At 31.9% G+C, this 57,671-nt stretch carries 58 protein-coding genes and 2 pseudogenes (1 of these 60 cut by a window edge); 42 read left to right on the forward strand and 18 right to left on the reverse strand.

What is annotated here, in order from left to right:
* On the forward strand, nt 1-1,645 hold a 1,645-nt coding region (locus tag CM54_RS12975), incomplete at its 5' end, for an LPXTG cell wall anchor domain-containing protein (protein WP_231469483.1).
* A 46-nt stretch (nt 1,646-1,691) separates the two neighbouring features.
* Here the strand turns inward: CM54_RS12975 and CM54_RS10735 are convergent.
* On the reverse strand, nt 1,692-2,981 hold the full coding sequence (locus CM54_RS10735; RefSeq protein ID WP_037551144.1) for an aminotransferase class I/II-fold pyridoxal phosphate-dependent enzyme: 1,290 nt from the start codon (nt 2,979-2,981) through the stop codon (nt 1,692-1,694).
* 193 nt (nt 2,982-3,174) lie between these two features.
* Between CM54_RS10735 and CM54_RS12980 the strand changes: the two genes are divergently transcribed.
* From CM54_RS12980 to pmtD, 7 genes are all read left to right on the forward strand, one after another.
* Nucleotides 3,175-3,270 (forward strand): Trp-rich small protein, encoded by a 96-nt coding sequence (locus CM54_RS12980; RefSeq protein ID WP_016898690.1) that lies wholly within the window; start codon nt 3,175-3,177, stop codon nt 3,268-3,270.
* A 233-nt stretch (nt 3,271-3,503) separates the two neighbouring features.
* Complete coding sequence (locus CM54_RS12660) at nt 3,504-3,674, forward strand: SE1626 family protein (RefSeq protein ID WP_023350009.1); 171 nt, start codon at nt 3,504-3,506, stop codon at nt 3,672-3,674.
* Between the two features lie 177 nt (nt 3,675-3,851).
* The gene (gene pmtR / locus CM54_RS10745) at nt 3,852-4,229 is read left to right on the forward strand and encodes a PSM export ABC transporter transcriptional regulator PmtR (protein ID WP_037551146.1); all 378 of its coding nucleotides are present in this window, start codon (nt 3,852-3,854) and stop codon (nt 4,227-4,229) included.
* A complete protein-coding gene (gene pmtA / locus CM54_RS10750; protein WP_037551149.1) occupies nt 4,229-5,128 on the forward strand; it encodes a phenol-soluble modulin export ABC transporter ATP-binding protein PmtA in 900 nt (299 codons plus the stop codon). The genes pmtR and pmtA overlap by 1 nt, the downstream gene beginning before the upstream one ends.
* The gene (pmtB, locus tag CM54_RS10755; RefSeq protein WP_002435912.1) at nt 5,125-5,784 is read left to right on the forward strand and encodes a phenol-soluble modulin export ABC transporter permease subunit PmtB; all 660 of its coding nucleotides are present in this window, start codon (nt 5,125-5,127) and stop codon (nt 5,782-5,784) included. Before pmtA ends, pmtB begins: the two co-directional genes overlap by 4 nt.
* A 19-nt stretch (nt 5,785-5,803) precedes the next feature.
* Entirely contained in the window at nt 5,804-6,676 is an 873-nt protein-coding gene (gene pmtC / locus CM54_RS10760; protein WP_002435900.1) for a phenol-soluble modulin export ABC transporter ATP-binding protein PmtC, read from the forward strand.
* Nucleotides 6,676-7,407: a phenol-soluble modulin export ABC transporter permease subunit PmtD gene (gene pmtD, locus CM54_RS10765; protein WP_002435946.1), complete on the forward strand. Its 732-nt coding sequence runs from the start codon at nt 6,676-6,678 to the stop codon at nt 7,405-7,407. The genes pmtC and pmtD overlap by 1 nt, the downstream gene beginning before the upstream one ends.
* Before the next feature lie 32 nt (nt 7,408-7,439).
* Here the strand turns inward: pmtD and CM54_RS10770 are convergent, their stop codons facing one another.
* Nucleotides 7,440-8,003 (reverse strand): thioredoxin family protein, encoded by a 564-nt coding sequence (locus CM54_RS10770; RefSeq protein WP_037551152.1) that lies wholly within the window; start codon nt 8,001-8,003, stop codon nt 7,440-7,442.
* Nucleotides 8,004-8,169: 166 nt separating this feature from the next.
* On the opposite strand from CM54_RS10770, the gene CM54_RS10775 reads away from it, so the two are divergent.
* From CM54_RS10775 to CM54_RS10785, 3 genes are read left to right on the forward strand one after another with little or no spacing between them, the layout of a single operon-like run.
* A complete protein-coding gene (locus tag CM54_RS10775; RefSeq protein WP_002435934.1) occupies nt 8,170-8,655 on the forward strand; it encodes a hypothetical protein in 486 nt (161 codons plus the stop codon).
* A gap of 50 nt (nt 8,656-8,705) precedes the next feature.
* A complete protein-coding gene (locus tag CM54_RS10780; RefSeq protein ID WP_037551154.1) occupies nt 8,706-9,263 on the forward strand; it encodes an HAAS signaling domain-containing protein in 558 nt (185 codons plus the stop codon).
* Nucleotides 9,260-10,096 carry a DUF4097 family beta strand repeat-containing protein gene (locus CM54_RS10785; protein ID WP_002435918.1) on the forward strand — a complete coding sequence of 279 codons (837 nt, stop codon included), beginning with the start codon at nt 9,260-9,262 and terminating at the stop codon, nt 10,094-10,096. The genes CM54_RS10780 and CM54_RS10785 overlap by 4 nt, the downstream gene beginning before the upstream one ends.
* Before the next feature lie 98 nt (nt 10,097-10,194).
* On the opposite strand, the pseudogene CM54_RS10790 reads toward CM54_RS10785, so the two are convergent.
* Nucleotides 10,195-11,235: pseudogene (locus tag CM54_RS10790) on the reverse strand (C45 family autoproteolytic acyltransferase/hydolase).
* 410 nt (nt 11,236-11,645) lie between these two features.
* Here CM54_RS10790 and CM54_RS12665 point away from each other — a divergent pair.
* Entirely contained in the window at nt 11,646-11,816 is a 171-nt protein-coding gene (locus CM54_RS12665; protein ID WP_002435939.1) for a hypothetical protein, read from the forward strand.
* A gap of 72 nt (nt 11,817-11,888) precedes the next feature.
* Here the strand turns inward: CM54_RS12665 and CM54_RS10795 are convergent, their stop codons facing one another.
* Together CM54_RS10795 and arsB are read right to left on the reverse strand one after the other, a co-directional pair.
* Nucleotides 11,889-12,287 (reverse strand): YolD-like family protein, encoded by a 399-nt coding sequence (locus CM54_RS10795; protein WP_002435923.1) that lies wholly within the window; start codon nt 12,285-12,287, stop codon nt 11,889-11,891.
* Nucleotides 12,288-12,404: 117 nt separating this feature from the next.
* Nucleotides 12,405-13,684: pseudogene (gene arsB / locus CM54_RS10800) on the reverse strand (arsenite efflux transporter membrane subunit ArsB).
* A gap of 183 nt (nt 13,685-13,867) precedes the next feature.
* Between arsB and pglS the strand changes: the two are divergent.
* On the forward strand, nt 13,868-14,896 hold the full coding sequence (gene pglS, locus CM54_RS10805; protein WP_037551158.1) for a 6-phosphogluconolactonase: 1,029 nt from the start codon (nt 13,868-13,870) through the stop codon (nt 14,894-14,896).
* A gap of 119 nt (nt 14,897-15,015) precedes the next feature.
* On the opposite strand, the gene CM54_RS10810 is transcribed toward pglS, so the two are convergent.
* The 3 genes from CM54_RS10810 to CM54_RS10820 form a co-directional block, all read right to left on the reverse strand.
* Nucleotides 15,016-16,395, reverse strand: a complete 1,380-nt coding sequence (locus CM54_RS10810) for an aldehyde dehydrogenase (protein ID WP_002435896.1) — start codon at nt 16,393-16,395, stop codon at nt 15,016-15,018.
* Between the two features lie 194 nt (nt 16,396-16,589).
* On the reverse strand, nt 16,590-17,516 hold the full coding sequence (locus CM54_RS10815) for a manganese-dependent inorganic pyrophosphatase (RefSeq protein ID WP_002435938.1): 927 nt from the start codon (nt 17,514-17,516) through the stop codon (nt 16,590-16,592).
* Nucleotides 17,517-17,570: 54 nt separating this feature from the next.
* Nucleotides 17,571-18,125: a cysteine hydrolase family protein gene (locus tag CM54_RS10820; protein WP_037551164.1), complete on the reverse strand. Its 555-nt coding sequence runs from the start codon at nt 18,123-18,125 to the stop codon at nt 17,571-17,573.
* Nucleotides 18,126-18,322: 197 nt separating this feature from the next.
* Between CM54_RS10820 and CM54_RS10825 the strand changes: the two genes are divergently transcribed.
* Nucleotides 18,323-19,408 carry a glycosyl hydrolase family 28-related protein gene (locus tag CM54_RS10825; protein ID WP_037551166.1) on the forward strand — a complete coding sequence of 362 codons (1,086 nt, stop codon included), beginning with the start codon at nt 18,323-18,325 and terminating at the stop codon, nt 19,406-19,408.
* Nucleotides 19,409-19,516: 108 nt separating this feature from the next.
* On the opposite strand, the gene CM54_RS10830 is transcribed toward CM54_RS10825, so the two are convergent.
* Nucleotides 19,517-20,320, reverse strand: coding sequence for a prephenate dehydratase (locus CM54_RS10830; RefSeq protein ID WP_037551168.1), 804 nt, complete (start codon nt 20,318-20,320; stop codon nt 19,517-19,519).
* 17 nt (nt 20,321-20,337) lie between these two features.
* Nucleotides 20,338-21,405, reverse strand: coding sequence for a nitric oxide synthase oxygenase (locus CM54_RS10835; RefSeq protein WP_037551170.1), 1,068 nt, complete (start codon nt 21,403-21,405; stop codon nt 20,338-20,340).
* 207 nt (nt 21,406-21,612) lie between these two features.
* Here CM54_RS10835 and CM54_RS10840 point away from each other — a divergent pair, with 207 nt between their 5' ends.
* The 10 genes from CM54_RS10840 to CM54_RS10885 all read left to right on the forward strand — a co-directional run bounded on the left by CM54_RS10840 (nt 21,613) and on the right by CM54_RS10885 (nt 33,196).
* The gene (locus tag CM54_RS10840) at nt 21,613-23,082 is read left to right on the forward strand and encodes a nicotinate phosphoribosyltransferase (protein ID WP_037551171.1); all 1,470 of its coding nucleotides are present in this window, start codon (nt 21,613-21,615) and stop codon (nt 23,080-23,082) included.
* Nucleotides 23,075-23,896 (forward strand): ammonia-dependent NAD(+) synthetase, encoded by an 822-nt coding sequence (gene nadE / locus CM54_RS10845; RefSeq protein WP_037551173.1) that lies wholly within the window; start codon nt 23,075-23,077, stop codon nt 23,894-23,896. Before CM54_RS10840 ends, nadE begins: the two co-directional genes overlap by 8 nt.
* Nucleotides 23,897-23,981: 85 nt before the next feature.
* Entirely contained in the window at nt 23,982-24,608 is a 627-nt protein-coding gene (locus tag CM54_RS10850; RefSeq protein ID WP_037551175.1) for a DUF2179 domain-containing protein, read from the forward strand.
* Nucleotides 24,592-24,771, forward strand: a complete 180-nt coding sequence (locus tag CM54_RS10855) for an NETI motif-containing protein (RefSeq protein ID WP_002469715.1) — start codon at nt 24,592-24,594, stop codon at nt 24,769-24,771. The genes CM54_RS10850 and CM54_RS10855 overlap by 17 nt, the downstream gene beginning before the upstream one ends.
* A 281-nt stretch (nt 24,772-25,052) precedes the next feature.
* A complete protein-coding gene (gene purB / locus CM54_RS10860; protein ID WP_037551177.1) occupies nt 25,053-26,348 on the forward strand; it encodes an adenylosuccinate lyase in 1,296 nt (431 codons plus the stop codon).
* Nucleotides 26,349-26,471: 123 nt separating this feature from the next.
* Nucleotides 26,472-26,774: a YerC/YecD family TrpR-related protein gene (locus CM54_RS10865; RefSeq protein WP_002435940.1), complete on the forward strand. Its 303-nt coding sequence runs from the start codon at nt 26,472-26,474 to the stop codon at nt 26,772-26,774.
* Nucleotides 26,775-27,079: 305 nt separating this feature from the next.
* Nucleotides 27,080-27,769: a heptaprenylglyceryl phosphate synthase gene (locus CM54_RS10870; RefSeq protein WP_037551179.1), complete on the forward strand. Its 690-nt coding sequence runs from the start codon at nt 27,080-27,082 to the stop codon at nt 27,767-27,769.
* Nucleotides 27,769-29,964 carry a DNA helicase PcrA gene (pcrA, locus tag CM54_RS10875; RefSeq protein WP_037551181.1) on the forward strand — a complete coding sequence of 732 codons (2,196 nt, stop codon included), beginning with the start codon at nt 27,769-27,771 and terminating at the stop codon, nt 29,962-29,964. Before CM54_RS10870 ends, pcrA begins: the two co-directional genes overlap by 1 nt.
* A 7-nt stretch (nt 29,965-29,971) precedes the next feature.
* Nucleotides 29,972-31,975, forward strand: coding sequence for an NAD-dependent DNA ligase LigA (gene ligA / locus CM54_RS10880; RefSeq protein ID WP_037551183.1), 2,004 nt, complete (start codon nt 29,972-29,974; stop codon nt 31,973-31,975).
* Nucleotides 31,976-31,987: 12 nt separating this feature from the next.
* Entirely contained in the window at nt 31,988-33,196 is a 1,209-nt protein-coding gene (locus CM54_RS10885) for a CamS family sex pheromone protein (RefSeq protein ID WP_037551184.1), read from the forward strand.
* 73 nt (nt 33,197-33,269) lie between these two features.
* On the opposite strand, the gene putP is transcribed toward CM54_RS10885, so the two are convergent.
* The gene (gene putP / locus CM54_RS10890) at nt 33,270-34,805 is read right to left on the reverse strand and encodes a sodium/proline symporter PutP (RefSeq protein ID WP_037551186.1); all 1,536 of its coding nucleotides are present in this window, start codon (nt 34,803-34,805) and stop codon (nt 33,270-33,272) included.
* Between the two features lie 379 nt (nt 34,806-35,184).
* Here putP and gatC point away from each other — a divergent pair, with 379 nt between their 5' ends.
* The 7 genes from gatC (at nt 35,185) to dinB (ending at nt 42,954) form a co-directional block, all read left to right on the forward strand.
* A complete protein-coding gene (gene gatC / locus CM54_RS10895) occupies nt 35,185-35,487 on the forward strand; it encodes an Asp-tRNA(Asn)/Glu-tRNA(Gln) amidotransferase subunit GatC (RefSeq protein ID WP_002435888.1) in 303 nt (100 codons plus the stop codon).
* A 1-nt stretch (nt 35,488) separates the two neighbouring features.
* Complete coding sequence (gatA, locus tag CM54_RS10900; RefSeq protein WP_037551188.1) at nt 35,489-36,946, forward strand: Asp-tRNA(Asn)/Glu-tRNA(Gln) amidotransferase subunit GatA; 1,458 nt, start codon at nt 35,489-35,491, stop codon at nt 36,944-36,946.
* Nucleotides 36,947-36,958: 12 nt separating this feature from the next.
* On the forward strand, nt 36,959-38,386 hold the full coding sequence (gene gatB, locus CM54_RS10905) for an Asp-tRNA(Asn)/Glu-tRNA(Gln) amidotransferase subunit GatB (protein ID WP_002435944.1): 1,428 nt from the start codon (nt 36,959-36,961) through the stop codon (nt 38,384-38,386).
* A gap of 240 nt (nt 38,387-38,626) precedes the next feature.
* Nucleotides 38,627-39,577, forward strand: a complete 951-nt coding sequence (locus CM54_RS10910) for a diacylglycerol kinase (RefSeq protein WP_037551190.1) — start codon at nt 38,627-38,629, stop codon at nt 39,575-39,577.
* An 87-nt stretch (nt 39,578-39,664) separates the two neighbouring features.
* The gene (gene rlmD / locus CM54_RS10915; protein ID WP_037551192.1) at nt 39,665-41,032 is read left to right on the forward strand and encodes a 23S rRNA (uracil(1939)-C(5))-methyltransferase RlmD; all 1,368 of its coding nucleotides are present in this window, start codon (nt 39,665-39,667) and stop codon (nt 41,030-41,032) included.
* A 150-nt stretch (nt 41,033-41,182) separates the two neighbouring features.
* A complete protein-coding gene (locus tag CM54_RS10920) occupies nt 41,183-41,725 on the forward strand; it encodes a DUF3267 domain-containing protein (RefSeq protein WP_037551194.1) in 543 nt (180 codons plus the stop codon).
* Nucleotides 41,726-41,883: 158 nt separating this feature from the next.
* Nucleotides 41,884-42,954 carry a DNA polymerase IV gene (gene dinB, locus CM54_RS10925; RefSeq protein ID WP_037551196.1) on the forward strand — a complete coding sequence of 357 codons (1,071 nt, stop codon included), beginning with the start codon at nt 41,884-41,886 and terminating at the stop codon, nt 42,952-42,954.
* Between the two features lie 35 nt (nt 42,955-42,989).
* Here the strand turns inward: dinB and CM54_RS10930 are convergent, their stop codons facing one another.
* Together CM54_RS10930 and ftnA are read right to left on the reverse strand one after the other, a co-directional pair.
* Nucleotides 42,990-43,544, reverse strand: coding sequence for a 3'-5' exonuclease (locus tag CM54_RS10930; protein WP_023350028.1), 555 nt, complete (start codon nt 43,542-43,544; stop codon nt 42,990-42,992).
* Nucleotides 43,545-43,853: 309 nt separating this feature from the next.
* Nucleotides 43,854-44,354 (reverse strand): H-type ferritin FtnA, encoded by a 501-nt coding sequence (gene ftnA, locus CM54_RS10935; RefSeq protein WP_023350029.1) that lies wholly within the window; start codon nt 44,352-44,354, stop codon nt 43,854-43,856.
* A 227-nt stretch (nt 44,355-44,581) separates the two neighbouring features.
* Between ftnA and CM54_RS10940 the strand changes: the two genes are divergently transcribed.
* From CM54_RS10940 to isaB, 3 genes are all read left to right on the forward strand, one after another.
* Nucleotides 44,582-45,895 (forward strand): Mur ligase family protein, encoded by a 1,314-nt coding sequence (locus tag CM54_RS10940; protein WP_037551198.1) that lies wholly within the window; start codon nt 44,582-44,584, stop codon nt 45,893-45,895.
* Nucleotides 45,896-46,621, forward strand: coding sequence for a type 1 glutamine amidotransferase (locus tag CM54_RS10945; protein ID WP_002469718.1), 726 nt, complete (start codon nt 45,896-45,898; stop codon nt 46,619-46,621).
* A gap of 222 nt (nt 46,622-46,843) precedes the next feature.
* Entirely contained in the window at nt 46,844-47,386 is a 543-nt protein-coding gene (gene isaB, locus CM54_RS10950; protein WP_037551200.1) for an immunodominant staphylococcal antigen IsaB family protein, read from the forward strand.
* Nucleotides 47,387-47,463: 77 nt separating this feature from the next.
* Here the strand turns inward: isaB and CM54_RS10955 are convergent, their stop codons facing one another.
* Nucleotides 47,464-48,453: an FUSC family protein gene (locus CM54_RS10955; protein WP_002435886.1), complete on the reverse strand. Its 990-nt coding sequence runs from the start codon at nt 48,451-48,453 to the stop codon at nt 47,464-47,466.
* Between the two features lie 174 nt (nt 48,454-48,627).
* Between CM54_RS10955 and map the strand changes: the two genes are divergently transcribed.
* The 5 genes from map to vraR all read left to right on the forward strand — a co-directional run bounded on the left by map (nt 48,628) and on the right by vraR (nt 52,292).
* Complete coding sequence (map, locus tag CM54_RS10960) at nt 48,628-49,383, forward strand: type I methionyl aminopeptidase (protein ID WP_002435911.1); 756 nt, start codon at nt 48,628-48,630, stop codon at nt 49,381-49,383.
* 144 nt (nt 49,384-49,527) lie between these two features.
* The gene (locus CM54_RS10965; protein ID WP_037551202.1) at nt 49,528-49,914 is read left to right on the forward strand and encodes a hypothetical protein; all 387 of its coding nucleotides are present in this window, start codon (nt 49,528-49,530) and stop codon (nt 49,912-49,914) included.
* 14 nt (nt 49,915-49,928) lie between these two features.
* On the forward strand, nt 49,929-50,630 hold the full coding sequence (gene vraT, locus CM54_RS10970; RefSeq protein WP_002435891.1) for a cell wall-active antibiotics response protein VraT: 702 nt from the start codon (nt 49,929-49,931) through the stop codon (nt 50,628-50,630).
* The gene (vraS, locus tag CM54_RS10975; RefSeq protein ID WP_002435929.1) at nt 50,627-51,673 is read left to right on the forward strand and encodes a sensor histidine kinase VraS; all 1,047 of its coding nucleotides are present in this window, start codon (nt 50,627-50,629) and stop codon (nt 51,671-51,673) included. The genes vraT and vraS overlap by 4 nt, the downstream gene beginning before the upstream one ends.
* The gene (gene vraR, locus CM54_RS10980) at nt 51,663-52,292 is read left to right on the forward strand and encodes a response regulator transcription factor VraR (protein WP_002469716.1); all 630 of its coding nucleotides are present in this window, start codon (nt 51,663-51,665) and stop codon (nt 52,290-52,292) included. The genes vraS and vraR overlap by 11 nt, the downstream gene beginning before the upstream one ends.
* A gap of 64 nt (nt 52,293-52,356) precedes the next feature.
* Here vraR and CM54_RS10985 read toward each other — a convergent pair whose 3' ends face one another.
* The 3 genes from CM54_RS10985 to CM54_RS10995 all read right to left on the reverse strand — a co-directional run bounded on the left by CM54_RS10985 (nt 52,357) and on the right by CM54_RS10995 (nt 54,702).
* A complete protein-coding gene (locus CM54_RS10985; protein WP_002435884.1) occupies nt 52,357-53,610 on the reverse strand; it encodes a YihY/virulence factor BrkB family protein in 1,254 nt (417 codons plus the stop codon).
* A gap of 336 nt (nt 53,611-53,946) precedes the next feature.
* On the reverse strand, nt 53,947-54,231 hold the full coding sequence (locus tag CM54_RS10990) for a hypothetical protein (RefSeq protein ID WP_002435890.1): 285 nt from the start codon (nt 54,229-54,231) through the stop codon (nt 53,947-53,949).
* A gap of 6 nt (nt 54,232-54,237) precedes the next feature.
* Nucleotides 54,238-54,702: a low molecular weight protein-tyrosine-phosphatase gene (locus CM54_RS10995; protein WP_002435947.1), complete on the reverse strand. Its 465-nt coding sequence runs from the start codon at nt 54,700-54,702 to the stop codon at nt 54,238-54,240.
* A 140-nt stretch (nt 54,703-54,842) separates the two neighbouring features.
* Between CM54_RS10995 and CM54_RS11000 the strand changes: the two genes are divergently transcribed.
* The 3 genes from CM54_RS11000 to CM54_RS11010 all read left to right on the forward strand — a co-directional run bounded on the left by CM54_RS11000 (nt 54,843) and on the right by CM54_RS11010 (nt 56,936).
* On the forward strand, nt 54,843-55,049 hold the full coding sequence (locus CM54_RS11000) for a DUF1128 domain-containing protein (RefSeq protein ID WP_002435959.1): 207 nt from the start codon (nt 54,843-54,845) through the stop codon (nt 55,047-55,049).
* Nucleotides 55,050-55,062: 13 nt separating this feature from the next.
* On the forward strand, nt 55,063-56,304 hold the full coding sequence (locus tag CM54_RS11005; protein WP_023350031.1) for an aminopeptidase: 1,242 nt from the start codon (nt 55,063-55,065) through the stop codon (nt 56,302-56,304).
* Between the two features lie 101 nt (nt 56,305-56,405).
* On the forward strand, nt 56,406-56,936 hold the full coding sequence (locus CM54_RS11010; protein WP_023350032.1) for an acyl-CoA thioesterase: 531 nt from the start codon (nt 56,406-56,408) through the stop codon (nt 56,934-56,936).
* A gap of 67 nt (nt 56,937-57,003) precedes the next feature.
* On the opposite strand, the gene yfkAB is transcribed toward CM54_RS11010, so the two are convergent.
* Nucleotides 57,004-57,671, reverse strand: partial view of a radical SAM/CxCxxxxC motif protein YfkAB gene (gene yfkAB / locus CM54_RS11015; RefSeq protein ID WP_162837221.1) — the 3' portion only. Its footprint extends 469 nt past the window's final position; only the last 668 of its 1,137 coding nucleotides appear in the window; its start codon lies beyond the right edge, outside the window; its stop codon occupies nt 57,004-57,006.

The raw sequence follows: 57,671 nt of genomic DNA on the forward strand, positions 1-57,671 counted from the left end.
AAATAAAAATGGAGGAGTTTGGTCACTAAACAAAGAGGTTCCACATATTGAATTAGACGAAACTACCGGAAAAGTCACACTAGGGCACCAAGCGGTGTTAGCAGAAAGTGAAATAGTAGCAACCGAAACAAAAGGTAACAGTGATGAAAGTGCAGAAAGTAAAATAAATATGCCTCGCAAAGAAGTAACGCCTGATTCTCCAGTAATTGAAGCGAATGAAGAACGCGTCAATGTTGAAGTTACACCAAAAGGTGAATCAACAAAATTAGTAATCAATTATACAAATTCAGAAGGTCAACCTGATTCAATTATCGCAATCAAAAAAGAGGAAATATGGTCACTCAATAAAGAAGTGCCACATATTCAATTAGATGAATATACTGGAAAAGTCACACTAGGGCACCAAGCGGTGTTAGCAGAAAGCGAAATAGTAGCAACTGAAACAAAAGGTAATAGTGACACAAGTGCAGAAAGTAAAGTGACTATGCCACGAAAAGAAGTAACACCAGAGTCGCCAGCTATCGAAGCAAATGAAGAACACGTCAATGTTGAAGTGACACCAAAAGGTGAATCAACGAAATTAATTATCAATTATACAAATTCAGAAGGTCAACCTGATTCAATTATCGCAATCAAAAAAGAGGAAATATGGTCACTCAATAAAGAAGTGCCACATATTCAATTAGATGAATATACTGGAAAAGTCACACTAGGCCACCCAGCTGTACAAGCAGAAAGTGAAATAGTAGCAATCGAAACAAAAGGTAACAGTGACGTAAGTGCTGAAAGTAAAATAAATATGCCACGAAAAGAAGCAACACCAGATGCACCAATAGTTGAGAAAGATGAAAGTAAAGTAAATGTGAGTATAATACCAAGCGGTTTATCTACAAAAATTGAAATCGAATATATAAATCCAGAAGGGCAATCTGATACAATCATCGCAAGTAAAGATGAAGGTAATTGGAGCTTGAGTAAAGAAATAACGGGCATCAATATAGAACCGGCTACTGGTAAGGTAACTATAGACTATTACGTTGTTTATCCTGAAAGTGAAATTACTGCAAGTGAAGTACATGGTAATAGCGACCATAGTAAATTAAATAGTGTGATTATGCCACGTAAAGAAAATGCACCTGAACCCCCAATTGTAATTGTAAATGAAAAAGAAGCTACGGTTATTATAAAGCCTAGAATTGAAGCAACTAAAGTTGAAATTAATTTTAAAAATAAAAAAGGTAAGGCGACATATATAAATGTTTATAAAAACGGTTCAGAGTGGTCTGTAGACCAAGTTATGGAAGGTATTATTTTAAACGCTCACACAGGAGAAATAAAAATAACTCATCTAGCTGTTAAAGATGGTAGTGAAATAATCGCTAGAGAGTATAAAGGCAATAGTGACCCAAGTATAGCTATTAGTATAAAAGCACCTACTAAAGTTACAAGTAAAGAAAGCTATAAAATTAAACCTTCAAAAGTGAAATTGAATGATAGAAGTAATGAAATGATGTATACCAAAAAGGATAAACTCTTAGAATTGCCACATACTGGTGAAAGTGAAAAAGCGAATAAAACATTACTATCCAGTATTCTAATTCTTGGTTTAATGTTATTACGTAAATCACGTAAAAAAGAGATTTAAAAAAAGAAGAGTTGCTCTAAATATTTAAAAGAGCAACTCTTTTTTTCTATTTTAGATCATCAATAGCTTTAGCGATAGACTCAAACACGTGAGGAATATCGTCTTTTTCAACACAACTAAAGGCAATTCGTATATCCGTATCATTTAAGGCAATAATACCTATTGAATATTTATCAATTAAATGTTTGCGTAATATTTCTGGATCAACATGCTTAACTTTTAATGCCATGAAGTAACCTGAATTAAAATCATATGCTTTCCAATAGTCTGCATATTTCTCATCATAAACAACTTCCTTAGTAACTTCGTATCGATCTTTTAATGTTTGAATATTCTCCTCAATTTCTTTATCAAATTGTTTATTATTTTTTAGAACATGCTTGATAGCACTTTGGGATGGTAATGGCCCGCTTGAAATATTACTTCTAATTAAACCTTTAACTTTTGCTTCAAGTACATTTTGAGTTATTTCATTTTTAGTACCAAAAGTCATGAAGCCTACACGGAATCCCCAAGCAAAAAATTCTTTAGTAGCACCATCTAAGCGTACAGGTAAAATATTATGAGAATTCACCTGTGATAAAGCCGTAAAAATAGATTGTGTGTATACATCTTCATAGAATAAACCATAGTAAGCATCATCAACTACTGCAATCACTTTTGTTCCTTTATTAGCAAGTATTTCAATAGCATTTACGATAGTTTTAACTTCTTCAGCTTTTGGCGTATAACCTGTTGGATTATTTGGATAATTTAGAATCATAATTACTTTATCTTTATTAAAGTTTTCCAAAGTTTCCACTAGTGAATCAGTCGTATAATGTCCTTCTTCATTGAAAATAGGATATGTTTCGATATTAGCTTTATGGCGAGTATTGAACACTAGTTTATAGTTGCCCCAATTGTGTGTTGGTAATAAAATAGTATCATTTTCATCTACAAATAAGTCTGCAACTAAAGATAATCCATGAGTTAAAGCATTAGTCACGATGGGGCTACTTATCGCTTCTTTTGATAAATCAGGATTTTCATTTAGCATTTTAATTTGCCATAAGTCACGTAAGTCTTCAATACCTTGTGGAGGTGCATATGGAAAAACTTCATCTGGAGTTAATTCATTAAATATATTATTCAATGAATCAGCATACATTTTACCTTCATCATTTGTTGCCATACCAATCGTAGCGTTATATTTAGTACTTTTGGCATCAGCAGATTGAGATAGAATACCTTTAGGATAGAACATTTCTTTACCTAAATCAGATAACATGTCATATACTTCTGGATTGGATTGTTGTAATTCGTTATTTAAATTTTCGGCTAAAGGACTTGTCATTTTCTAACCTCTCTTTAATAAAGTGTTTATATATATATTATCTTTAATTTGATTAAAGATAAAGCATTGATGATAGGGAATTAGGAAAATAAATTTTATTACTAATAGCGAACATATGTTCTATAATTTGTGTTAGAATATGCTTAGGTCATCAAATTATATGACACTAATCAATTCTGGGAGGTGTAGTATAATGACGTGGTGGCAAGATGGTTTAATAACATTGATTACAGGTGGCGTACTTGTCGTCTTTCGTATTTGGTTAGAAATTAAATGGAAAGACAAGTAGATGACCGAACACAAAAAACCCCAAGTCTGCTGGTACCAGACCTGGGGTTGTGTAGTATAATTCGTGGATACAAGTTTATTGTAACATTGTACTAAATTGACCGCAATCAATATTTAATTGTGGTAACTCCTAAATTTGATATCGTCTTCTAAATTATTGGAAAAGTTAAACTCATATACCGTTTTTATACCTGGTATTATTTGATATACTTTTTATGTGTTGAGGTGAATAAAATGAAGCACTTAACAAAAATATTCGTTGGATTAGCAATTGTGCTATTTGTAGTAGGCTATTATCTTCAAGCTACAGGTCATGAAGAGCAAGGAATTAAATTGCTACTTGCTGCAATTATGTTTATGATTTGTGCTTTTATCGATAGAAGTAATAAACGGAGAAAAAAATAGTGTACATTATTTAAGACTTAAGGGAAGTGTATCGTTCTCTTAAGTCTTTTTGTATATATTGTTTATACTCAATATTCTCTTGATATATAGGATTTTTCACAGAATTTAGTATATACACTTTACAAATCTGTATATATTGTATATATTATGTGTATACAGAAGAGAAGGGGGACATCAATGAAATTAATTTTGAAAAACAACAGTGAATATCCCATTTATGAACAAATCAAGCAACAAATTAAAGAAAATATTTTGAAAGGTTATGTTGCTCCTGGCGAACACCTTCCATCAATGCGTGAGTTAGCTAAAGATTTACAAGTGAGTTTAATTACTACAAAACGAGCTTATGAAGATTTAGAAAAGGATGGATTTGTGACAACTATAAGAGGTAAAGGTACCTTTGTGAAGGAACAAGATAACTCAATTCTTAAAGAAAAGCAGTTCTTTGTAATTGAAAATTTGGCTAAAACAATGTCAAAAGAAGCAAAAACAATTGGGATGCCTTTAGAAGAATTGACTGAAATATTGTCTTTAATTTATGAGGAGGATGACTGATGAATGCGATTGAGCTTAAGAATGTAAGTTATCAAACAAAAGATTTTCAGTTGAAAGATATCTCCTTTGAAGTTCCTAAAGGCTTTGTTACTGGTTTTATAGGTGGGAATGGTGCTGGTAAAACTACAGTTATTCGTTTAATTATGGATTTAATTCAATCTAAAAATGGTCAAATTTCTGTATTTAATGAACAAATGAAGGATAGTGCAGTAGAAATAAAAAATAAAATAGGCTTCGTTTATTCCGAAACGTATTTTAATGACAAATGGAACATTAAAAAGTTAGAGAATATCGTCGCCCCGTTTTATAAAAATTGGGATCATAAAATTTTTATGAGCTATCTTCAATTTTTTCAATTACCTTATAAGAAGAAAATCAAAACTTTTTCAACAGGTATGAAAATGAAATTGTCACTAGCTATTGCATTTAGTCACCATGCTGAATTATTCATCTTAGATGAGCCCACATCTGGACTAGATCCTTTAGTTAGAAATGAACTACTTGAGATTATTCAACAAGAATTAATTGATGAAGATAAAACAGTCTTCATATCGACACATATCATATCTGATTTAGAAAAAATTGCGGATTATATAGTTTATTTACGTGATGGTCAAATTATTTTTAATGAATCACGAGACACTTTATTTGAAAAATATAAAATAATTAGTGGTTCCAATGAAGACTTAGATGTGGAGTTGGAGGAATTGTTAATTTATAAAGAAGTTAGAAAAACTGGCTACATAGGCCTCACTGAACACTACCAAACATTTAAAGAATTATTTGGAAATAGAGTAGAAATTAAAAATCCATCAATTGAAGAACTAATGATATATTTAGAAAAAAATAAAAATCAACTAGATTTTAAATATCACCAACGAAATGAGAAACTAATATGAAACAATTATTAATTAGAAATCTTAAACTTCGAAGATGGACACTTTTGATTTATGGTTTATTACTCATATTCTTTCCGTTTTATCACTTAATCGATAGGCAACATTTACCGTATCTTGTTATTTCAGGACCTATAGGTATTATATTAACTATTATATGCTTAGTTGATGCTGGACATTTATTTAGAATCAATCGTAGATTAGGTGGATCTCAGTCTTACTTATTTTTTGGTAGTCTGCCAGTTTCAAGGAAAGATTTATTAAATGCAAATTACATCAGTTGCATAGTTTTAACAATTATTGGTGCAATAATCATAAGTTTATATGGCTATGAAACAAGTTCAATAAAGACAGATTCGATAACTTTTTCTACAACCTATTCTTTTATAATAGCGAATTTCTTTTCAATCCCTATCGCTTTTAATAAAAGTACAGAACAGAAACATAAAGACGTGCCTTATTTAGCATATGTATTTGGAGTTATCATTGTATTACCATTTGTCTTATCTGCTTTATTTATCTTAATAAACGTTTTAGTTCACAAAGATAGTCATATTCCAGTTGTATATTCGTACTTCTTAAATTATGGCCTATTGATTATTAGCATCATATGTTTAGTAGTGAATTATTTAATTCAAATTAGAAAAATAAAACATTAACCACTTAAGGGGGTCTACTATGAAATTAGAACAAATCACTAAAAAATATGGTCAAAATACAGTTATTGACGATATAAACTTTGATTTTGGTAATAGCCAAATAGTTGGTCTTATTGGTAAAAACGGTGTTGGTAAAACAACATTAATGAAAGTCATGAATGGTAATATTATTAATTATCAAGGGAAAGTTGATTTATCGAAAGATGAAAACGTAGGTTACTTAATCGAACATCCTAAACTTTATGACAACAAGTCAGGTTTATATAATTTAAAATTGTTCGCTCAAGTTTTAGGAAAAGGCTTTGATAAAGAGTATTCTGATCACATTATTGATGCTTTTGGTATGAGACCTTATATTAAGAAAAAAGTGAAAAAATATTCAATGGGTATGAAACAGAAATTAGCCATTGCGGTCTCTCTTATGAATAAACCAAAATATTTAATTTTAGATGAGCCTACAAATGGTATGGATCCAGATGGATCAATTGATGTTTTAAAAACTATCCAATCATTAGTCAAACAATTAGATATGAAAATATTAATTTCAAGTCATAAATTAGAAGATATTGAACTTATTTGTGATAGAGCTGTCTTCCTTAGAGATGGTAACTTTGTTCAAGATGTGAACATGAAAGATGGTGGACCAGAAGATAGTACAATCATTACTATTGAACATGATGATTTTAATAAAACTTTAGAATATCTAACTGAACATTATAAAGTGCAACAATCACAAAAAGATGCTGGTGAGATTATCATTAAAGCTCAAAGAGACTATAAACCACTATTAAAATCATTGTCTGAACAAGGTGTTTATCCTAAGTATATTGAAACGCGTAAAAGTTCTCTACGTGATACTTACTTTAATATTAATCAAAGAGGTGATAAATAATGAGAAGTTTACAGCTAGTCAAGTTCGATTTAATTAGTATTTTAAAAAGTCCTTTAACATATCTTGCATTAATACTAGTTATAGGAATGACAGTCTTCCAAGCAAGTATGCAAGCAGCATATAGCAAGTCTCATGAAGTAAATAACGAAATGGTCTTCGTACTGGCCAACTGGTTATTCTTATTCGCGGGATTATTATTTATCATTAAAACTATCACTAGAGATTATTCTCAAGGTACAATTCAATTATATATGAGTAAGGTAAGTAGTCGTATTGGTTATATTATTGCTAAAACAATTTCAATGATATTAATTTCGTTCTTATTTACTTTACTTCAATATCTTGTAATTATTGTTATTCAAGCATCTACAAAAGGATCAAATGTTGACGGAGATAAATTCTTAAATAATATATGGTTTTACCTTATATTTTTCTTATTCTTTGGCTTATTCTTATTATTACTTACGTTAATTATTGAAAAGCCGGCAGTAATCTTTACTTTAGGTATTTTCTTATTACTTATCGTTCCATTTGTGCAACCTTTAATAGGTTTAATTCCAAATATTGGTGACGATATTCAAAAATCATTTAAATATATTCCATTTACTTATCTCACTGAGAAAATGACAGAGGAGATAAAATTCTCACATTGGCAATGGTTTATTTCAATTGCTTCAATAGTAGTATTGTTTGTAGCTAACATCTTATATGCTGCTAAACGAGATATTTAAGTTCAAAAATACTGAGGCTTTAGCCTCAGTATTTATTTATATAAAAGCTGATTAATTATGGAGTTATATACATTTTTCCAAAATGATGAATCTGTTTTAAATCTATTTGAAATAAGTAAGTGTGTTTCTTTAACTTTATCATCATATTGTGGATGATTTTTATCTGGTAATTTATCATTTCTCAAATCCACAACAAATTTTTCGACTTCCTTAGCTCTAGGTCCCCATACAGTTATTTGTTCATATGCTCTGTTCATAAAAACAAAAATAGGAATCGATCTAGACTTACCATTTGTAAGATATTGATCAATTAAACGTGTGTCGTCATCTCTATGAAATACTCTAACTTCTAAATTTAATTCTTCACTAACACGTTTAAGTATTGGAAGGTTCATCATTGCATCACCACACCAATCTTCAGTGATGACTAATACCTTTGAGTAATTTGCATCTTTAAGCTTTGTAATACGGTCATCTTCTTCTGGTAATTTAAAGGATTTGTATATTGATAATAAATTATTTCTATTATCTTTCATTTGGTCAATGTACTCTTCTAGTGGCTGACTTTTTTTAAAATAAGTTTCTAAATTAGTCATAGAAATAACCTCCTTAATTATTTAGAATATTATAACAATTTTTTAACTTTAAAGATATTATATTAACTCAATCATAATTTAATTATGAATGTGACTAAGTTGTTAGATGAAACTCCAAATTTCATATGCTATATTTAATAGAACAAGAGTGAAAGTGGTGACTCAAGTGCGTATACAAAACAGATGGGTGATTTCAACCCTTTTTTTAATTGGAGCAATTATTCTACTTTTCGGAATTATGTACTATAGAAGTATTAAAACAGTAGATTTATCCAATTATACTGTGAATGATATAGGTTTAAATGATCGTTTTAATCAGAAAGGGTATGTCATTAATAAAAAAATTAAATTAGATCGATTTAAATTTTATAATGACGAAAAGCATAAGGATTTAACGGTTAAAGTGAAAAATAAAAAGCACATTGTTAAAGGAATTGTTTTAATCAAGGATAAAAGTGTTAAAACGAATTTCGGAGTTAGAATAGGTGACTCAATTGATGATGTTATTAACGAGTTAGGAGATAGTTATAAAAGACACATGGTTGGTAAGCATTATAAATCTATTACATATACTGACCGCCAAAATAAAATGAAACTGAATATATTATATAAAGATGATATCGTAAAAAGAATAGAGTTTTTCAGTAAATGATAAATCTTGATAACTATTCTTTAATTCAAATTCAGGAAGAGTGACGATACATGGATAAAATTACTTTTTTAAATGAATTAGAATTAGCTTTAGATGATCTTCCTAGACGAGAAAAAGATAATAAAATGTACGAATATGAAAATTTATTCTATGAAGAAGAGTTAAAAGGTAGAAGTGAAGAACAAATAGTGAATAAATTGAAAGATCCGTATGATATAGCAAAAGAGATAAAAGCTAAAAGTGCTATCAGTTATGCTAAATCAAAACCAACAATCCAAAACATAACTAGAGCTATTATAGCCTCCTTAAGTCTAGGTATACTTTCATTATTTATTATATTAGTTCCAGTAGCGATTATTGCATTTCTGATTTTACTTTTGATGTTTACAGCAGTCTGTTTACTATTCTCCCCATTGATCCTTATTAGTTATTCGATAATTAATGGGTTTTATAATTCACTGAGTAATATATTATTCTCTATCTCTTTAACAGGTTTAGGAATTATTTTTATTGTTTTAACATTAAAAATTATTGGATTAGTACATAATTTAATATTGAAATATTTATCATGGTACATTAAAACAGTTAAAGGAAGCGTTAGGAAATGAGGAAGCTTTTCATTAGCGGTTTAATTATATTTGCAATTTTCTTTATCAGTGGAACAGTTACTTGGTTTGCTTTTGATAAAGCTAAATATGAAAAGCAAAACTATAATAAGACTTTTAATAATCATTTCAGTCAGTTGTCAGTAAGTACAATTGGTTCTGAAATAAACATTGTTAAAGGTAATAAATTCAAAGTGGATTATCAAGGTGATAACGATGTATATGTATCTAAAAAAGGTAAAATGCTCAAAGTTACCGAGAAACGTGCTACTAATAGAGGATACGGATTAAACTTTAATCCTTTTCATTATAATAAGAAAAAACTCACCATTACAGTACCAGATAAACAATTGAAAGATCTTAGCGCTAAATCCGTAATAGGTGATGTACATTTGAGGAATTTTAATGCATCAAGTGCCACAATTATAAATAGTCGTCACTTTTCTATGGAACATTCAAATTTAAAATATTTAAATGTGGATGGTTCAAATAGCTTAGCTTATATTTGTGATTCATCAGTTAAAAAAGGAAACTTAAAAATCGATACTGGTAAGTTGACTCTTAGCCGTAGCGAATTCCAAGATTCAATCTTCCTATTGAATGAGGGAGATATTAATATGAATAAAATGAAATCTTCGAATGATATTAAAGCTTCAACAAAAAAAGGAGATATAAATTATAACTTTGAAGCTAAGCCTAAAAACACACTACTTAAGTTACATCCTGGACGTGGTGAAAAAGTAGTCAATAATAATAATTTTAAAGATGGTAAAGTAGGTAAGAGTAAAAACATTTTGGAATTTTATACGGTTGATGGTGATATTGTCATCAATTAAGTAACGCATTTTTTATTTAAATATTTGATTATTAACCCATAAATGAGTGTTGTACAATCACTCATTTATGGGTTTTATTCTATTTTTGAAAAATTATTTTAATATGTGGCAAATGTTAAATCGGTATCAATTTTTCCGTTTAGTTGATTTATTGTTAGAGTATTATTTTTAAGCCATTGATAAAAGTCTATTTTAGTCGGAGAACTATTTTCTCCAAGTCCTATCCACGTTGTTAAAGTTTGAGGTTCGTATAACGATGTGTGAATTGTTCCAGACCAACTCTTAAATAATTTACTATAAATATTATATTGAGGGTCATTAAATAATTTAAAAGCATTTTCTTTTCTTAAATCACTTCTTGTGGTGTTAATCACTCTCTCCAACCGTTCTTTAGATTCTTTAGTGTAATTACGATTTTCATGTGTTAATAATTCAAAGTGATTCGTACATATAGGTTCATATCTAATATCTATAGAACGAGGTGTTACTTCGACAATGGCATAATTAGATTCTTTATCCATTAAAATATAACTAAAAGAGCTTCTATGAGGTAATTCTTTTAAAAGTTGTATAGCTTCATTAACGTTTTTACAATATTCAAGTATAAGTCTACCTATCATGTAGCATACAAAGCCATTTGCTGGTTTCTTGCGATGCATAAAATTATAAGCCATTGATAAACCATACTCATTCATTCCATCCATCCTGCCAGTTACTCTAGAAGTAGGTCCTATTTGAGCTAAACCACTATCATTTGGTTTGTATAGTAAATATCGACCATCATAAGTAGAAGGATGATAATCATAATTACGTAGTAAATAGTCTTTCCCTTTAAAAACTGTACAACCACTATCTTTTAAATCAGTAAAACGATAGTGGCCAAAATTTAATATAATTTGTTTAGTAGGTAGATTCAAAACGTCTTGCATACCTATTAGCTCGTCCCAAATTTTAGGAGCATAAATTTGAAAAATATTATATGTTTCTCTGACATCGATATCAAATCTTGGATTTCTTTTTTTTCATTCTTTTTCACGATTTTTTAATAAAGGAGTTCTTTGTAACCATTTCGCTGTTTCGACTCCTAAGTCATAATGAGAACCACGAAAAGTCATGATATCGGATTGAACATTTTGCATGTTAGTCATCCTTTCATTTCAAATATTTACTTTAATGTAATCGTAAATTAACTTAATGTTAATTGAATTACTATGGATGAAATATTACAATCGAATTGTATTTTAGTGAGGGAATTTTTTAATCTATGGGAGTGATATCTATGATTTCAGATAGTTGTAGAGCGATTGCTGATTCTGTTAAGTCATGGTGGTTAAGTTAATATTTATTTATAAGAGTAACAATTGGTTTGGAATCTCGTTATTAATTTCAGTTTGATTATTTAAATTAATCTTTAATTGACATATTACCATAAATATATATTTAGTTGAGAATGATTAATTTTTGAAACGGGTATTTATTTATTGATAGAGATAAGTATGCTATCATAGTGAATTGTAGATATGCATATTAATTTTAGAGGTGAAAAGTAATGTGGAACTTTATTAAAGGTTTATTTAAATTTGTATTTAGCTTATTAGCTATCACTACAGTTGTAGTAGGCGTAGGTGTAGTTGCCTTTGCTTATATCTTCAAAAAAGATTTCGAAGATATTGAAAGAAAAACTAAAGAAATTGTTTCAGATATTGAAAATAATAATTAATTAGTTCTAATAGTTTAGTACTAATTTGAGATAATTGTTGGCAATGGCTTGAATAAGCTATTGCCAACTTTTTTATGAGAAAGTAATATCAACAATATCTAAAATAGGGACTTTCTGATGATAGGTAGTACCTGGCTTTATCCCTTCAATTTCAAGATTTAATGAATCAATGCGATGTATATTAAGATTAACAAAATTAATATAACCTTCTTCATAATATTTTATATTAACAGGTTGAGATTTTTGTAATGCTTCGTGCAAGCGGATATTTAATTGAGCTAATTGATCGTCTGAAAGTACTGGTCTATCTATTTTATTTTGATCAATCATGTATTGATGGATAGTTTCGAATTGTTCGGGTAGCGTAGCGAACGGCGCCCATTTAACCATGCCACGACCAGCCGGAATATTCCTATCTAACATTTCACGTGGAATATTTCGATAATCCGTTTCATTCTTTATATCCGTCATCTTTAGATCACCTCGTTCGATATAATTCTATTATACGAACATTTGTTCTATTTTGCAATACAAAATTGCTGGCTATATTTTTGTGATTTTAAGCCAGCTTGAGAGTGTATTCAATTTTTAAAAAATAATTAGAGTAAAATAGAGTCCTAGTAACGTTATAAATAGTACAGGAATAGTAATCACTATACCTGTTTTAAAATATGTTCCCCATGATATTTTAACACCTTTTTGAGTTAATACATGAAGCCACAATAAAGTTGCTAAAGAGCCAATTGGAGTGATTTTTGGACCTAAATCAGAGCCAATAACATTTGCATAGACCATACCATCTTGAATTAAACCATCGGAATTAGATTGTGCAATAGCAATTGCATCTATTAAAACAGTGGGCAAGTTATTCATAATAGAAGAGAGGAAGGCTGCAATGAATCCCATACCCATAATACTACTGAATAGCCCATGGTTTGAAATAGAATTCAAAATATTCCCTAGTACTAATGTTATACCTACATTTTTCAATCCATATACTACAAGATACATACCAATTGAAAATATAACTATATTCCAAGGAGCTTCTATTAAAACTTCTTTAGTATTAACTGCTTTAGAACGACTCGCTAAGAGTAGGAATACAAAAGCAATAATTAATGCTATGAAAGCCACGGGAACATGAATAAATTCACTTGTTAAATAACCTATTAATAAAATAATAAGAATAATCCAAGACGTTTTAAAAAGTTTCTTATCTCTTATAACTGATTGAGGTGTGGCTAAATCTTCAATATTTGTACTTTTAGGAAGAGATTTTTTAAAATAAAGCCAAAGCACAAATATGCTTGCTAAAAATGAAAATAAATTTGGAATTATCATTCTTAAAGCATATTGAATAAATGTAATGTTAAAGTAGTCAGCTGAAACGATATTGACTAAATTACTGACAGTGAGTGGTAGGGAAGTGGTATCGGCTATAAATCCACTTGCTATAATAAATGGGAATATTGTTTTTTTATCGAAACCTAAGCTCCTTACCATAGCTAACACTATTGGTGTAAGAATAAGCGCAGCACCATCATTGGCAAATAGAGCAGCTACTACAGCACCTAAAGTCATTATAAAAATAAACATTCTAAGGCCATAGCCTTTTGAAGCAATAATCAAGCCCATTCAAAGAAGCCAATACGGTCTAAAATGAGTGATATTAAAATTATAGCAACGAAAGTTAATGTTGCATTCCATACTATATTTGTAACTGTAACGATATCAGTTAGAGATACAACGCCTGTAATAATAGCTAAAAGTGCACCAGCTACAGCAGTAATTCCTATATTTAATCCTTTTGGTTGCCAAATAACAAAAATTAAAGTTATAACAAAAATAACAATAGCTATAAAGGTCATAAATGATTCACTCGACTTTCTCTATGCAGGAGTAAATAGATTATAAATTTAATGAACATACTATAGAATATCAATTTCCATATATTTTTTCTATAGAGGAAAGTGCAAAAGTTTTAATTGTAAATCGCTGACACTTATAGTTAAAATTAAACCAATAATGATTAATTTTACGGAGGGATAAATATGACTATTGGATATATTGGTTCTTATACTAAGCAAAATGGTAAGGGAATTTACCGTTTCGAATTAGAAGATTTAAAAGGGACAATAAAAGAAGTTCAAACAGGTTATGAAATAGAGGCGTCTACATATTTAACTAGAAATGAAAACTATTTATACGCCATTACTAAAGAAAATGAAAATTGTGGTGTAGCAAGCTTCAAAATAACGCAAAATGGTGATTTAGAACTAATTAATAAATGTTTAGCATCTAAAAATGGAACAGGATGTTATATACAAATTTCAAGTGATAACAATTATTTATTTGAAGCTGTTTATGGTGCTGGAATTGCACGAATTTATAAGTTAAATAAAGATACTGGAGAAATTGAAAAACTTATTGAAGAAATTGAACATGAATATCCAACAGGTCCACATGAAAGGCAGGAATCCCCGCATGTCCATTTTTTAAATGAAACGCCAGATAATAAATATGTAGTAGCAACCGATTTAGGCTCAGATAGAATTGTTGCTTATACATATGGTGACCAAGGTTTAAAAGAATATGCTGTTTCACAATTTAAAGAAGCGGATGGCACAAGGCACATTACTTTTAGTAAAGATGGTAAATACGCATATGTAGTTCACGAATTATCTAATTATGTAAGTGTAACTGAATATAATGATGGTGAATTTAAAGAAATTGAGAGACATCTTACAATACCTCAAGATTTTAAAGAAGAATCGAAATTAGCTGCGGTAAGATTATCTCATGATCAGAAACATTTATATGTAAGTAATAGAGGTCATGATAGCATAGCTATTTACGAAGTTGTTAATAACGGAAAATCATTAAAAATGGTGGATATTCAACCGACTAAAGATGAATTTCCTAGAGATTTTAATATTACGCCGGATGATAACTTTATAGTATGTGCTCATCAAGAAGGTGAGTCTAAAGTAACTGTGTTTAAAAGAGATAGTGTCACAGGAAAACTTGAATTTATTGATGACCACGAAAGTGCACCTGAAGGTGTTTGCGTCTTATTCTAAATGATTAAGCTCCATATGTAATTAATAAGCGATGCCATTCTAAAAGGTACACTAAAATTTTACCTTTCAGAAATGCATTCACACCAAATTACATATGGAGCGTTATTATAGTTAATTATTTAATTTTTAAAGAAGGCTTTAATATATTTAAATTTGCCTTTATAAGGCGGGAAATAGATACTTGATTCTAAACGTGTAGATTTAAATGTATATGATTTCATATGACTAAAGGTATCAAAAGAATATTTGCCATGATATTGACCGATACCTGAAGCTCCAATGCCACCAAATGGTAAATTAGGATTTGCTAAATGCATAAGTGTATCATTTATAGCTCCGCCACCGAATGATAATTCCTCTAATACGCGATGTGTAGAATTTTCATCCTCACTAAAAAGATATAAACTTAAAGGTTTAGATTTACTCTGAATAATTTGAATTGCCTCATCGAAATCATCATAAGTAATAATTGGTAGAATAGGACCAAAAATCTCTTCTTGCATAACTTTATCTTGTAGATTAACATTGTCTATTAATGTAGGTTCAATATATAAATCTTCTTCAAAGCTTTTACCACCGAAAATAGTTTTACTCTCATGAGTTTCTAATAATTCATTTAAGCGGTTGAAATGTTTTTGATTAACAATTCTTCCAAAATCAGGACTTTCTTTGATGTTTTCCCCATAAAATTCTGTAATTGTTTGTTTTAGTGCTTTAATAAAATCATTTTTAACTTTTCGATCAATTAGTATATAATCAGGTGCTACGCATGTTTGTCCTGCATTCGTAAATTTTCCGAAACTAATTCTTTCACTAGCGACTTTTAAATTTGCAGTTTGGTCAATAATGACTGGAGATTTACCACCTAACTCTAAAGTAACAGGTACCAGATTTTTAGCAGCCGATTCATAGATGATTTGTCCAACTTTTTCGCTACCAGTGAAAAACATATAGTCGAACGGTAAATGAATTAATGTTTGAGTTTCCTCAATGCCACCTTTAACAACTGAAATATAATTCTCTTCAAAAGTTTCTTGAATTATATCTTGAATTACTTCTGCTACGTTAGGGGTAAGTTCAGAGGGTTTAACAATGGCAGTATTACCTGCAGCGATGGCTCCAATTAAAGGTTCGAATACTAGCTGTACAGGATAATTGAAGGGACCAATAATTAAAACAGTACCGTAGGGTTCATTTTTGATATAACTTTTAGTTGGAAATAAATAAAGCGGTGTTTCAACTTGTTTAGTTTTAGCCCAATTTTTTAGTTCTTTTCTGGCAAGTTTAATGCTTTTTAGTAATATACCAATTTCTGTAGCATAAGCTTCTACTTTGCTTTTTCCTAAATCTTTATTAAGTGCTTCTAGTAAAGCTTGTTCATGATTTTTGATACTTTTACTTAAAGCTTTTAATTGGTGCTTCCTAAATTTTAAATCTTTAGTTTTATTTGTTTTGAAAAATTGCTTGCTAATATTAAATTGTTGTTCAATATCGTTCATTTTAAAGTTTTACCTCCCTGAAATTTTTATGGTAGTAAAAGAGGTCTATGTACTTACTTAAATTTTTAATTAGGAAAACAATAAGACACTTAACAAATTTATACCCCAAAAAAGCTCTATTAATGTTATTTTTTATAATAAAAAAAGGAGCATTTTAAAATGCTCCCAAATTCATTTAAAATTAATTCAAATAATTATGATAATACTTCAGTAATTTGAGGTACCACTTGTTTCTTACGAGAAACTACGCCAGATAAGAAGGCCATACCATCATCTAATTGAACATTAAATGCTTCGCCTACTTTATCTTTTTCAGCACCGACAACTAAAATTTTAGAATCACTGTTAATAATATCAGTTACTACAAGTACGAATAAGTCATATTTTTCGTTTGCGCTTATCTCTAACATTACTTTTTCTAATTCATCTTTACGGTTAAGTACTTCGTCGATATCTACAGTGTTAACTTGTGCGATACGAGTGACATAGTCGCCCATAGTAAATGATTTAGCATCCATACCTAATAGGGTTTCTGCAGATTTATCAGTAGTAGAAGCACCAGCTTTTAGCATATCTAAACCATAGCTATCTAAATCAACATTGGCAATTTCTTTTAATGCTTGAGCTGCGTTAACATCTTCTTCAGTACATGTGGGTGATTTAAATAATAAGCTATCTGAAATTATAGCTGAAATCATTAAACCAGCAATTTCAGGTTTAATTTCAAATCCACGTTCTTTATACATTTTGTATAAAATAGTAGCAGTACATCCCACTGGTTCAGCTCTGTAATAAAGTGGGGAAGCTGTTTCGAAATTTGCGATACGGTGGTGATCAATCACGTGTCTTACAGATGCGTCAGCGATTGAATCAGCACTTTGTTGAAATTCGTTATGGTCAACTAAAATAACATCTTCATTATTTAAGTCTTCAGATAATAATTCTGGGGCTTCTACTTTAAAGTAATCTAAAGCGTATTGTGTCTCAGCACTAACTTCACCTAATCGGTAAGCTTTTGCTTCAGAGTTACCAGTTTGTTGTTCAAAATCAGCCATGATAATAGCTGAAGAAATTGCATCTGTATCTGGATTTTTGTGCCCAAAAATAAAAGTTTTTGTCATTTTCAATATCTCCTTATTCATTTATATTTAATCACATTTTAGCATGATTTTAGTTTAATCTTCTACCTTAGCACCTAGTGAGTTTTGGAAATGCGCTAGTGCCCAAATATGCCCTTCTTGGTTAAAGGATGCTACACCTCGGCTTGGAATTGTGACGTTATAACCTAAGTTATAGGCTGAAATCGCTGTATGTAACACACATATATCCGTGCAAACACCTACAATTTCTACATTTTTAATATCACGTTCTCTCAACAAACTATCTAATGGTGTACCATAAAATGAATCATATCTTGTTTTATCCAAGTAATGGACTTGTGAATTATGCTTGTTTTTCTCGTATATTTCACCAACTTTTCCATATAAACTACGGCCATTTGTCCCATAAATGTTATGAGGTGGAAAAAGTTGTGTCTCAGGGTGGTACAGGTCATTCTCATAATGGACATCCATTGTAAAAAAGATATCTTCTTGATGGTTAAGATACGTTTCAATTCTACTTAAAATATAATCCTCTATTTCTTGACCAGGCTTCCCACAAGTAAGTTTTCCATCATTAGCAATAAAATCAATAGAATAATCCACTATAATTAGTGCGTTTTTATTCATTAAAACATCCTCCCTCAAATGTGTTTAAAAAGCACTATATTGGTATATTTATATATAAATAAGACTTTTTGATGTGTATTTATACTAAAATTAATTTTTAAAATAAATACAATATCATTAATGAAATATAACTTTAGTATATAGAGTTCACATCAAGCATACAATCATTATTTTTTATAAAACGGGGGGATTACCGAATGTTCATTAATGCCAGGGAATTTGGTTTAACTGGAGAAAATAAATATAAAGACACAAGAGCAATTCAAAAAGCATTAAATTATGCCAAAAAAGGTAAACACACTGTTTTTATCCCAAAAGGTACATATCATATTAGAAAAGCTTTGGTCATTTATGATTCTACAACGTTGCTACTCGATGATGAGGCAGTTCTTTTGCGAGTAGGGAAAGATGCATTGCTAAAAAATGGTAAACCTTATATTTTTTACCATAAATATTCTGGAAATAGTCATATTTATATTAAAGGTGGCACGTTTGATATGAATGGGGGCGACTTTCCATACAACAATACTGCTATGAGTATAGGTCATGCTGAAGATATTCAACTTATCGGCGTAACCTTTAAAAATATAGTTGGTGGACATGCATTAGATGCATGTGGTTTAAATGGCTTACATATTACAGATTGTTCATTCGAGGGTTTTCTCGACATAGATGGAGATCGTTCATTTTCAGAAGCAGTTCAATTAGACATTCAAGTGCCAGGTGCATTTCCTAAATTCGGCACAACTGATGGTACGATTACTAAGAATGTTGTTATAGAGAATTGTTATTTTGGTAATTCTGATCATCCGAAAATGAAAGCATGGAATCGTGCAATAGGTTCACACGCAAGTCGCTATAATAGATTTTATGACAATATTCATATTAGAAATAATGTGTTTGATAAATTGAAAGAATTTGCTTTAACACCGCTAAAGTCTAAGAATACATTTATTTCAAAAAATGAATTCAAATCATGTAATGGTGGTATACGATTTCTTGGCGTGAAAGATGGTAAAAATGCAGCAGACCCTCAAACAGGTCAAGTTATGGGTACACAAGCAGGGGAAAATTTCAATGTGATTGGTAATACCTTTACAGGAAAGATGGAGAGAGATGCAGTTCATATAAGGAGTTATAATGATGTGAAACATCAACATGTATTTATAGCAGGTAATCATTTCGATGATTCAACGCAAACTCTACATCTAGAGGATATAAAAGATCTAACTCTTAATCAGGAAGAGAAATTTTTAAAAGTCGAAAAAATTAATGTCGAATAGCTATGCAAATATATTAATAAATCTTAAGCATCATTAAAAAATAAATAAATTAAACAATAAACCCGCTAAATAATTTTTGTTTAGCGGGTTATTTAAATATTTGAATTTCTAAAATCTTTTATTAAACGAACCTATTAAATTTACTGTAAAATCTAACGTTTTTAAAATAGTAATCACTTTATTAACATCGTTGGTTACAGGTGTGTCTGCCTGTACGAAGAAGCGGTACATTCCCAATTGAGTTTTTAAAGGTCGTGATTCAATCCATGAGAGGTTGATATTAAATAATGCAAAAGTATTTAATACACTCGCTAACAAACCAGGTTTATCATACTGAGGGGTAATTAAGAACATGGTTGTATTGGTATTATCATCAAAGTGTGTATGATTTTTAACAATTAAAAAGCGTGTGACATTATGCGGATAATCTTGAATATGCAAATCAATAGGTTGATATCCATAAGTTTCTCCGCTACCTAAAGGCGCAATAGCACCTATACCTTTGGCTATTTTATCTAAACTTTGAATTGTACTATCTGTATAATCGTACAGAAATTGATGTTGGTGTATATAATTGGTTGTTTGACTGATAGCAGGCGCGATTGAGTAGACTTTTTTAATGTCATGTAAACTATCAGAAGGATAGCCATACAATGCAAAATCAATATCTAAGTGAATTTCACCATGAGCATAAATTTTTTGTTCAGCTAATGCGTCAGCTACGATGTTAATCGTACCTTCGATAGAATTTTCTATGGGCACGATACCGATTGAGTTATCGTCACTTGAGACTGCTTTAATCACTTCGTGAAGGTTTGACTTAGCTAAATATTCGATATCATTTTCTAAAATAAGTTTTTGTGAAGCGAGATAAGAGAAAGTTCCCTTAGGTCCTAAATAATATAATCGCATGTTTCACCCCTATAATTTTAATGAAAAGGGCACTTCATAGGTTCATTCTTTTTATAGTAGAAATTAGTTGATCGCATCGTATTATCATAACCATGATGATAGTTAGATGTTAACGTTGGCGATAAAGGTGGTGCTAACCATGACCATTTACCAGTCACGTGTCTATCATGCTTTAGTTCATTTCGTTCAAACATTTCAAACTGCTTTGAGGCAGTTAAATGGTCGACAATAGAAACGCCCTCAGCTTTAAAGGAATGATATACGGCATAGTTTAATTCTAAAAGTGCTCGATCCTTATTAAATGAATTATTTTTAAGTGTATCAAATTCGAAGGCTTCTGCAACTTTTTCTAAAAGATTATAACGATAACTATCTATGAAATTACGTACACCTATCTCAGTTACCATATACCATCCATTAAACGGTGCAGTAGGATAAATGATTCCGCCAATTTTTAAATCCATATTGGAAATGATTGGCACTGCATACCATTTTAAATTTAAATGTGCTAATTTTGGATACTGGTCATGAAATATAGGTACCTCTTTAATAAGATGTTTTGGATACTCATGAAATTTTAGTGCTTCATTAGGCATTTGATATATCAAAGGTAATATATCGAAATCTGTACCCTCACTGCTCCATCCTAAATGTTGAGCCAATCGTGTCACTTTTTTCTCAGATGGATCTCCTGCTTTGTCATGACCTGCGTAACGAATAAGCTGATTATTATATATTTTAGGGCCATTTTTGGGTGAATAAATTGTAATAAGTGGCTTGATTTTACCATTATTAGTCGCTTTATTTATATGTTGGTGAATTGTATCAATGAATTCTTCTTCATTTTCAACATGACGCGCATCTTCCACATTTAGAGATTCCCAAAAAAGTCTCCCAATACAACGATTAGAATTTCTCCATGCCATTTTCGCTCCATATACCAATTCTTCATAAGTATGGGTGTAGCTTCCTGTTTCTTTAATTTCTTCTTCAATTTCATTAAGTCTTTGTTGAGTTTCACTCGAGCTATAATTTAATTCATTAAACATGGTTTGAATAAATGATTTAGCTTCATCTAATAACATTTAAAACACCTCATCCGTATTATAATCGAGGTTTTAAAAATACTCAGTTAAAATATTCAATTGTCATGAATTTGTCGTTTAGAGTTTTGTGACAACCAAATTTAAAAACTATTATAACATTCTGATTTCTTAGGTAAGTCGTTTACTTTCACAATGTGAATTATGATAAACTAGTCGTAAATGACTCGGTTGATTGGAGAGATTTGAGTGTACCAATTTAAAGATGACAGCTTAATGCTACAAAATGACTTATATCAAATTAATATGGCGGAAAGCTACTGGAATGACGGCATTCACGAAAGAACTGCTATTTTTGATTTATATTTTAGAAGCATGCCTTTCAACAGTGGTTATGCGGTTTTTAATGGTTTAAAACGTGTAATTGACTTTATAGAGAATTTTGGTTTCTCTGATGCTGATATAGACTATTTAAAAACAATAGGCTATAAAGATGATTTTCTAAGTTATCTAAAGAATTTAAAATTTACAGGTAATATTCGCTCTATGCAAGAGGGGGAATTATGTTTCGGTAATGAGCCATTAATAAGAGTTGAGGCTCCTTTAATTCAAGCTCAACTTATTGAAACAATTTTATTAAATATAATTAATTTCCACACACTTATAGCGACTAAGGCGAGTAGAATCAGACAAATCGCTATGAATGATACATTGATGGAATTTGGAACTAGAAGAGGTCAAGAAATTGATGCTGGCTTGTGGGGGGCTCGCGCAGCCTTTATTGGTGGATTTGACTCAACTAGTAATGTAAGAGCGGGTAAGCTATTCGATATACCAGTTTCAGGTACGCATGCGCATGCATTAGTTCAAACATATGGTGAGGAGTATACAGCATTTAAAAAATATGCTGAACGACATAAAAATTGCGTCTTTTTGGTAGATACTTTCCATACATTAAAATCGGGTGTGCCTACAGCAATAAAAGTAGCTAAAGAGTTGGGTGACACTATCAACTTTATTGGAATTAGATTAGATTCTGGAGATATCGCTTATTTATCTAAAGAGGCAAGACGTATGTTAGACGAAGCTGGCTTCACAGAAGCTAAAATTATTGCTTCAAATGATTTGGATGAGCAAACAATAACAAGTTTAAAAGCACAAGGAGCTAAAGTGGACGCATGGGGTGTGGGAACCAAATTAATTACTGGTTATGATCAACCTGCACTCGGTGCAGTATATAAACTAGTAGCCATTGAAACGGAGGATGGTACTTTTAGTGATAGAATCAAGCTTTCTAATAATGCTGAAAAAGTAACAACTCCTGGTAAGAAGAATGTCTATCGCATTATTAATAAAAAGACTGGAAAAGCAGAAGGTGACTATATTACGCTTGAAGGAGAAGATCCATCAACTGAAAAACCTCTCAAACTATTCCATCCAGTACATACGTATAAAATGAAATTTATTAAATCATTTGAAGCGAAAGATTTACATCATACCATCTTTGAAGCTGGTAAGTTAGTATATCAACTTCCTAGCGAACGTGAAGCTCAGGCATATTTAACTAAAAGTTTAGATACACTTTGGGAGGAAAATAAGCGTTACTTAAACCCTCAAGAATATCCTGTAGATTTAAGTGCTAAATGTTGGGAAAACAAACATAAACGTATCTTTGAAGTAGCAGAACGTGTTAAAGAGATGGAGGAAGATCATGAGTAAATTACAAGATATTGTTGTTAAAGAAATGAAAGTTAAACAACAGATTGATAGTGAAAAAGAAGTAAATGAAATCAAACATTTCATTAAGTCTTATGTTCAATCTCATTCTTTTATTAAATCGCTAGTACTTGGAATTTCTGGAGGACAAGATTCTACATTAACAGGAAAAATTGTACAGTTAGCTGTAAATGAATTACGCTCTGAGGGACGTGAATGTAAGTTTATAGCAGTTAAATTACCGTATGGTGTACAAAAGGATGCTGATGAAGTAGAAGATGCACTGCAATTTATAGAACCTGATGAAACAGTTACAGTTAATATCAAACCTGCAGTAGACCAAAGCGTCCAATCTCTTAAGGAAGCGGGTATCGAATTGACAGATTTTCAAAGAGGAAATGAAAAAGCTCGAGAACGTATGAAAGTTCAATTTTCGATTGCTTCAAACCAAAGTGGAATCGTTGTTGGAACTGATCATTCTGCTGAGAACATTACTGGTTTCTATACTAAATATGGTGATGGTGCGGCTGATATTGCTCCAATTTTTGGATTGGACAAAAGACAAGGTAAGCAGTTATTAAAGTATTTAAATGCACCAAAACATTTATATGAGAAAGTACCAACTGCAGACTTAGAAGATGATAAGCCACAATTACCTGATGAGGAAGCTCTAGGTGTGACTTATGATCAAATAGATGATTATCTCGAAGGTAAAGATATACCCGCTGAAGCGCGAGAAACTATTGAGACACATTATGTTAGAAATGCACACAAACGTGAACTTGCATATACTAGATATACTTGGCCTAAAAACTAAAATTTGAAATAAAATTATTCTTAGTGACAAAATAATGTGTGACTGGTAAAATGATTTGGATTTATAGTTAGAAAAGAGGAATAATATGTCGGCAATCGCTCATAATCCATGGCTAATGGTATTGGCCATATTTGTAATCAATGTCTGTTATGTCACATTCTTGACGATGAGAACCATTTTAACATTGAAAGGCTATCGTTATATTGCTGCAGTGGTAAGTTTCCTTGAAGTACTTGTATATGTTGTTGGTTTAGGATTAGTTATGTCCAGTTTAGATCAAATTCAAACCATTTTTGCATATGCATTAGGCTTTTCAGTTGGAATCATCGTTGGTATGAAGATAGAAGAAAAACTAGCGTTAGGTTATACCGTAGTCAATGTGACTTCGTCAGAGTATGAATTAGATTTACCTAATGAATTAAGAAATTTAGGTTATGGTGTAACTCACTATGAAGCGTTTGGACGTGATGGTAGTCGAATGGTTATGCAAATTTTAACGCCACGTAAATATGAATTTAAGCTCATGGATACCATAAAAAACCTTGACCCTAAAGCGTTTATCATTGCTTATGAACCTAGAAATATTCATGGTGGATTCTGGGTTAAAGGGGTACGCAGACGTAAACTTAAAGCTTACGAGCCAGAACATCTAGATGTTGTAGTAGAACATGAAGAATTAGAAAGTGCGAAGACAAATGAGCAAAAAGTTTAAAGTTGAAGATAATGAGACCATTGCTGATTGCTTAGCTCGTATGCGCGAAGAAGGTTTTATGCCAACTCGTAGAATGGAAAAACCAGTCTATAAAGAAAATAAAGATGGAAGTATAGAAGTGCTCAAACAGGATATAATTTTTGTGGGTAAACCTATTAATTAAATCCATAATGCAAATTTCTATTGTGGTGCTTTTTAAAATTTTGAGTAGAACGGATATTTGTTTTGAAAGTCAGATATCTATTCTACTCTTTTTTTATAGTTAATTGAGTTTCTAAAGTAATTACAATAAAATATGAATATAAGGAAAAAACATTTATACATTTAGCTATAGTTTTGTTAAACTATAACCAACGAGTTAAATACGAACTTTTTTGAAAAAATCAAGTTTAATGTACAGTTTTTAAAATCTGCAATAATACATACGATTGGAGTTATTAAAGAATGATTGAACGCTATTCAAGAGAAGAAATGTCTAAAATTTGGACAGATCAAAATCGCTATGAGGCATGGTTAGAAGTAGAAATATTAGCATGCGAGGCATGGAGTGAATTAGGATATATCCCTAAAGAAGATGTCAAAAAAATTCGTGAAAATGCTAAAGTTGACGTTGATCGTGCAAAAGAAATTGAACTGGAAACACGTCATGATGTTGTAGCTTTTACAAGACAAGTGTCTGAAACGCTTGGTGAAGAAAGAAAATGGGTTCACTATGGTCTTACTTCAACAGATGTTGTAGATACCGCATTAAGCTTTGTTGTTAAACAAGCAAATGAAATCATTGAGAAAGACTTAGAAAGATTTATTGAAGTATTAGCTGAAAAGGCTAAGAATTATAAATATACATTAATGATGGGGCGCACACATGGTGTCCATGCTGAACCGACTACTTTCGGTGTTAAAATGGCACTTTGGTATACAGAAATGAAACGTAACCTTAAACGCTTTAAAGAAGTGCGTAAAGAGATTGAAGTGGGTAAAATGAGTGGTGCAGTAGGTACATTTGCTAATATTCCTCCAGAAATTGAGGCATATGTTTGTAAGCACTTAGGCATTGATACTGCACCAGTTTCTACTCAAACATTACAGAGAGATCGACATGCATACTATATTGCTACTCTAGCGTTAATTGCTACTTCCTTAGAGAAATTTGCAGTGGAAATCCGTAACCTACAAAAAACAGAAACACGTGAAGTAGAAGAAGCTTTCGCTAAAGGACAAAAGGGTTCATCAGCTATGCCGCATAAACGTAACCCTATTGGTTCTGAAAATATTACAGGTATTTCACGAGTAATTCGTGGATATATTACTACAGCATATGAAAATGTACCTCTTTGGCATGAGCGAGATATTTCTCATTCATCTGCAGAAAGAATCATGTTACCAGATGTAACAATTGCTTTAGATTATGCATTAAACCGATTCACAAATATTGTAGATCGCCTTACTGTATTTGAAGATAATATGAGAACTAACATTGATAAAACATTTGGTTTGATTTTCTCACAACGTGTATTATTAGCTTTAATTAATAAGGGAATGGTTAGGGAAGAAGCCTATGATAAAGTTCAACCAAAAGCAATGGAATCTTGGGAAACTAAAACACCATTTAGAGAATTAATTGAACAAGACGATACCATCACAAATGTTCTATCTAAAGAAGAATTGGACGAGTGTTTCAATCCTAAACACCATCTTAATCAAGTTGATACAATTTTCGAGCGTGCTGGATTAGAATAAAAATGATAAACTAAATGTGATAAATGCGACTTAAATCCTATACTTTTTTCATTGAATCTACTACACTTTAACTAATTAGTACGTTAAAATGATAAAATAATAAGTGTATAGGGGTTGTTCGAGATGCAAATTGAAAAATTACGTGGGCAAGCATTGGATGAATTATTTGATGCGATCCTAGCGCTAGAAAATAGAGAAGAATGCTATCAGTTTTTCGATGATTTATGCACTGTGAATGAAATACAGTCGCTATCTCAGAGACTTCAAGTTGCTAAAATGATTAAACAAGGTTATACGTATGCAACGATTGAAGACGAATCTGGTGCATCAACTGCAACGATATCTAGAGTTAAGCGTTCGTTACAATGGGGTAATGATGCATATACTATGATTTTAGATAGACTTAATATAGAAACAAAGTCATAAAAGCATTTGAATGATTTAGTAAATGTTCTAAGAATTAATTTTTATGTTTTATATATTTAGGCTTCAAGAAGTGTTAATCCACTTTTTGAAGTCTTTTTAATATTTGTGGTAATAAGTGGTTAATCAAATATATTATCAAGATGTGCAAGATATAAAGATTTAACTTTGAAAAATCTAAGATTCAGTTATCTTTAAAATCATTAAGTTTTATCTGAAATGATGTATTATTATCTTTTTTACTCTTTAGAACTTAACACTTAAAAATGCTATAATTTAGGGTATGTTAAATAAAGGAGTTTCAGAAAATGTATGACATAACAAAGTGGAAACATATATTTAAACTAGATCCGGCTAAGTCAATATCTGACGATGATTTAGAAGCAATATGCATGTCAAATACAGATGCAATTATGATTGGTGGTACGGATAATGTAACCGAGGATAATGTCATTCATTTAATGAGTAGAGTGAGACGTTATCCATTACCACTTGCATTAGAGATTTCAAATGTTGAAAGTGTAATGCCTGGATTTGATTTTTATTTTATTCCTACAGTGATGAATAGTAATGATACAACATATCATAATGGTATTTTATTAGAAGCTCTCAAACAATTTGGTCATGTAATAAACTTTGAGGAAGTAATATTTGAAGGGTATTTAATACTGAATTCAGATAGTAAAGTTGCACGCAAAACTGGAGCTCAAACGGAATTAAATATTGAAGATGTTGAAGCATATGCGCAGATGGCTAATGAACTCTATCATTTCCCTGTTATGTATTTAGAATATAGTGGGGCATATGGTGACATAGAAAAAGTAAAGGCCGTATCTCAAATGCTTACTGAAACACAACTCTTCTATGGTGGGGGTATCTCAAATTTAGGTCAAGCTCAAGAAATGGCTGACTTTGCAGATACGATTATCGTAAGAAATATTATATATACTGATATTAAAAAAGCGCTAAAAACTGTAAAAATAAAGGAGTCTAATTAATGAATTCGCTAGTAAAGAATATGAATACAGAACAAAGTGAAGCCGTAAGAACGACTGAAGGGCCATTGCTTATTATGGCTGGCGCGGGGTCAGGGAAAACACGCGTATTAACACATCGTATTGCTTATTTATTAGATGAAAAAGATGTGTCTCCTTACAATATTTTAGCGATTACTTTTACGAATAAAGCAGCTAAAGAAATGAAAGAACGTGTTGAACAATTGGTCGGAGAAGAGGCTCAAGTTATTTGGATGTCCACATTCCATTCTATGTGCGTGAGAATCTTAAGAAGGGATGCAGATAGAATTGGAATAGAACGCAATTTCACTATCATTGATCCTACTGACCAAAAATCTGTTATTAAAGATGTTTTGAAAAATGAAAACATAGATAGCAAGCGTTTTGAACCAAGAATGTTCATTGGAGCAATAAGTAATCTTAAAAATGAATTGAAAACACCAGATGATGCTCAAAAAGAAGCAAATGACTTTCACTCACAAATGGTTGCTACTGTATACAAAGGTTATCAAAGACAATTATCACGAAATGAAGCATTAGACTTTGATGATTTAATAATGACTACAATAAACCTCTTTGAACGTGTTCCTGATGCGCTAGAATATTATCAAAATAAGTTTCAATATATTCATGTCGATGAATATCAAGATACAAACAAAGCGCAGTACACTTTAGTGAAATTACTTGCTAATAAATTTAAAAATCTTTGCGTTGTAGGTGACTCAGATCAATCTATCTATGGTTGGCGTGGTGCTGATATACAAAACATTTTATCTTTCGAAGAGGATTATCCTGAAGCGAAGACCATTTTCCTAGAGCAGAATTATCGTTCTACTAAAAATATTTTAAATGCAGCTAATGAAGTGATTAAAAACAATTCAGAACGTAAACCTAAGGGATTATGGACTGCAAATAAAGGTGGAGACAAAATCCAATATTATGAAGCGATGACAGAACGTGATGAAGCTGAGTATGTTGTGAAAGAAATTATGAAACATCAAAGAAATGGTAAGAAGTATAGCGATATGGCAATACTTTATAGAACTAATGCACAATCACGTGTACTAGAGGAAACATTCATGAAATCTAACATTCCATACACTATGGTTGGAGGTCAAAAGTTCTATGACCGTAAAGAAATCAAAGACTTACTAAGCTATTTACGCGTGATTGCGAATAGTAACGATGATATTAGTTTACAGCGTATTATTAATGTTCCTAAAAGAGGAATAGGGCCTTCTTCAGTTGAGAAGATTCAAACCTATGCAGTTCAAAGCAATATAAGTATGTTCGATGCATTAGGAGAAGTGGACTTTATTGGTCTCTCTAAGAAGGTTACACAAGAATGCATTAACTTTTATGAGACAATAACTCATTTAATTAAGGAACAAGAATTTCTTGAAATAAGTGAAATTGTAGAGGAAGTCTTAAAAAAATCAGGTTATCGTGACATGTTAGAGAGAGAGCAGACACTTGAATCACGTAGTCGTTTAGAAAACTTAGATGAATTTATGTCTGTACCGAAAGACTATGAGGAAAATACACCATTAGAAGAACAATCTTTAATCAATTTCTTAACTGATTTATCACTTGTCGCTGATATAGATGAAGCAGATACACAAAGTGGTGTAACGATGATGACTATGCACTCTGCGAAAGGTTTAGAGTTTCCAATTGTCTTTATTATGGGTATGGAAGAATCACTATTCCCTCATATTCGAGCTATTAAAGCAGATGATGATCATGAAATGGAAGAAGAACGTCGAATTTGTTATGTGGCAATTACCCGTGCTGAAGAATTATTATATGTCACGAATGCCACTACAAGAATGTTATTTGGACGTTCACAATCCAATATGCCTTCTAGATTTTTAAAGGAAATTCCAGAAGAGTTACTTGAAAGTCATACTGGTAATAAACGTCAAACAATCCAACAACCTAAAGCTAAACCACAACAGAAAAGAGGATTTAGCAAACGAATGACTTCATCTAAGAAACAAGTTTCGTCTTCAGAATGGAAAGTAGGAGACAAGGTGACTCACAAAGCTTGGGGTGAAGGAATGGTTAGCAATGTAAATGAGAAAAATGGTTCGGTAGAATTGGATATCATATTTAAATCTGAAGGACCTAAACGTTTACTTGCTCAATTTGCGCCAATAGAGAAGAAGGAGGACTAATAAGGGGATGGAAGTTTTACAATCTCGTGTAAATGAACTACATGATTTATTAAACCAATATAGCTATGAATATTATGTACAGGATAATCCATCTGTACCAGATAGTGAATATGATAAATTATTACATGAACTTATAGACATTGAAGAGAAGCATCCTGAATATAAGACTGCTGATTCACCAACTGTACGTGTAGGTGGGGAGGCGCAGTCCTCATTTGAAAAGGTAAATCATGATACACCAATGTTAAGTTTAGGGAATGCATTTAATGAAGAAGATTTAAGAAAGTTCGACCAACGTATTAGAGAAAATATCGGAAACGTCGAGTATATGTGCGAACTAAAAATCGATGGATTAGCTGTTTCTCTCAAGTATCAAAATGGTAGATTCGTTCAAGGATTGACACGAGGTGATGGCACTACTGGAGAGGATATTACTGAGAATTTAAGAACTATCCACGCTATACCATTAAAAATTAAGGAACCACTTAATTTTGAGGTGCGTGGAGAAGCCTATATGCCTAGACAATCATTTATGAATCTAAATGCGGAAAAGGAAGAGAATGGTGAACAACCTTTTGCGAATCCAAGAAATGCAGCAGCAGGATCTTTAAGACAACTTGATTCTAAACTTGCAGCCAAAAGAAAGTTAAGTGTCTTCTTGTATAGCGTAAATGATTTAACTGAGTTTGATGCAACAACTCAAAGTGGGGCTTTACAAGAACTTGATGACTTAGGTTTTAAAACAAACCAAGAAAGAGAACGAGTAGCTGATATTGATGGTGTTCTCGACTATATAGAGAAATGGACTGAGAAAAGAGAGTCTTTATCATATGATATTGACGGTATCGTTATTAAAGTAAATGATTTAGATCAACAAGAGGAAATGGGGTACACACAGAAATCTCCAAGATGGGCAATTGCCTACAAATTTCCTGCTGAAGAAGTCGTTTCAAAATTATTAGATATCGAGTTAAGCATAGGGAGAACTGGTGTAGTAACTCCAACAGCTATTCTTGAACCCGTTAGAGTAGCAGGTACAACTGTTTCAAGAGCGTCTTTACATAATGAGGACCTCATACATGAAAGAGATATTCGTATTGGTGACAGTGTAGTAGTTAAGAAGGCTGGTGACATCATACCTGAAGTAGTCAAGAGCATATTAGATAGACGACCAAAGGATGCCAAGACATATCATATGCCAACACATTGCCCAAGTTGCGATCATGAGTTGGTTAGAATAGAGGGTGAAGTTGCACTTCGTTGCATCAATCCTAAATGTCAAGCACAACTTATAGAAGGACTAATACATTTCGTCTCTAGACAAGCAATGAACATTGATGGACTTGGAACAAAAATTATTCAACAATTATATGAAAATGAGTTAATCAAAGATGTTGCAGATATCTTTTATCTTAAAGAAGAAGACTTGCTTCCTTTAGAACGTATGGGTAATAAAAAAGTTGAGAATCTATTAGCTGCTATAGAGAAAGCTAAAGATAACTCACTTGAACATTTATTATTTGGTCTAGGTATCAGACATTTAGGTGTTAAAGCAAGCCAAGTTCTAGCAGAGAAATATGAAACGATGGATCGTTTATTAAATGTGACTGAGGAAGAACTTGTAGCGATACATGATATAGGTGATAAACTAGCTCAATCTGTTGTCACTTATTTAGAAAATCAAGATATTCGTGCTTTAATTCAAAAATTAAAAGACAAAAATGTTAATATGAATTATAAAGGAATTAAAACTACAGAAATTGAGGGCCATCCTGAATTTAATGGTAAAACTATTGTATTAACTGGTAAACTAGAACAAATGACAAGAAGTGAAGCTACACAATGGTTAGAAATGCAAGGGGCTAAAGTAACAAGTAGTGTTACTAAAAGTACAGATATTGTTATAGCCGGTGCTGATGCAGGTTCTAAACTTGCTAAAGCTGAAAAGTTTGGTACAGAAATTTGGACTGAAGATGAATTTGCTAAAAAACAAAAAGAATTAAATAATTAGAGGAGTACGTCGATGAAGCGAACAATTATTTTACTCATTTCGACAATATTTTTATTAGCTGCATGTAATAACAATCAAAAAGATAACCAATCTGATAAAGATGAAAGTGGAAGTAAGAATAGTCAAAATACGAACCAAGTAAAACAAATTGCAACAGACAAAAATGTTCAAGGAGATAATTATAGAACAATTTTACCTTTTAAAGAAAGCCAAGCGAGAGGTCTCTTGCAAGATAATATGGCAAATAGCTATAACGGTGAAGATTTTGAAAGTGGCTTATTGACTTTAAGTAAAGAAGTATTCCCGACAAATAAATATCTTTACCAAGATGGACAGTATTTAGATAAGAAGACAATTAATGCCTATTTAAATCCTAAATACACGAAAAAAGAAATTGATAAGATGAGTGAGAACGAGAAGAAAAGTAAGAAAGCGAATGAAAACCTTGGTCTTAATCCTTCACACAATGGTGAAACAGACGAAGAAAAAATAGCAAAACAATCACCAGCTTATCTTTCAAATATACTAGAACAAGATTTTTATGGTAATAATGATTCTAAAGCTAAAAATATCAAAGGCATGACGATTGGACTAGCTATGAATAGTGTTTACTATTATCAAAAAGAGAAAGATGGAGAAACATATAGTAAAAAATTAGATGATAAAGAAATTGAAAAACAAGGTAAACAAATGGCAAGTGAAATGTTATCTCGCTTACGTGAAAATAGCGATTTAAAAGATATACCAATTCATTTTGCAATTTATAAACAATCAGGCCAAGATTCTATTACACCAGGTGAATTTATTGCTGGTGCAACTGCAGATGATGGTAAAACGAAAATTAATGAATGGGACGCTATTAAAGAAAAATCAGCCTTGCTTCCTTCTTCAACTGCAGAGGATTATAATGAAACATTAAATAATAATTTCAAACAATTTAATGATAATTTACAATCCTACTTCTCTAACTTTACTCAAGCAGTAGGTAAAGTGAAATTTATTAATAAGAAACCAAAACAATTAACTGTTGATTTACCAATCGATTATTATGGGCAAGCTGAAACTATTGGTATTACTCAATATGTTACAGAGCAAGCTGAAAAATATTTTGATAATATTGATGAGTATGAAATTCGCATCAAAGATGGTAATACACCTCGTGCATTAATTAGCAAATCGAAAGGTGATAAAGAACCACAAGTTCATATCTATCATAATTAATATAGTTATAGGCGCCTTCGACTAGTATAAGTGATAAAGTCGAAGGCGCCTATTTTAATGTTAAATTTAGAATTTATTCTCGAACGATTTGCTTCACTTTGTTTAAGTCATTTTCAACGAAAGTACCTGGCTTCTTAGTTAATTTACTTACAAAATAAGTAACCATTACGCTGATGATAAAGCCTGGAATAATTTCGTACATTCCAAATAATTCGTTGACCGAAGCAAGTGGTTTAATCCATGCTATCCAAATGATAACGACTAGAGAACCTGCAATCATACCACTCACGGCTCCAGCACGTGTGAGGTCTTTCCAATACAGTGAAAATAGTACAAGTGGGCTAAATGCAGCACCAAAACCTGCCCAAGCATTACCCACAAGGTTAAGAATTGTGTCATTTGGATGCCCAGCGATAGCTATTGCAACAATGGCAACAACTAGTACTGACAAACGGCCTACCATTACAAATTCTTTTTGATGAGCTGCTGCTTTATCTTCACCCCGTATAAGTTTATAAAAATCTTCAGTTAAAGAACTAGATGTTACTAATAGTTGGGAAGAAATAGTGCTCATAATTGCAGCTAAAATTGCCGCTAACAAGAAACCACCAACAAGAGGGTGGAATAAAACTTGGCTCATAACAATAAATAGTGTTTCTGGATCTTCTAATTTGATGTGTTTTTCAGAAATAAACGCGATACCTGTTAAACCAACTCCCACTGCACCAAGTAAACCTATTGCCATCCAACTAATTCCTAAACGTCTTGCTTTAGGTAATAACTTATGAGATTTAATAGACATGAATCGTACTATGATATGTGGTTGTCCAAAGTAACCAAGTCCCCAAGAAAATAGAGATATAATACCAATTACAGTTGTCCCTCTAAATAAATCTAAATTTGTTGGTTTCATTTGTGCCACTTCATGAAACGTGTCCCATCCATTTAATTTTAAAAGGGCAACAATAGGTACCATTACCATTGCAATAAGCATAATCACGCCTTGGAAAAAGTCAGTAATTGATACAGCTAAATAACCTCCGAAAAAGGTGTATAGGATAACGATGAGTGCAACTAATATCAATCCAAAATGGTAATTAAGTCCGAAGGCACTTTCGAATAATTTACCACCTGAAACGAATCCAGAATGAGTATATAAAGTAAAGAAGACAACAATAATTAATCCGGAAATAATTTTAATCACATTTTGGTTATCATTCAATCTATTCTTGAAGAAATCAGGTAAGGTGATGGCATCCCCAGCAATTTCTGTATAGACTCGTAATCTAGGAGCGACGACGAAATAGTTGATATATGCACCAAGTGTTAAACCTATTGTTATCCATATGGCAGAAAGACCTGTGCTATAGACTGAACCTGGAAGTCCCATAATCATCCAGCCACTCATATCAGAAGCACCTGCTGATAAAGCTGTAATATATGGTCCTATATTACGTCCTCCTAGCATAAATTCACTTAAATTGCCCGTAGCTTGTTTGTAACCGTAAAAGCCGATAACGAGCAGAATAATAAAGTAAGCAGCAATCATAATGTATGTTTGCCAATTCGCATCGACTTGGTTACTGAGTGTAGAACCTAATGTCAGCATATGAAACACTCCCTTTACTTTGTTTTTAAATAAGTTATTTGTAATATTATACATGATAATGAAATGTTCAGAAAAGTAAAAATTCAATATTTGTAAAATAATAGCTTTAATACCAGTATAGAAAGCGCTTACTCGAAAGTTTGAAATTAACTTTCGATTGTATAAAATTGCATATTATTTAAAATTTAAAAGTAGAAGTTGCATGAATGTTATTATGTAAGATTGAATTAACTTAAATATGTAACCTAATTTAAGGAAGTTTATAAAGGCTGATATATCAAGCCTTTATTTTATCTAACATCGTTATAAAAACTTAGATTTTTATAGCGAAATTTGATACAATTTGATGATGAATGAGTATTAAGGAGGCTTTTATTTAATGACTAAAGTTACACGTGAAGAAGTTGAACATATTGCTAATTTAGCTAGACTTCAAATTTCTTCTGAAGAAACAGAAGAAATGGCTAATACCTTAGAAAGTATTTTAGATTTTGCGAAACAAAATGATAGTGCTGATACTGAAGGTGTTGAGCCAACTTATCACGTATTAGATTTACAAAACGTGTTACGTGACGATAAAGCAATCGAGGGCATTCCTCAAGAATTAGCATTGAAAAATGCAAAAGAAACAGAAGATGGACAATTTAAAGTGCCATCCATCATGAATGGGGAGGACGCTTAAGATGAGTATTCGCTATGAATCTGTTGAAAAATTAACAGAAATGATTAAGAACAAAGAAATTAAACCTTCTGAAGTTGTTAAAGATATTTATGAAGCTATTGAAGAAACAGACCCAACTATCAAATCTTTCTTAGCTTTAGATAAAGAGAATGCTATTAAAAAAGCAGAAGAACTAGATGATTTACAAGCGAAAGATCAAATGGACGGTAAATTATTCGGTATTCCTATGGGAATTAAAGATAATATTATTACCAAAGATGTAGAAACTACATGTGCGAGTAAAATGCTTGAAGGATTCGTACCAATATACGAGTCTACTGTAATGAATAAATTACATGGAGAAAATGCCGTACTTATTGGTAAATTAAATATGGATGAGTTTGCAATGGGTGGTTCAACTGAAACATCTTACTTTAAGAAAACGTTAAACCCATTCGATCATACAGCAGTACCTGGAGGTTCTTCTGGTGGTTCAGCAGCAGCTGTTGCAGCAGGTTTAGTACCATTTAGTTTAGGATCTGATACAGGAGGTTCTATCAGACAACCAACAGCATATTGTGGTGTCGTAGGTATGAAACCTACATATGGACGTGTATCACGTTTTGGTTTAGTGGCTTTTGCTTCTTCTTTAGATCAAATTGGTCCTATTACACGCAACGTTAAAGATAACGCAATTGTACTTGAAACAATTTCAGGTGTAGATGCAAATGATTCAACTAGTGCACCAGTAGAAGATGTTGATTTCACTTCAGATATTGGTAAAGATATCAAAGGTCTTAAAGTAGCTTTACCTAAAGAATACTTAGGAGAAGGTGTAAGTGAAGAAGTCAAAACGTCTGTTAAAGAAGCTGTTGAGACGTTAAAATCTTTAGGTGCTGAAGTAGGAGAAGTTTCATTACCTAACACTAAATATGGTATTCCTTCTTATTATGTAATTGCATCATCTGAAGCATCTGCAAACTTAGCTCGTTTTGATGGCATCCGTTATGGCTACCATTCAAAAGAAGCTCAATCGTTAGAAGAGTTATATAAAATGTCAAGATCTGAAGGCTTCGGAGCTGAAGTTAAACGTCGTATCTTCTTAGGAACATTCGCTTTAAGCTCAGGTTACTACGATGCTTACTATAAAAAGTCTCAAAAAGTGAGAACATTAATTAAAAATGATTTTGATAAAGTATTTGAAGAATATGATGTAGTGGTAGGACCAACTGCGCCAACAACTGCATTTAATTTAGGCGAAGAAATTGATGATCCATTAACTATGTATGCAAATGATTTACTAACAACACCAGTTAACTTAGCTGGTTTACCTGGTATTTCTGTTCCTTGCGGACAATCTAACGGACGACCAATTGGTTTACAATTTATCGGTAAACCTTTCGATGAAAAGACGTTATATCGTGTAGCTTATCAATATGAAACACAATACAACTTACATGACGCATACGAAAAATTATAAGGAGTGGAAACCATGCATTTTGAAACAGTTATAGGACTTGAAGTTCACGTTGAGTTAAAAACAGACTCAAAAATGTTCTCTCCATCACCAGCACATTTTGGAGCTGAACCTAACTCAAATACAAATGTTATCGACTTAGCATATCCAGGTGTATTACCGGTTGTAAATAGACGTGCAGTAGATTGGGCTATGAGAGCTTCAATGGCTTTAAATATGGATATCGCTACAAATTCTAAATTTGACCGTAAAAACTATTTCTATCCTGATAATCCAAAGGCATATCAAATTTCTCAATTTGATGAACCAATTGGTGAAAATGGTTATATTGATATTGAAGTAGATGGAGAAACTAAACGTATTGGTATTACACGTCTTCACATGGAAGAAGATGCGGGTAAATCAACACATAAAGATGGTTATTCTCTAGTTGACTTAAATCGTCAAGGTACGCCTCTAATTGAAATTGTTTCTGAACCTGACATTCGTTCACCTCAAGAAGCTTATGCTTATTTAGAAAAGTTACGTTCAATTATTCAATATACAGGTGTTTCTGATTGTAAGATGGAAGAAGGTTCACTACGTTGTGATGCTAATATTTCATTACGCCCTTATGGACAAGAAGAATTTGGTACCAAAACTGAATTGAAAAACCTTAACTCATTTAACTATGTAAGAAAAGGTTTAGAATATGAAGAAAAACGCCAAGAAGAAGAATTACTTAATGGTGGCGAAATTGGGCAAGAAACACGTCGCTTTGATGAATCAACTGGTAAAACTATTTTAATGCGTGTTAAAGAAGGTTCTGATGATTATCGTTATTTCCCAGAGCCAGATATTGTACCTTTATATGTTGATGAAGAATGGAAAGAACGTGTACGTCAAACGATTCCTGAGTTGCCAGATGAGCGTAAAGCTAAATATGTGAATGATTTAGGTTTACCTGAATACGATGCACATGTCTTAACACTTACCAAAGAAATGTCAGATTTCTTTGAAGGTGCCATTGAACATGGTGCTGATGTTAAGTTAACGTCTAACTGGTTAATGGGTGGCGTAAATGAATATTTAAATAAAAATCAAGTCGAATTACAAGATACACAATTAACACCTGAAAATCTTGCAGGAATGATCAAATTGATTGAAGACGGTACTATGAGTAGTAAAATTGCTAAAAAAGTCTTCCCAGAACTTGCAGAAAATGGTGGAGATGCTAAACAAATTATGGAAGATAAAGGTTTAGTACAAATTTCAGATGAAGCGACGTTATTAAAATTCGTTAATGAAGCTTTAGATAATAATCCTCAATCTGTAGAAGACTATAAAAACGGTAAAGGTAAAGCTATGGGCTTCTTAGTTGGACAAATTATGAAAGCTTCAAAAGGCCAAGCTAACCCTCAAAAAGTTAATGGTTTATTAAAACAAGAATTAGATAAACGCTAATCCGTCACATATCATTTTCAAAGCTTCTATTACATGTCAACAAACATGTGATAGAAGCTTTTTTAGATTAAAAGATCCAAATAAACATCTTTGATGTTAAAATTCTTAAAAATAAAATCATTTTGAGCCTCTCTAAAATTAATATTGTCGATAAGTTGAGAGAATTAGTAATAAATACTTTTAACTGATGTTTAAATCATTTAATATAATGTATGAGTATATGAAGTCGAGGGATTAACTATGAGAAAACGTGCAAGAATTATATATAACCCGACATCAGGGAAAGAACTATTTAAACGCGTATTACCAGATGTATTAATTAAATTAGAGAAAGCTGGCTATGAAACAAGTGCGTTTGCTACTGAGAAAGCTGGCGACGCAACAATAGAAGCGGAAAGAGCATTGAGTAGTCATTATGATTTGTTAATTGTAGCAGGTGGTGATGGTACTTTAAATGAAGTTGTTAATGGTATCGCTGAGCAACCAAATCGTCCTAAATTAGGAATCATTCCTATGGGCACTGTCAATGACTTTGGGCGTGCATTACATTTACCAAATGATATTATGGGTGCTGTTGATATTATCATAGAGGGTCATACTACTAAAGTAGATATCGGTAAGATGAATAACCGTTACTTTATTAATTTGGCAGCAGGAGGTAGACTCACTCAAGTCTCTTATGAGACGCCAAGTAAACTTAAATCTATTGTTGGACCTTTTGCATATTACATTAAAGGGTTTGAAATGTTACCACAAATGAAGGCTGTAGATATTCGTATTGAATATGATAATAAGGTATTCCAAGGGGAATCATTGCTCTTCTTACTTGGTCTGACGAATTCTATGGCTGGATTTGAAAAGTTAGTACCTGATGCAAAATTAGACGATGGATATTTCACTTTAATTATTGTGGAAAAAGCCAATTTAGCTGAGCTAGGACATATCATGACTTTAGCTTCCCGTGGTGAACATACAAAACATCCTAAAGTAATTTATGAAAAAGCTAAGTCAATTAATATTTCATCATATACCGAAATGCAATTAAATGTTGATGGTGAATATGGTGGTAAATTGCCAGCGAATTTCTTAAATTTAGAACGTCATATTGAAGTATTTACGCCTAAAGATGTCTTTAATGAAGAATTATTAGATAATGGTTCAACACCTGATATTACCACTGAAAAGCAGTAAACTATAACTGAGCAATTAGAATATTAATAAGAAGGTTAGGAGACCCAGAATTGATATCCTAACCTTTTTGTATGTGGGGGAAATATTTTGGAAACATTAAAAAAGAATGAGGTGCATACTGGAAAAGTTATCGATTTAACGCATGAAGGGCATGGCGTTGTAAAAATTGATCGTTATCCAGTGTTTGTGCCTAATGCTCTTATAGAAGAAGAGATAGAATACAAATTGATTAAAGTGAAAAAGAATTTTGCAATTGGTAAACTTCTTGAAGTAAAAAATAAAAGTAAAGATAGAGTTGAGCCTCCTTGTGTATATTATTACAAATGTGGTGGATGTCAGTTGCAACATATGACTTATCAAGCTCAATTAAATATGAAAAAAGAACAAGTTGTTAATCTATTTCATCGTAAAGGTCCTTTCGAAGATACACCGATTCAGCCTACGTTAGGAATGGAACAACCATGGAGATACCGTAATAAATCTCAGATTCCAGTAGGGAAAGATAAAGATAATAAAGCTATCATGGGATTCTATAGACAACGAAGTCATGACATTATCGATATGGATAGTTGTCTAATTCAAGATGAACAACATCAAAATATTATGAACTACGTAAAACATTGGTTTAATGAACTTAATATGAGTATCTATGATGAAAAAAATAAAAGAGGTTTAATGAGGCACTTAGTCATTAGAACGGGGTATCATACTGATGAAATAATGGTCATCTTTGTTACAAATGGTAAGAAATTTAAAAATGCGAATGTATTAGTGCAAAAACTTATCTCAGAATTTCCAAATATAACAAGCATTAAACAAAATATTAATGATACGCATTCAAATGTCATTATGGGACCTCAATCTGTAACGTTGTATGGTAAAGATAAAATTATTGATGAGTTAAGTGAGGTTACGTTTAATATATCAGATCAATCCTTCTATCAAATAAATTCTGCCCAGACTGAGAAACTCTATCAAAAAGCGATTGATTATGCTCAATTAACAGGAGAGGAAATTGTATTAGACACTTATTGCGGTATTGGTACAATAGGTTTGTATATGGCTCCTCAAGCTAAGCATGTTTATGGTGTTGAAGTAGTACCATCTGCTATTAAAGACGCACAGGAGAATGCGACTAAAAACCAATTAAACAATACGACTTTTGAATGTGGGAAAGCTGAAGATGTTATTTTAGAATGGAAAGCACAAGGAATAAAACCTGACGTAGTGATGGTTGATCCACCAAGAAAAGGTTGCGATGAGACGTTTATTAAAACGTTGCTCAAATTAAATCCCAAACGCATTGTATATATTTCTTGTAATCCATCTACTCAACAAAGAGATGCGCAATTATTATCAGATAATTATCATTTAGTTGAAATAACTCCAGTGGATATGTTCCCACAAACAACACATATAGAAACTGTGGCCTTATTTGAACGCAAAGAGAATTAAAAATCTCAAAGATAGAATACAATTAATTGCAAATGTGTATTGAATGTTAAGGTATTATTACAAGCAACTTACTTTCTTGAAAAGAGTCTTTTTTAACCAAATTAAAAGATGTATACTATGGTTGAAAAATAGCGAATTGGAGGGTTGGTTGTGCATAAAATAGATTTATCAAAGAATAAATTTCAACTTCAGCGATTTATTTTATTGCAAATTGTATTTGGATTATTTGTCGTATTATTTACTTATAAATGGGCTTATAAAGTGACTCATGTGATTGAACAAAATATAGTGATGAACCTGTTCTATGGATTCATAGGTTTTATTATATTATTAATTGTTCATGAGCTTATTCACAGATTACTATTTATAATATTTTCAAAAGGTGAAAAACCTTCAATTAAATACAATAAACGATCCATCATCATGCAATTCTCCAATACATGTTTTAATAGATGGCAATTTACAACAATTATGTTAGCGCCACTTGTGATGATTAGTTTAACATTACTTATACTTATTCAAATGTATTCTTACTCATCACTCATTTTCATGTTTAGTATACATATGAGTTACTGTATGATAGATGTATTTCTAGTAGCACTTGCATTAACTAGTAAATTTAAATACGTTCAAAAATATGATGAAGGATTATACTTATATCAAAGTAAACCAACCCAAGCAAATCATGAATAATAGATTAACCACTTGTTCAAATAGACGAGCAAGTGGTTTTTATTATTGAAACCATTCTAAAGCATACATTTTAAAGTGTGCACAATACATGTAAAATATTTATTTAAAGCGTATAATAATATCAAGTTATTTTAAAAAATGGAAAGTGAGGTGAGACTTTGGCAGAGAGAAGGATTATTCACATTGATATGGATTATTTCTTTGCGCAAGTAGAAATGCGAGATAATCCTCAACTTAAAGGCAAACCAGTCATTGTAGGGGGTAAAGCGAGTCATCGTGGCGTAGTATCAACTGCATCTTATGAAGCAAGGAAATATGGTGTGCATTCAGCAATGCCAATGTCTCAAGCTCATAAACTATGCCCAAATGGATATTACGTAACTAGTCGTTTTGGTGCATATAGAGAAGTTTCACAACAGATTATGGATATCTTTCGAAGTTACACAGAAATTGTAGAACCTATGTCATTAGATGAAGCATATTTAGATATCACACATCTCGTTCGACCAGATATGCCCGCGTCTAGAATTGCGAACTATATTCGACGTGACATCTTCGAACAAACGCAATTAACTGCTTCAGCTGGTGTATCATATAATAAATTTTTAGCCAAATTAGCGAGTGGAATGAATAAACCAAATGGTATGACCGTTATAGACTATCAAAATGTACATGAGATATTAATGAATTTAGACATAGGTGAATTTCCTGGCGTTGGGAAAGCTTCAAAGAAAGTTATGCATGATAATGGCATCTACACTGGGCAAGATTTGTACGACAAAGATGAATTTGAACTAATTCGTCTATTCGGGAAAAGAGGCCGCGGTTTATATAATAAAGCTAGAGGTATTGATAACAATGAAGTGAAAGCTACCCGAGTGAGAAAATCAGTAGGAACTGAGCGCACCTTTTCAACTGATGTAAATGATGACGATGAAATTTTGAGGAAAGTATGGGAACTTTCTGGTAAAACTGCAGAAAGATTAAACAAATTACAGAAATCCGGTAAAACAGTAACAGTAAAAATTAAAACCTTTAAATATGAGACGTTATCGAAACAAACAAGTTTAAGAGATTCTATTCAATCAGAAAACGACATTTATAATATAGCTTATACACTCTATAATGATTTAAAAGATCCTGATATACCTATTCGACTTATAGGCGTAACAGTGGGAAATTTAGAGCAATCAAGTTATCGAAATATGACAATATATGATTTTATATAAAAATAGGCTGATGTTCACTTAGTTATAGTGTTCAATCAGCCTTTATCTTTAAGATTCTTACCGTAGATTGAAAGCATACTTGGTAAATCATCATAGTGTTTGAGTAACCTAAATGTAATCATTGCACACGCTTTAGCATCATTGAGTGCGTCATGATGACCGTGGAAATCTAATTGATAATGATTCATCAAATGCTTAAGACCATACCTGTAAGCATCAATTGTTCGTTTGGCTAGCTGATATGAACAAAAATAAGTCATCGAAGGTGTTTCAATATTTAAGCTTTTTAAACTCTGATGTAAGACATTCATATCAAAAGCCGCGTTGTGTGCAACAACAGGTAATTCATTTATGAATTTAAGCATATAAGGGTAAACATATTCAAAACTTGGTGCATCTTCAACGTCCTCAGGTCTAATACCATGAACATTTATATTTGTTTCAGTAAAGTAATCAAAGGGGTTTACTAGTGTGTAGAATGATTCAGTAATTTGATTATTGATGACTTTAACCATACCAACTGAACAAATACTCGTACGCTTACCATTTGCGGTTTCAAAGTCTAACGCTACAAAAGCATTATCAGCCATTCATATTTTCCTTCCTGTATCATTTTCAATTAATATAAATTCTTTAATTATATATTTTATAACACTTCTTTTTACTTTCCTAGTAAAGTGGTTTTAATTTGCTCTACTTTTATAAACTAACTCTAATTTCATTAGTTAAAATTTGTAAGTTCTTGTAAGTTCTATAGATGTTTTCTTAAATAATATATATAAAATTAGCCCAACCATGCGTTTTAATGAATCACATGATTGGGCTATAAGGATATGTTAATAACTAAGGTTAATGTCATAGTTATCATATCTTGTTGAATTTAAGACAAGAGTTACGAATTATTCTTCGTCAAAAGAGCGATTAGCAAGTTCTTTCTCATATAAGTATAATGTATTGCAATCGTCACCGATACGAGTTAAGTAATCAATGTGTGTTTCGAATGTTGATTCTTCTTCAACTTGTTCATCTAAGAACCAATTTAAGAATGAAATTGTAGCATAGTCTTTATCTTTATGCGCTAAATCAGATAGGTTATAGAAACGTTTAGTAACATCTCTTTCTTGTTCTAAACCATCTTTAAATGTTTCTAAAATAGATGAGAATTCTACTTTAGGAGCTTTAATTGTATCAAAAACTGCATGTTCACCGCGATCGTTAATATAATCATAGATTTTTTTACCGTGGAATCGTTCTTCTTTAGCTTGTTCAATGTAGAAGTTAGCAAAACCTTCATAAGATTCTTTATCGCAATAAGCTGCCATTGCCATATAAGCATGAGCAGAGAAATATTCGTGGTTCATTTGTTCGTTTAATGCTTCAAGTAATTCTTTACTTAACATCTCATTCACCTCTTATAAAAATTGAATTAATTAATTACATATATGAGTATAACAAACCTTTTCTCGATAGTAAATAATAATTATTCTAATCTAGAGATAACCATTCTCATTTACAGATTAAAATTATTCTAATCTGTAAAACGGCCATTCTTTTCGAATTGAGAATCTTTTTTGTTATACCCTTTACATGTTATAATTATGCGAGTGGAATTAAGAGGAGGAAACGCATGAGACAATGGACTGCAACTCACATGGCTAAGTTAGCTCGTAAGGCAAGCAGAGCTGTTGGTAAGAAGGGAACAGACTTGCCTGGGCAAATTGCAAGACGTGTGGATCAAAATATATTAAGAAAATTGTCTGAACAAGTTGATGATATCGTATTTATTAGTGGTACAAATGGTAAAACAACAACATCTAACTTAATAGGGCATACTTTAAAAGAAAATCAAATTAAAATTATTCATAATAATGAAGGTGCAAATATGGCTGCAGGGATTACATCTGCATTCATTATGCAAATTTCAAAAGACACTAAAATTGCTATCATTGAGATTGATGAGGGCTCAATACCTCGAGTTCTTAAAGAGGTTACGCCATCAATGATGGTATTTACAAACTTTTTCAGAGACCAAATGGATAGATTTGGCGAAATAGATATTATGGTAAATAATATAGCGAAATCGATAAGCAATAAAGGTATTAAATTATTATTAAACGCTGATGATCCATTCGTAAGTCGATTGAAAATCGCAAGTGATTCTCTTGTATATTATGGTATGAAAGCACATGCACATGAATTTGAACAAAGTACCATGAACGAAAGTAAATATTGCCCAAATTGTGGGCAATTATTACAGTATGATTATATTCATTATAATCAAATTGGTCATTATCATTGTGAATGTGGATTTAAACGTGAAGAACCTACATATGAAGTTTCAAATTTTGAAGTTTCACCATTTATCAATATGACGATTAATCATTTTACTTTTAATATGAAAATTGCAGGTGACTTCAATGCATTTAACGCTTTAGCGGCATATTCAGTCTTAAGAGAATTGGGACTTAATGACGAATCAATTCAAAAAGGTTTTGAAACATATACTTCTGACAATGGCCGTATGCAATATTTTTCTAAAGGGAATAAAGAAGCAATGATAAATCTTGCTAAGAACCCTGCAGGAATGAATGCTAGCTTATCAGTTGGTGAACAGCTTGAAGGTAAGAAAGTTTATGTAATTAGCTTGAACGATAATGCTGCGGATGGCCGTGATACATCATGGATTTACGATGCTGACTTTGAGAAGTTAAGCAATCAAGATATTGAAGCTATCATTGTCACTGGTACACGTGCTGAAGAACTACAACTACGTTTAAAACTTGCTGAAGTGGATGTTCCTATTATTGTTGAGAATGATATTTATAAAGCTACGGCTAAAACAATGGACTATACATCCTTTACGGTAGCTATTCCAAATTATACTTCTTTAGCGCCGATGCTAGAGCAATTAAATCGCTCATTTGAAGGAGGTCAGTCGTAAATGAATGAACTTACGGTATATCATTTTATGTCTGATAAATTAAATTTATACAGTGACATTGGGAATATCATCGCACTAAAACAACGTGCTAAAAAGAGAAATATCAAATTAAATGTTTTAGAAATTAATGAAACAGATGGTGTAACATTCGATAATTGCGACATATTCTTCATTGGTGGCGGAAGTGATCGAGAGCAAGCTCTTGCAACTAAAGAACTCAGTAAAATTAAAACCTCACTTAAAGAAGCAATTGAAGATGGCATGCCAGGCCTAACAATTTGTGGTGGTTACCAATTCTTAGGAACGAAGTATATTACTCCTGATGGAACAGAACTTGAGGGATTAGGAGTTCTTGATTTCTATACTGAGTCACGAACTGACCGTTTAACAGGTGATATTGTGATCGAAAGTGATACATTTGGAACCATTGTTGGTTTTGAAAATCATGGCGGTAGAACATATCATAACTTTGGTACACTTGGACAAGTGACTCACGGTTATGGTAATAATGATACTGATCGTAAAGAAGGAATCCATTACAAAAATCTTTTAGGTTCTTATTTACACGGTCCAGTATTACCTAAAAATCATGAAATGACAGATTATTTACTTGAAAAAGCGTGTGAACGTAAAGGCATTCCATTTGAACCTAAAGAATTAGACAATACTGAAGAAGAAGCAGCTAAACAAGTATTAATTAACCGAGCTAAGAACAGCAAGAATTAAATAATTATAATTTAGAGTTAGAATAATAGCTAAAGCAGCTATTCTCTAGCTCTTTTTTATTTTCAACACTTAGGTTGCTTGAACGTCTTTTAAATTTTATTTTAGGACAGTAAAGTGATAGAAGTGTGAAGATAAGAAATATAGGTTTGATATTATTTTATAGTTGATATACTAAGCGTGTACAAGAGAACTTTACTTTATACAATTTATAGGAGTGAGAAAATGAAAGGTTTTAAAATGATGGGTTTAACTCTTGCAGCATCATCGATTGCTTTTTCACTTTCGCAAGTTGCACACGCTGAACAAATGGTTAATGGGGACAATCACTTATCGAGTTATAATCATCAATCATCATTAAATCAAGATGAATACGTACATAATGGTAATGCCGGTCAAAATGCTTCTTATCTTGCAACTAAAAGTTTTGTTAATGCTTTGGATAATGGGCAGTTAAATTTTAATGGTTATAAGATTGAACAAGATAATGAAGATAATATTGAATACAAGCAAGTGTATGATCAAGAAATTAGAACAACAGGTGAGGATACGGCTACAAGTATCAGATTTAAAGTAACAGATCAATCATTGTCTTTAAATCAAATGAAAGATGTTTATCCAAATGATGTATTAAATCATTTACCACACTCAAGTACAGATTCTAATGATGGTGTATATGTATACCATGGCGATAAAATCAAATTACAATTTAAAGTAGAGAACGGTTATGTTACTTCAGTGACAATTGGTCAAGGTGAAACAGAATAATTTTAAAGTTTAGAATAAAGATACCTCAGAACGGTTATGATTAAGTAACCATTCTGAGGTATTTACTGTTGTATTAATTATTTAGCATAGCGAGAATCTAAAATTTTATAAATTAACAGTATCTCATAAATAAGGTGGCTCTTCATTTGATTTTGGTCAAATTCTTCCAAACGCTTCACAGAGGTTTTTAACGTCGAAGCTGATTTCTTGTGCCGTTTAAAACCTCCATGACTTATTATTTCACTAATACTATTACTAATATTTATTATCGCCATCTTTTCTTCTGGAGCGAAAGCAATATGAGTATTTTTAGGTAGATAAATGATATTGGATAGATGAGAGATAAACAAACGATTATTATACGCGCGATTGGTTATTTTATTTAGTAATTTCCAATCATCTTCTTTATTTTTATGATAATGAAGTTCATCTCTTTGATAACTCGTTAAAGTCTCAATCTTTTGAGCAATAATGTTTAATTTTGAAAGTTGTCTATTACTTTTCTCAGAACTAAACTTTCCTAATAATAACTCTTGGCAACGGTTATAAAATAAGTCGTACATTTTTTTCTCAGACATTGATAGTTGGTCTTCAAGTTGTTGATAATATTTAGGGGGCAGAATGATAAAGTTAACTAATCCTGCTGTGACAAGTCCAATAAGAGCGGTTAATAATCTTGAAAAGAAATTAAAATAATACGCTTCATGAATACCAGGAATCATTGCTACTGAAGTGAGTACTGCAACAGTAGTACCAACTTGTAAATTAAATTTCGTACAAACTAAAATGGTAAACGTTGCAGCAAGTGCATAACTTAATGGTGATTGATCTCCAAATATATAGGTGAATACTACAGCAAATAAAGCACCTATAACTGTCGCGGGTAAACGTTTGTAGCCTTTCTTAATTGATGCCTTAGCTGTAGGTTCAATAGTTACAATTGCTGTTAGAATAGCAAATATTGGAGTGAGATGGAGCAACATACAAAATAATGATGTTAAAAAAGTTGCAAGTCCTGTTTTAAGCGTTCTAGCTCCAATTATATGTCTATACCATTTTACATTCATAGCTATCTGACCCCTTAGTAGGAAAAGGGAATTCGAAAAGCATATACTTTATACAAATTCTCTTTCTCTAAAAATATTTCATATAAATCTAATTATGTATCCATTCAAGTTTAGTATATCAAAAAAAATTTGCTATAATAAGATGAAATAAAATTTAAAAAGGAACGGGATAAAATGATTGTTAAAACTGATGAAGAATTACAAGCATTAAAAGAAATAGGATACATTTGTGCTAAGGTCAGAGACACAATGCAAGCAGCAACTAAACCTGGTGTGACTACACGAGAGTTAGATAATATTGCTAAAGATTTGTTTGAGGAGCATGGTGCAATTTCGGCCCCAATTCATGATGAAAATTTTCCTGGGCAAACATGTATTAGTGTAAATGAAGAGGTAGCCCATGGTATTCCCGGTAAACGTATTATTCGTGAGGGAGACTTAGTCAATATCGATGTATCAGCGTTAAAAGATGGTTACTATGCTGATACAGGCATCTCATTTGTAGTGGGAGAAGCAGATAATCCTCTTAAACAAAAAGTATGTGATGTAGCAACAATGGCTTTTGAAAATGCCATGACGAAAGTAAAACCTGGTGCCAAATTAAGTAATATTGGTAAGGCGGTTCACGCTACAGCACGTCAAAATGATTTAACAGTAATTAAAAACTTAACCGGTCATGGTGTGGGTCAATCGTTACATGAAGCACCTAGTCATGTAATGAATTATTATGATCCAAAAGACAAAACATTATTAAAAGAAGGTCTTGTTATTGCAGTAGAACCTTTCATTTCATCACGAGCTACATTTGTCACTGAAGGAAAGAACGAGTGGGCATTTGAAACTAAAGATAAGAGCTTTGTGGCTCAGATTGAGCACACAGTAATTGTTACTAAAGACGGTCCATTATTAACTACTAAAATCGATGACTAGGAATTTAAAATACATTTAATATCTTGCGGAGAGTTCTTTACAACTCGTCGGACTAAAGTATGAATTCAATATGGTTCCGGAGCCTATTACGTTAGGTTTCGGAATTGTTTTATACTTAGGTTTAATTAATGACGAGGTGGTAGTATGAATTATATGGATTTATATTTACAACAATTTCTCAAATCAACAATTAAAAATAGTATTGAAGAATACAAAATGATACTGGATAAAAAATTAAAAAGTATCGAGAGTTATATCAATTATTTAAGTGAGAAAAGAGTTCAATTAAAGAAGTTAATTGACAGTCTCACCCTCTCATTGGAAAATAAATATATCGATATCGTCAATAATCATGACATTTATTGTGCAGAGGAAATTCATGATGTAGAAATTGAAAAAATTAAAACAAAGTTAGATGATATTGAAGCTTATTATGCAAGAATTGAAGCAGATTTACATTTACAATCTAAAGAGAAAATCACTACAGAAAATGAGTGTAACTTAATTTATCATATGAGTGCTGTAGCATAGAAAGGTGGCGAAACATGACACACAAATATATATCAACTGAAATGTTGATAATTTTTACAGCTTTAATGATTATCGCCAATTTTTATTATATATTTTTTGAAAAAATTGGCTTTCTTCTCGTCTTATTATTAGGATGTGTGCTCGTGTATGTAGGATATGTCTATTTTCATAAAGTAAGAGGTTTGTTGTCCTTCTGGATAGGGGCATTGCTTATTGCGTTTACTCTATTGTCTAATAAGTACACAATTATTATTCTTTTTATTTTCTTAGTGGTACTTATCATTCGTTACTTAATTTATAAATTTAAGCCATTAAAAGTTATTGCAACTGATGAAGAGGTAACGTCACCTATATTTATTAAACAAAAGTGGTTCGGGGAACAACGTACACCAGTTTATGTTTATAAGTGGGAAGATGTACAGATTCAACATGGCATCGGTGATATTCATATTGATATGACAAAAGCAGCTAATATTAAAGAAACGAATACGATTGTAGTACGTCATATTCTTGGCAAGGTCCAAGTGATTGTTCCACTAAACTATAATATTAATCTACATGCGGCTGCATTCTATGGTACTGCTTATTTAGAACAACAATCATACAAAATTGAAAATAACCATATTCAAGTTGAAGAAAAAACTAAAGAAGACAACTATACTGTCAATGTTTACGTTTCAACGTTCATAGGAGACGTTGAGGTGATTTATAGATGAATCACTACTTGAGAGCAATTGGTTCAATGCTAATACTTGTATATAGCATGCTAACTGCTTTTTTATTCATTGATAAGGTGTTCGTCAATATTATTTATTTTCAAGGGATGTTTTACACCCAAATTTTTGGAATACCAGTATTTTTATTCCTAAATATATTAATCATCTTACTATGTATTATCGTTGGCTCTGTGTTAGCGTATAAAATCAATCAACAAAATGATTGGCTTAAGTCACAAATTGAAAGGTCTATTGAAGGTGAAACAGTAGGCATAAATGATCAAAACCTAGAGTTATACAGTGAAACGTTAGAAATTTACCATACTTTAGTTCCTTTAAATCAAGAATTACACCGATTGAGAATGAAAACGCAGAATATGACCAATGAAAATTATAATATGAATGATGTAAAAGTGAAGAAAATTATTGAAGACGAACGTCAACGTTTAGCAAGAGAACTACATGACTCAGTTAGTCAGCAACTATTTGCAGCAAGTATGATGTTGTCAGCGATTAAAGAGTCAAAATTAGAACCACCTTTAGACCAACAAATACCTGTACTAGAGAAGATGGTTCAAGACTCTCAGCTCGAAATGAGAGCATTATTATTACATCTAAGACCTATTGGTTTGAAAGACAAATCATTAGGAGAGGGTATTAAAGATTTAGTCATTGATCTTCAAAAGAAAGTCCCTATGAAAGTTGTTCATGAAATTCAAGATTTCAAAGTACCAAAAGGGATAGAAGATCATTTGTTTAGAATCACCCAAGAGGCTATTTCTAATACATTACGACACTCTAATGGTTCTAAGGTAACAGTTGAATTATTTAATAAAGAAGATTATTTACTACTTAGAATTCAAGATAATGGTAAAGGTTTTAATGTAGATGAAAAATTTGAACAGAGTTATGGATTAAAAAATATGAGAGAACGTGCTTTAGAGATTGGTGCCACATTCCATATCGTATCGTTACCGGATTCAGGTACGAGAATAGAAGTTAAAGCACCATTGAATAAGGAGGATGAATCAAATGGCGATTAAAGTATTGTTTGTTGATGACCATGAAATGGTTAGAATTGGTATTTCAAGCTATCTATCTACACAACAGGATATTGAAGTAGTTGGAGAAGGTGCTTCTGGTAAAGAAGCTATCGAAAAAGCCCATGAGTTGAAACCAGATTTAATTTTAATGGATTTACTTATGGATGATATGGATGGTGTAGAAGCTACTACTGAAATTAAAAAGGATTTACCTCACATAAGAGTAGTAATGTTAACAAGCTTTATCGAGGATAAAGAAGTTTATCGAGCATTAGATGCTGGGGTAGATAGTTATATCTTAAAAACGACTAGTGCGAGTGACATTGCTGACGCGGTACGTAAAACATATCAAGGGGAATCTGTTTTTGAACCAGAAGTACTTGTAAAAATGAGAAACCGCATGAAAAAACGTGCTGAGTTATATGAAATGCTTACAGAGCGTGAAATGGAAATTTTATTATTAATTGCCAAAGGTTACTCTAACCAAGAAATTGCTAGCGCCTCTCATATCACTATTAAAACTGTTAAAACACACGTAAGTAATATATTGAGTAAGTTAGAAGTTCAAGATAGAACTCAAGCTGTTATTTATGCTTTCCAACATAATTTGATTCAATAACTAACAATGAAAAAGGCGAAAGTCACTTAAATAATTGTGACTTTCGCCTTTTTTAAAACGTTATTTATGAATTTTTACCACTATTGTCGTTATCTTTTTTAAATTTATCAACAATTTTATCTTTAAATGTTTCATGATCTTCAGGTTGTTCATTATTTGGATTTTTATCAACGTCATAATTTTCATCTTTATTCACTGGTGTATTGTTATTATATTCATATGTTGTGTCTTCATTATAATGATTTTGGTTGTTATCATCGTGATGAAGAGCTGCTTCTTCAGGTGTGTGGCCTTTGATTACTGTTCTTTGGTGTATAATAGCATTAATTTCTGCACCAATAATGATAATAAAGCTTGTGATATATAACCATAAGAATAAAATAATGATACCAGCTAAACTTCCGTATGTTTTATTATAATTACCGAAGTTTGAGATATACCATCCAAATAAGAATGAACCGACTAACCAAATGATTGATGTAAATAGGGCACCTGGAAGTACAGAGCGTAATTTCGTTTTCACATTTGGTGCCACTGAATATAATACAGTGAATAAAATGATTATTATAATTAGAGGTAAGACGATTCTTACTAAATCAAATACCCATTCTACTTGTTTATCTAATCCTAAAGGTCCAAATAAGAACTTGCTTATTACTGGGCCTAATGTAATGAGCACGATGGCCACTACGAACACAATACCTAATACTAGTGTATATAACACACTTAGAATCTTAAGTACGAAGCCATTTCTAGAATCCTCAACGTCATAAGCGACATTAAATGAATTAATAATCGCAGACATTCCATTAGATGCTGACCAAATGGCTAAGATTAAACCAATTGATAGGACGCCACCATTAGCACTATCAGAAATACCACTAAATATTTTTGTGATTACGTCGGCGGTACTTTGGTCAGGTACATACTGGCTGACCTTTTGATTAATCTGATCAGTGTTAATCGTTATAAACTGTCCCAATAAAGTCAGTAAGAAAATGAGCATTGGGAACATTGCCAACACGAAGTGATAGGTCATTTGCGCTGCTAGTCCTGAAGCATCATCTTTTCCTATTCTATAAATTAAGTAATTGAGGAAATTAGAATCTTTCGTGTATTTGGCAGGTTTATTTAACCTTGATAGAAAGAATACTTGATTCTTTTTCTTAGGTGATTTTGATTGAAACTGTTGAGGTTCAATATATGTACGGTCGACTTTAATCTGTTTATCTTTTTCACCATTTTTTCCTTTCCCATGTTCCTCATGTTCCTTAGCCGAATTTAGGAACTTTGAAGTTGTTTTTTCTTGTTTTGACATAACTATCTCCTTTGCTTAATAAATTCGAGAAATGTATGAAAATATATTCCCAATTTACTATAGATATCAAACAATAAATGTAAAATTTCTTTACTTTTACTAAAAGTATTCTTAACATTTATAGCTAAATATTATTGTTATTCAACATTTTCGCTTAAAATTTATCGAATGACAATAGCTATGAAGCAATTTATGCTCTAGCTACATATGTAGAATTATTTATTTCTCATTGAAGTACTTGTACTTATTATTAAAATTCATAAAAAAACACTGTTAAAAGTAGAGTAAGACTCTAACTTTAACAGTGTTTTAGTTTAAAATTTCATCATTAACCGATTATTTACCTAAACGTTGGTTTTTACGATTAACAAAAGTTTCTTTAGCGTCTTTAATAGAACGCTCTAATTCAGGATTGTTACGACGGATTTCTTCAATCGTATCTTTCCAATACATTACTTCATCTTTAATGCTATTAATTTTAGACGGTTTGCGTGAACGATTACCTTCTTTAACGTCTTTAAATGATTGAGTTAAAGAATTACGTGTTGATTTATCAGCTAATGTTGCAGCACCGCCGATAATAGCACCGATTAAAATACCAGGAATTAATTTATTTTCCATAGTTGATTACCCCTCTTTCAAATTTGCATCTTTGACGATATAGTCAATTAAGTTGTCACAAGATGATTGTACCATTTCAAATACACCTTCAAAATTATTAGTGTAATATGGATCCGGTACATCACTCTCTTCCATGTTACTAAATTCTAGCAATTTGAACAATTGTCCGCGTATATGAGGATTAATTCGTCTTATGTTATCCACGTTACTTTGGTCCATTGCTATAATATAGTCAAAATCATCATCTGGTTCGAATAGTTCACTTATCATATTATCGAAGGGGATATGATGTTCTTTCAATATCGCTTGAGTACCTTCGTGAGGTGGTTCACCGAGATTCCATCGACCTGTTCCTCTTGAGTGAACTGTAATACCTGAAATGCCTCTGTCTTGTAGTCTTTGTCTCATGATCGCTTCAGCCATTGGAGAACGACAAATATTACCGAGACATACAAATGCTACGTCTACCATTTATATTCCTCCAAACTATGTAACTATATCCCCATTTTAAAGAGTATTTAAACAATAAGAAAGTACTTAACCTCAAATTCTATTAAAGTTTAATAAAGTGTGGTAATTTGATAGAATATTGAACAAAAGAGGTGAATCACGTGTCATTATCAAATGAAGAAATGATTGCAGAAATCAGAAAGAAATTAAATATTGTAAATCAAGGTTTACTTGATCCAGATAAATTCCAGTCTTCTAATCATGAAGAAATAACAGAAATACATGAATTTGTAATGTCTAAAGATTCATTTTCACCAAGTGAAGTGACAGCAATTGCAGATCATTTAGGACAACTTAGACAAGATTAGGGGAGGAATCATTATGGATAACTATAATGAAAAGTTAAGACAATATGCAGAATTACTCGTTAAAGTAGGGATGAATGTTCAACAAAATCAACCTGTATTTATTCGTTCATCAGTTGAAGCGTTAGACTTAACGCATTTAATAGTTGAAGAGGCTTATAAAGCTGGTGCCTCTGATGTTCGTGTGAAATATTCAGACTCAAAACTGAAGAGACTTAAATTTGAACATGAAGCTGTAGAGTATTTTGAGAATAGTGATTTAAAACAGTATGATGTTGATGAAAGACTGGATTATGTTGAACGTGGAGCAGCTAACTTAGCACTCATCGCGGAAGATCCTGACTTATTAAATGGTATCGATGGCAATAAATTAAAAGCTTTTCAAGCTCAGTATTCTAAAGGGTTCAAACCATATATGGAAGCGAGTCAGAAGAATCAATTTCCATGGGTTGTGGCAGCCTTTCCTACTAAAGACTGGGCTCGCCGAGTTTACCCAGATATGGATGAAGAAAAAGCTTATGAAAAATTTATTGATGAAGTGTTTGATATTGTACGTGTAGATGGCAATGACCCAATTCAAAATTGGGACAAACATGTTAAATCTTTAAGTGTACATGCCGAAAGACTACAAAAGAAAAATTATAAGGCACTCCATTATATTTCTGAAGGTACAGACCTCACAGTCGGTTTACCGGAAGGACATTTATGGGAAGATGCAACGAGTTATGTCAACGGTGACGGCCAACCTTTTATCGCAAATATTCCTACAGAAGAAGTGTTCACAGCACCTGACAGAAATAATGTGAACGGTTATGTTACTAACAAGTTACCATTAAGTTATAATGGGAATATTATTGATGGTTTCACTTTAACGTTTAAAGATGGTGAAATTATAGATGTTAAAGCCGAAAAGGGTGAAGCGGTGCTCAAAGACTTAATTGAGACTGACGAAGGTTCTAGAAGACTTGGAGAAGTTGCATTAGTACCTGATGATTCACCAATTTCAAATCGCCGTACCATTTTTTATAACACGTTATTTGATGAAAATGCGTCTTGTCATTTAGCAATTGGATCTGCATATGGTTTCAACGTCAAAGGTGGAACTGAAATGTCTACTGAAGAAAAGTTAGCCGCAGGTCTTAACGATTCAAATGTACATGAGGACTTTATGATAGGTAGTTCTGATTTAACGATCTATGGTATCTTACATGATGGTACTAAAGAGTTAGTTTTTGAAAATGGAAATTGGGCAAAGTAAGTAACATTATTGTAGATTTTAACAAGTTTTGGATATAAAAAATAAGATATTAATTACTAGTAGTCTTATTTCTGGTATATCAATATGGGGAGAAATTAAATATGTCTAACGAGAATAGTAAAATGAAAGCAATGTCGGAAGCGAAATGTATTAAAAATAGACAAGTGTTTCCACAAGATACCAATCATCATCATACGATGTTTGGTGGGTCATTAATGGCAAATATTGATGAAATTGCTGCCATTACTGCTATGAAACATGCTGGAGCGCAAGTCGTTACTGCTTCAACTGATTCTGTTGACTTCTTGAGACCTATCAAAACTGGAGATATTTTGTCTTATGAAGCAATGGTTTCTTATGCTGGCACAAGCTCTATGGAAATTTGTGTACAAATCATCATTGATGATGTTTTTAATAATGAGCGCCATTTAGCAGCATTAAGCTTTTTAACATTTGTTGCACTTGATGAAGATGGTAAACCTACAGATGTACCAGGCGTATATCCTGAAACAGATGTAGAAAAATGGTTCCACGAAAGTGCTCCACAACGCGTAGAGAGACGCAAAGAACGTCGCACTGAAAGTAAGAAAACAATCGAATATTTATCTGAAGTCAGACATATTGAAAAATAATATTAATAAAGCCAAAAGAAGATGAACTCATCTTCTTTTGGCTTTTAGCATCTATAATGTGAATTTATTAAGAAAAAATGTGACGCGCATGCATTTCTTTTTCTTTTTGTTTGAAGTCGGTTTTAGGATAATACATATTTTTTACTAATACGTTAGGCCCAAGGCATTGATATTCAGGACAATGGCAGTTGAGTGATTTTGCTAATTCTGAATCTAACCACTGGTCAAATACGTCTGTTAATTTATCTTTCTGTATATTTGAAATTGTACCGTTTTCATCACCGAAATCAGTAACAATTACATTACCAGTAAAAACGTTAACGTTTAATCTACTACGGCCGTCTGGATCGTTTCTCATTGTCACGTTTTTAGCATCTCTTAGTCTTTGCAATAATTTTTGATCATTTTCATCATTGATACATGGATAAATAGGTAAAGTTCCAAATAGCATCCATATATCTTCATCTCGAATATCAAGCAAGTGGTTAATAGCATCTTTCATTTCTTTTAACGAAAGTACATTGAGTTGACTGGCAAAATCAGCAGGATACATCGGATGAACCTCATGACGGCTACATTTCATATCATTTACGATTTCATTATGAATTTTGTCTAAGTAAGGTAGCGTACTTTGATTAAGCATCGTTTCAGCAGAAACAAACATTCCTTGTTCAGATAAAGTGCGAGAGTTATCAAGCATTTGTTCATATAATTTAAGTTTAGCTTTTAATGGTG

This window comes from Staphylococcus sp. TE8, assembly GCF_000692055.1.
Taxonomy (GTDB): domain Bacteria; phylum Bacillota; class Bacilli; order Staphylococcales; family Staphylococcaceae; genus Staphylococcus; species Staphylococcus capitis.

Bases quoted from the DNA above. Each gene is read 5' to 3' on its own strand.
- CM54_RS10830 (WP_037551168.1), bottom strand. From the start codon at position 20,320: ATGCGATTATATTATTTAGGACCTAAGGGAACTTTCTCTTATCTCGCT.
- CM54_RS10815 (WP_002435938.1), bottom strand. From the start codon at position 17,516: ATGACAAAAACTTTTATTTTTGGGCACAAAAATCCAGATACAGATGCA.
- pglS (WP_037551158.1), top strand. From the start codon at position 13,868: ATGACTATTGGATATATTGGTTCTTATACTAAGCAAAATGGTAAGGGA.
- pmtR (WP_037551146.1), top strand. From the start codon at position 3,852: ATGAAATTAATTTTGAAAAACAACAGTGAATATCCCATTTATGAACAA.
- CM54_RS10795 (WP_002435923.1), bottom strand. From the start codon at position 12,287: ATGACGGATATAAAGAATGAAACGGATTATCGAAATATTCCACGTGAA.
- CM54_RS12665 (WP_002435939.1), top strand. From the start codon at position 11,646: ATGTGGAACTTTATTAAAGGTTTATTTAAATTTGTATTTAGCTTATTA.
- pcrA (WP_037551181.1), top strand. From the start codon at position 27,769: ATGAATTCGCTAGTAAAGAATATGAATACAGAACAAAGTGAAGCCGTA.
- CM54_RS10940 (WP_037551198.1), top strand. From the start codon at position 44,582: ATGAGACAATGGACTGCAACTCACATGGCTAAGTTAGCTCGTAAGGCA.
- CM54_RS10955 (WP_002435886.1), bottom strand. From the start codon at position 48,453: ATGAATGTAAAATGGTATAGACATATAATTGGAGCTAGAACGCTTAAA.
- nadE (WP_037551173.1), top strand. From the start codon at position 23,075: ATGAGTAAATTACAAGATATTGTTGTTAAAGAAATGAAAGTTAAACAA.
- pmtD (WP_002435946.1), top strand. From the start codon at position 6,676: ATGAGAAGTTTACAGCTAGTCAAGTTCGATTTAATTAGTATTTTAAAA.
- CM54_RS10735 (WP_037551144.1), bottom strand. From the start codon at position 2,981: ATGACAAGTCCTTTAGCCGAAAATTTAAATAACGAATTACAACAATCC.
- pmtA (WP_037551149.1), top strand. From the start codon at position 4,229: ATGAATGCGATTGAGCTTAAGAATGTAAGTTATCAAACAAAAGATTTT.
- vraT (WP_002435891.1), top strand. From the start codon at position 49,929: ATGACACACAAATATATATCAACTGAAATGTTGATAATTTTTACAGCT.
- CM54_RS12660 (WP_023350009.1), top strand. From the start codon at position 3,504: ATGAAGCACTTAACAAAAATATTCGTTGGATTAGCAATTGTGCTATTT.
- CM54_RS10835 (WP_037551170.1), bottom strand. From the start codon at position 21,405: ATGTTATTAGATGAAGCTAAATCATTTATTCAAACCATGTTTAATGAA.
- isaB (WP_037551200.1), top strand. From the start codon at position 46,844: ATGAAAGGTTTTAAAATGATGGGTTTAACTCTTGCAGCATCATCGATT.
- CM54_RS10870 (WP_037551179.1), top strand. From the start codon at position 27,080: ATGTATGACATAACAAAGTGGAAACATATATTTAAACTAGATCCGGCT.
- vraR (WP_002469716.1), top strand. From the start codon at position 51,663: ATGGCGATTAAAGTATTGTTTGTTGATGACCATGAAATGGTTAGAATT.
- gatA (WP_037551188.1), top strand. From the start codon at position 35,489: ATGAGTATTCGCTATGAATCTGTTGAAAAATTAACAGAAATGATTAAG.
- CM54_RS10780 (WP_037551154.1), top strand. From the start codon at position 8,706: ATGGATAAAATTACTTTTTTAAATGAATTAGAATTAGCTTTAGATGAT.
- CM54_RS10865 (WP_002435940.1), top strand. From the start codon at position 26,472: ATGCAAATTGAAAAATTACGTGGGCAAGCATTGGATGAATTATTTGAT.
- CM54_RS10930 (WP_023350028.1), bottom strand. From the start codon at position 43,544: ATGGCTGATAATGCTTTTGTAGCGTTAGACTTTGAAACCGCAAATGGT.
- CM54_RS11005 (WP_023350031.1), top strand. From the start codon at position 55,063: ATGGATAACTATAATGAAAAGTTAAGACAATATGCAGAATTACTCGTT.
- CM54_RS10820 (WP_037551164.1), bottom strand. From the start codon at position 18,125: ATGAATAAAAACGCACTAATTATAGTGGATTATTCTATTGATTTTATT.
- CM54_RS10885 (WP_037551184.1), top strand. From the start codon at position 31,988: ATGAAGCGAACAATTATTTTACTCATTTCGACAATATTTTTATTAGCT.
- CM54_RS10855 (WP_002469715.1), top strand. From the start codon at position 24,592: ATGAGCAAAAAGTTTAAAGTTGAAGATAATGAGACCATTGCTGATTGC.
- CM54_RS11010 (WP_023350032.1), top strand. From the start codon at position 56,406: ATGTCTAACGAGAATAGTAAAATGAAAGCAATGTCGGAAGCGAAATGT.
- CM54_RS10825 (WP_037551166.1), top strand. From the start codon at position 18,323: ATGTTCATTAATGCCAGGGAATTTGGTTTAACTGGAGAAAATAAATAT.
- pmtB (WP_002435912.1), top strand. From the start codon at position 5,125: ATGAAACAATTATTAATTAGAAATCTTAAACTTCGAAGATGGACACTT.
- vraS (WP_002435929.1), top strand. From the start codon at position 50,627: ATGAATCACTACTTGAGAGCAATTGGTTCAATGCTAATACTTGTATAT.
- putP (WP_037551186.1), bottom strand. From the start codon at position 34,805: ATGCTGACATTAGGTTCTACACTCAGTAACCAAGTCGATGCGAATTGG.
- CM54_RS10785 (WP_002435918.1), top strand. From the start codon at position 9,260: ATGAGGAAGCTTTTCATTAGCGGTTTAATTATATTTGCAATTTTCTTT.
- CM54_RS12980 (WP_016898690.1), top strand. From the start codon at position 3,175: ATGACGTGGTGGCAAGATGGTTTAATAACATTGATTACAGGTGGCGTA.
- CM54_RS10965 (WP_037551202.1), top strand. From the start codon at position 49,528: ATGAATTATATGGATTTATATTTACAACAATTTCTCAAATCAACAATT.
- CM54_RS10810 (WP_002435896.1), bottom strand. From the start codon at position 16,395: ATGAACGATATTGAACAACAATTTAATATTAGCAAGCAATTTTTCAAA.
- pmtC (WP_002435900.1), top strand. From the start codon at position 5,804: ATGAAATTAGAACAAATCACTAAAAAATATGGTCAAAATACAGTTATT.
- ligA (WP_037551183.1), top strand. From the start codon at position 29,972: ATGGAAGTTTTACAATCTCGTGTAAATGAACTACATGATTTATTAAAC.
- CM54_RS10770 (WP_037551152.1), bottom strand. From the start codon at position 8,003: ATGACTAATTTAGAAACTTATTTTAAAAAAAGTCAGCCACTAGAAGAG.
- CM54_RS10985 (WP_002435884.1), bottom strand. From the start codon at position 53,610: ATGTCAAAACAAGAAAAAACAACTTCAAAGTTCCTAAATTCGGCTAAG.
- ftnA (WP_023350029.1), bottom strand. From the start codon at position 44,354: ATGTTAAGTAAAGAATTACTTGAAGCATTAAACGAACAAATGAACCAC.
- CM54_RS10910 (WP_037551190.1), top strand. From the start codon at position 38,627: ATGAGAAAACGTGCAAGAATTATATATAACCCGACATCAGGGAAAGAA.
- CM54_RS10995 (WP_002435947.1), bottom strand. From the start codon at position 54,702: ATGGTAGACGTAGCATTTGTATGTCTCGGTAATATTTGTCGTTCTCCA.
- CM54_RS10990 (WP_002435890.1), bottom strand. From the start codon at position 54,231: ATGGAAAATAAATTAATTCCTGGTATTTTAATCGGTGCTATTATCGGC.
- CM54_RS10850 (WP_037551175.1), top strand. From the start codon at position 23,982: ATGTCGGCAATCGCTCATAATCCATGGCTAATGGTATTGGCCATATTT.
- CM54_RS10945 (WP_002469718.1), top strand. From the start codon at position 45,896: ATGAATGAACTTACGGTATATCATTTTATGTCTGATAAATTAAATTTA.
- map (WP_002435911.1), top strand. From the start codon at position 48,628: ATGATTGTTAAAACTGATGAAGAATTACAAGCATTAAAAGAAATAGGA.
- purB (WP_037551177.1), top strand. From the start codon at position 25,053: ATGATTGAACGCTATTCAAGAGAAGAAATGTCTAAAATTTGGACAGAT.
- gatC (WP_002435888.1), top strand. From the start codon at position 35,185: ATGACTAAAGTTACACGTGAAGAAGTTGAACATATTGCTAATTTAGCT.
- gatB (WP_002435944.1), top strand. From the start codon at position 36,959: ATGCATTTTGAAACAGTTATAGGACTTGAAGTTCACGTTGAGTTAAAA.